Genomic DNA, 54,797 nt, shown 5'->3' on the forward strand with positions numbered 1-54,797 from the left:
CCGGCATGGAACAGTAATAAGGATTGAAAATGTAAAAGGTGATCCTGAACCTTGGGACTTTCCAAAAAAGAGATACATAGAATTAAACAAGCTACTTGGTATTAGGGATTGTAAGTTTAGTAGCAAGTCTCATTATAGGCATTTTAAGAGTAAAAATAAAATATAAAATTAACGGAGGCGTTATATTGAGCAAACTTTATAATACATTTGAATTTATTGGCAACCTATTTATTTCAAAAAATAAAGAGAAATTCCATGAAATTAAGGAATATGACAGCGGATGGGTTAAGGAACGGTTAAGCTTCGCAGTTCAAGAGTCAAAAACAAACAGTGTTTTTGTTGAGATTGAAGGTGGTTACTCAAAAAGTAAACAAAATAAAGTGTTTTCATTTAGCAAGGGTACAGAAAATGAAAAAGGATCAAGACTCGAAATTCCATGGGAAGATCGGTTGAAAGAAGAAACAGTAAACATGGTTGCTGATTTTTCTAAGATCCTAATTAACTTAAACGATGAGTCAACAAGAGCCAAATTAAATGAATTGAAATTTAAAATTAGAGGGTTGGAAATGAAAGGCTCTCTTACTGAAGAAGAAAATAAAACTTTATCTACTCTCAAGGGAGAATATAAACAATTAAACGTAAACGGTGCAGAATTCATTCATGAATATGATGCTATTCAGTACTTGTCCCAAAACCTCGAAAAGCATAAAGACAATAAATTTAAAATCACAGGCAATATTGAATACAATTCATGGAATGGACGGAATTTTAGAAAGTTCAAAATCAAAACCATTGAAATTGTAAGTAGTGATACACCATCTCAACTAAGAGCCACCATGGATGTATTTTTCACAAGTGAATCTTTAGATGAATCGTCATTTGAGGAAGAAAAAAGGTACTTTGTTGATGCGTACGTACTTAGCTATGATAATCAGGCAAAAAAAGATCGATTTTTTCCTCAGCAATTAGTCATCAATGCACAAAAATTGGACTTTGAAAATGAATTACATATGAAACGGTTAGATCTCTTGAAAAACTTCTTTAAAGTTGAAAATGATGAAGTATTTCACCTTCAATGGGTTGTGAATATTTTCAGGGGTGCTGATGAGATTGAGTTTACCGAAGAGGAACTCACGGAAAGTCAAAAGGAAATGATTGCTTTAGGTTTAAACACACTGGATGACTTTAAACCTAAAGGAGGGTTATTGGGCGAAAATCGTGAAGAAAATAGACTTTTAAAACCTATTTTAAAAAAGATTAATGATTCTAATGATTTTACAGAAGGTGCCGCAACATCTACATATGAAATTGAAGATCTTACATATATTCCACAACAGATTCAAAATTCTACACCACCCGTAGAAAAAGAAGAACCTAAAGTGACTGAAGAAGAAAAAGATAATGCATTTGATGAGTTATTTGCTTGATTTGAAAAGACCTAACTAACATTTATTTAAAAACAATAAGGAGATGTTTATCCATATGGCAAGAAAATTTGGTAAAAAGAATAAAATTAAAGTTAATCCTCTCGATTATAACACTGGAATTATTGGTGAATCGGGGATCGGTAAAACAACTCTAGCTAAAGAAGTTTGCGAAAAATTAGTCGGAGAAGACGGGTATATAATCTTGAATATTGGTAAAGAGGATGGTATTGATGCCATCCCCAATGCCTCTTATGAAGATGTTCCTGATTGGACAACCTTTGATGAAATTACTAAAGATATTATTAAAAACAGAACAACAGATTATGCTGACTTAAAGGTTTTAGTATATGACACATTTGATGAGTTGATTAAAATTACAGAACCAGAAGTTATTAGACTACACAATAAAGCAAATCCTGAAAAAAGAGTGAATACCATTAAAGCAGCATTCGGTGGTTTCCAGGCAGGAGAAGACAAGGTAATTGAGTTAATTCTTGAAAAGATGTGGAAACTTAAAAAGGTCGGTATTAGCATGTTTATTTTAGGTCATACGAAGAAAAGAACAATGACAGACGTAGTTACTGGTTTGGAATATGACATGCTGACAACCAATATGACACATAAATACTTCAATGCGATTAAAACCAAGCTCCACGTCTTGGGAGTAGCATCTATTAATCGGTCAATTGAAAAGAAAACAGTAAAACAAAAAATTGGGCCTGACAAAACAGTGGGAACAGTTGTTGATGAATCAAGAATCATCACTTTTAGAGATGATAACTTTAATATTGATTCAAAGTCAAGATTCTCAGATATCACACCATCAATTCCATTAGATCCGAATGAATTTATTAAAGCAATTGAACAAGCTATCCATGTGGCTTTTGATAAACAAAAAAATAACACAAATAACATTGAAGAAGAAAGAAAAGAACAAGAGCAAATTAAAGAAATTCAAATTCACAACGAAGTTAACAACTCATCTTTTATTGATAAAGAAGAGAATGAGAGATTGGCAGAAGAGATTAAGACACTATTCCCTAATGCAACTGACGAAGCTAAGGGGGAAATGAAGAAAATTATGGATCAATTTAATATGAAAGATTTTAAAGGGGTAGACATTGTACCAACTACAGCATTCGAAAAGATAGTCGAAGCATTATCTAATTGAAGGAAAAGAGGGGGAGAGTCTCCCCCTTATCAATAGGAGAGGGTATTCTTGGCCAGAAGATGTGTATGTCAAATATGTAAAGCTAATGGAACTGTCGATACTTTTTTCAGGGTTTCTGACGATAAGGGGAAAAATAAATACTACTGTTCTAAGGATGAATATGAAAACTATATCAAGGATAAGGTGAAACGAAAAAACCTCTTAAATTACATAGCGAAAGATGTCTTGAATTATAGCGAGGGTCAAGTCATTTCTCCAATTTTTCTAAAAAAGATAGCCGAACTAAAAAGTTTTTATGATTATGAAGTGATACAAATTTGCTTTGAGAAGAACCAACAAACAATTCAATATTGGTTAACAAATAAAGAGTTTTACAATGAGTATGGAATGATTAGCTATATTTTTAAGATTGTTGAAAGTAACATCAATGATGTTTATAAGGAATGGCTACACGAGCAAAATCAGAGAATGATTGAAAAAAATCATCATCTTGATATTGCAATTGTAAATCAAACTAATATCGTTGCTTCCACATCTTTAAAACAAAACAATTCACCAAAAAATATAACAGAGTTTCTGGATGGGGAGGACGAGTATTGAACAACTTAGATTCTTATCCAAAGGAATTAGTTGAAAACAGGGGACAAATTGAAGGAAGCTTTATATTTTGTTTATGGAAAAACCCTGATTTGTATGAGGATTATAAAGACCACGTGAGGGCGGATAGAGATTTTCTAACAGAAGACGGGAAATTTTATTACTCTCTAGGTTTAGAACTGAGCAACATGAATTATAAGAGCTTTGATGATGCAAGTGTTTTCAGCTACATAGAAGGTAAAGAAACATTAAAAAATGGTTTTATTCGGCGAGGTGGAATGAAAACCATTGATGAACTCAAGCACGTACTAAACGATGAAAACGTTGAGACATACTATGATGAACTGATTAAATTTAACATGATACTAAAGCTTCATGATAAGGGATTCAATGTTTCGAACGAGCTTGATAAATTCAAAAAAATGACGAGTCAGCAATTGTACAGTTACTTTGAATTTCAATTAGATAATGTTTTTCTAGGTCGAGGTTCAGGAGTTAAAATTGAAGATCTGGATTTGAATGAAGAGTTTGTCGAATCAATTGAAAACGGGGAAGAAATGGGATTAAGCTATTCAGCTGCATGTCCATTATTGAATTATCACACGCTTGGACTTCATAAATCTAATGTTCAAATTTTTGCTGGATTTAGTGGGACAGGGAAAACAAGTTTTTGTGTTTCTTCTTATATCATGTCAATTTTGGATCAGGGTGAAAAGGTAACAATTATCGCCAATGAAATGAATAAAAGGGCTTGGCAACATATTTTTATGGCAACAATTTTAAGTCATAAACTTGGTTATTATGGTTTACCAAGAAAGAAACAAAAAATGGGCAACCTGAAGCATGAGCAAAAGGAAATGTTACAAAAGGCAATTGAATATTATGAGAAGCATTACAAGGGGCGTATCAAATTTGCCAAGATATATGATTACAGCATTAATGATGTAAAGAGAATAATGAGAAGAATGGCAAAACAAGGCTTCGGTTATATGCTTTACGATACATTTAAAGCTGAAGATGCTGCTTCAACTAATGTAACAGGTGAGCTAATTGAAGCTTCAAAACAGTTATTACAAGTTGCGGAAAAAGAGGATATTTGTATCATCATTACAATGCAATTAGCCATTTATATGGAGAATACAAGATATCTAACAGCGTCTTGTTTATCAAATGCCAAAGCAGTTAAGGAGATTGTTTCCGAGTTAGTTCTAACAAGACCTTTATGGGAAGATGAATTCCCAGGAGGAAAATTCGATGTTAAACCCTATAGATTCAAAAAAGACTCGTCGGGAAAATTTACTAACATTAAAGAAGAAATTCAGTTAGACCCAAATAAGAAGTATAGATTATTCTTTTTGAATAAGACACGGAATGACGAAGGCGATACAGTGTTGCTATACCAATTTGACGGTGCATGGAATAAATGGATTGAGCTCGGTTATTGTACTCCTAAACATCAGAGAACTACAGAGCGGACATGATTACCAAGGGACGGTGAAATCATGGACGTATATGATCTTAAGAATCACATTATTGAAAAGCCAGATTACATAGAACTTATTTTAGAAAAGACGGGGTTTTACAACGTTGATGAACGCGGAAATGAGTATAGATGTGCAAGAAAAAAAGGAAGAAATCCGACATCAGTAAAAGTAAATAAAACCACTTTAGGTGCAACCTGTTTTTCAACCAACTTAAAAGGTGACTTGATAACACTTGTTCAAAATAAATTGGGTTTATCTTTTCCAAAAACAATCAAAAGGATATCTGAAATAGTTGATTATAAAAGTGAAGAAGAATATAAACCACCTGAGTTACCATTCGGAGGTTTTTATAAGAAGATAAGAAAACTAAGTAATCCATTGGATTTGGATCTAGAAACATATTCCGATGACATTTTAGATCAATTTGTATCTGTTCCAAATAAGTTGTTTTATGAGGATGGAATATTACCTATAACCCAATCTTTGTTCCAGGTTGGTTACGATAGTGTTTCCGGAAGAATAACGGTTCCATGGAAATCTCTTAGTGGTGAATTGTGTGGTGTAATGGGGCGCCTTAATAAGAAGGAAGTTAATGATGAAGAAACAAAATGGTTGCCTATTATTTCATTTCCCAAGTCCAAAACGCTATACGGGTTTGTTGAAAATTACGGTTCAATTAGAGAAAAGAGCATTGTTATGATCGGGGAATCGGAAAAACATTCAATGTCCTTAGCAAGTAAGGGATTGAATGTTGGAGTTTCTTTAGGCGGTAGCTTTTTAAGCGAAATTCAAGCAAATCACATAAAATCAATGTTTCCGAAAAAGTCATTAGTCATGATGGATGAAGGATTAGGTGAAGAACATAGCGTAGAAATTGCCAACAGCCTAAAGTTTGAAAATTTCTTTGAAAATGAAGTTGGGTACATATTTGATCGTGAAAACAAGTATCTGCCTAAGGGATCAAAAATGGCACCAGCAGACCTTGATAAAAACACTCTACACCGTCTAATTAGAGACTGTACAGTTTGGATATGAAAAGGAGATGATTGATTGAAAGAAAAATTAAATGAATTGAGACAACAAGGGAAAAACATTTATTCCTTTTCAAAGCTCGGAACCTTTAATAACTGTGAATATGAATACTACAATACATACGTTTTGAAAAAGAAAGGCATAGATAATATTTATACCCTTATGGGTTCTGAATTACATAACGGGATTGAACAGATTTATAAAAATGAATTAAACATTGGAGAATTTAAAAAGGGATTTGAAAATAGATTAATTGAATTAGAGCTGAATGGAGTCAACTTTCCGAGTGACTCAATCGGGGACAGCTGGAAAGCAGACATTGGTCATTTCCTAAACAATTTTAATAAAATTGACAGCAAAATGGTTTTAGAGAAGCTGCTTGTATTTGAAATATCAGATGGAATATATCTTCAAGGATATGTAGATGCAATCCTGCCCAGTGAAAAAGGAAAACCGTACGTTAGTATTTATGACTGGAAGACATCAAGTAAGTTTGCCGGCAAGAAATTAAATGAAGCAGGAAGACAGTTATTGATGTACAAGCTTGCGTTGGAGCAAACAACTGACTTAAAAGTAGATAAAATCCTATGGTTCATGGTGAAATACGTTTATGTATGTACCCAAGGAAAAACCAAAGTGAAAAAGAAAATGTGTAACAGGGGTAAGTGGGTAAAGGAAATACGAATGCAGCTAGAAAAAGAGATGCGCACTCTGGAATATGATGATTTCGAAATTGACCTGTTGTTAGATAACGCAGTAAAAGAAAATAGCATAGACTGCTTACCTGAAGAGATTAAAAATAAGTATTGGCTTGAAGATTGTTTAGTTGAATACGAAGTTACTGAAGAGAAAATTAATGAACTGAAAGAATATATTACTGATACTGTTAAAAAGATTGAAAATAAAGACCGCGAAAATGAAACCCAATGGGAACCAGTGAAAATAGATAAATACAATTCCTTTTATTGTAGTGTCTTATGTGGTCACCGAAAAACATGCAAGTTTTATAAGGATTTTTTAAATAAATCATCAAATAAATTTAAGAAAAAGGATAAGACTGATTTGTTTGATAACCTATTTTCTTAGGGGGTAATGATGAGGAAGATATTCTATGACTTTGAAGTTTTTAAACATAACTGGATGGTTGTGCTGATCGATTACGATACTAAAAAGGGTAAGGTTATTGTAGATGATGTTGATGAACTGAAACGATTCTATAAGATGTTTAAAGATGATATTTGGATTGGTTACAACTCTAGAATGTATGACCAATACATTCTAAAGGGAATTTTATTGGGAATGAACCCATATTTCATTAGTTCGAGAATCATTAATGATAATGTAAAGGGATTTAATGTTGTTGGAAAAGGTTATAAAATCCCACTGAATAACTTTGACATAACAACCGGTTTCCATAGCTTAAAGCAGCTAGAAGGCTTTATGGGTTCAAGGATTAAAGAGTCATCAGTACCATTTGATATCTCAAGAGCATTAACAGAAAAAGAAATTAAGGAAGTAGTTGAGTACTGTATTCACGATGTGAAACAAACAATTGAAGTGTTTGATAATAAAAAAGAGGAATTCGAAAGCCAATTGGCCCTAATTGAAGCCTTTGATTTGGAAATGTCTATGTTTACAAAGACAAAAGCCCAATTATCTGCATTTATCTTGGGGGCTGAAAAGCAAGGAAACAGGGGAGATGAGTTTGAACTTAGATTTCCTAATACATTAAAAATTAAAAAATATAAACACATTGTTGATTGGTATAGAAATCCTGAAAATCTAGATTATAAAAAAAATTTAAAGGTGGATGTTGCAGGTGTACCTCATATTTTTGCCTGGGGAGGTTTACATGGCGCAATACCAAAGTATAAAGATGAGGGGATAATTTTATGTTGTGATGTTGCATCTCTATACCCTTCAATCATGATTGAATATGATTACATAAGTCGAAACGTGAAAAACCCTTTGAAATATACTGAAATCAGAGATACACGGTTAGAACTTAAACGCAAAAAAGATCCTAAGCAGGCTCCCTACAAGATTGTTTTAAACTCAACGTATGGAGCAATGAAAGATCAGTATAATCCACTATACGACCCGTTAATGGCAAATAACGTATGTTTAGCCGGGCAGCTGCTGTTATTAGATTTGATCGAGAAAATTGAACCGTATTGTAAACTGATTCAGTCAAATACTGATGGGTTGTTTATGAAAGTTGAAAAGGAATCTGATATTGATTTAATTAAGGAAGTCGCAAAGGAGTGGGAAACCAGAACACGACTAGATTTAGAGTGGGATGTTTATGAGAAGATTTATCAGAAGGATGTAAACAACTATATAATCATTGATAAAGACCAAAAGTATAAATCTAAAGGTGCTTATGTTAAAAAACTAAACAACCTGGATTATGACTTACCAATTGTAAATAAAGCCATGATTGAGTATTTTACAAAAGACATTCCAGTTGAAAAAACCATCAATGAATGTGATCAGTTAAGAGAATTTCAAAAGATATCAAAGGTTTCAAACAAATATATGTATGCACTCTATGGAGAAGAAAGGCTGCCTGAAAAAGTTTTAAGAGTTTTTGCTTCTAATGATGAAGATGCTAAAGGTGTTTTCAAGGTTAAAACAGAAGAACGAATTGAAAAAATCGGAAATACCCCACCGCGCTGCTTTATCAATAATGATAACGTTATTGATTTAAAAGTTCCTGATTATCTTGATAAGGAATATTACATAGAGATAGCCAAAAAACGAATAAATGATTATTTAGGAATATCGAATAGAAAGAAAACAAAGAAGGAGAAGTGATATGCATCGCCATTGAGAGTAAAAATAAAATTAAAACACACATTTTCAAGTCTGTTTATGGTATGATGATTTTAATTCCCTTAACCACTTTTTCTTACATAAGTTATGAGCAACATTTACATAAAACCGAGGGAAATGAAGACTCAATAAAAGAATCATTTTATAAGAAGCCTAGACAGATTAGGATCCCATCAAGTGAGAATATTGTCTTGCGGTTATTTAAAAAAGCTCAAACGAACAAAGAACAACAATTAAAAAAGCATACAGAGAAGATTATCTCAGCAAAACTCATTAAACCTAAGCAAAGTAAGAAAAGGCACATGAGAGGAGGTGAAAAGGCAAAGCATAGAGTTTTTAAGAGTAAAAATAAAATATACAAACAAAGAAAAGAAAACAAGGCACCGGCCGCAAAGAAATCTATCCAGGTTAAGCTGAGTGCTTATATTGCACACTGCCAAGAAGGATGCACAGGAACAACTAGAACAGGTGTTGATGTTACTCAATCAATCTATTACAAAGGGTATCGTGTTATTGCAACCGATCCAAGTGTCATTCCCTTGAATTCAATTGTTGAAATAAGCATTGGTGGGGAAACGTTCAAAGCAATTGCAATTGATACTGGTGGCGCAATCGTTGGAAATAAAGTGGACTTGCTCGTAGCAACCGAGCGTGACGCAATTAATTTTGGCAAGCAAAATGGGACAATCTCAATTATTAGTTAGGAGGCGGTTTATTGCCTAAGTTTTGGTCTTATCCAGAAGGGTTAAAAGTTATCATAAATGAGAATGCAAAGAGTGCTTGTCCTCATCATGTGGGACGGGAAGGGAAAATTATTGAGTTGCTTCACTCTGCTACATATGATTACGCAGTCAGTGATGAAACAGGTGATATTACATTCTTCAAGGAGCATGAATTAAATCCAGCTAAAGGAGGTTAATTGTATGTTTAAAAAGGGAGAGAAGGTGATTGCTGGTTTCACAGAAGAAATTGGTGTTGTTGCACAAGTTGATAAAGGACATGAGCAATTAGAAGTTGAGTATCCAGATGGCTCATATAGAGTAATTGGCTTCAGCAATGTGAGAAGGGTGGAAGATAAATGACGATGATAATTTTAGAAGGAACTGACTGCTGCTACAAATCAACAGTGGCAGATAAGCTTAGCAAAGAACTTGGATATCCGGTCATAAAGGGATCCAGCTTTGAATTAGCTAAGAGCGGTAATGAGAAGCTGTTTGAACACTTCAACAAACTGGCCGATGAGGACAATGTAATTATTGATCGATACATATATTCAAATTTGGTTTATGCGAGAAAGTTCAAGGATTACTCAATCTTAACGGAAGATCAGCAAAGGGAGATTGAGGAGAAGATTAGATATAAAGCAAAAGTGGTTTATTTACATGCTGATCCGAAAGTTATTAAGCAGCGTTTACTTGAACGTGGTGATGAATACATAAATGATCGAGACATTGAGCCGGTCTTAGAGTTATACCGAGAAGTAATGAGCGATGTAGGATTACATACATATTCGTGGGATACAGAACAATGGAATAGTGATGAGATCGTAGAAGGTTTGATTCAATTATTTGAGTAAAAAATTGAGAGAAGGAGTGAATTAACACTCCTCAGTAACTAACGTGCTTCTACTGTAATTTTAAAAATTACATAATTGTCGTTAATGTCATACGCGTAAACCAATGCTGTGCCCAATGTTGAATGAGAGGATACAACACCACTGGAACTAATGCTAATAAGGTTGCTTCCAGAAACAATTTCCCACCGGGTGTAACCTTTTAATAGAGATACGTTAGAATTCCTAAGCATGTGGTAATCAACTGTACCGAGCGGATCGCCTAGCTGCTTAACTTGGTCAACTGATTTGACAGGTGTTAGGGCTGAAGCTTGTGATGTGAATGCAGGGAGAGCTAGTGTTGTAAGCGATAGAGCAGAAACAATCAAGCCTTTGTAAAACTTTTTCATAAGAATTACCTCCTAGGTTTTGATTGTGATTACAACTTCAGTCTAGCATGTTAAATATTTGAAATGTGTGAAGTGTTTGTGAAACTGTTTAAAAGATCAATTTTATTTTATTTAGAATAAAAATAAAATATATGGAGGTTGTTTATTGAGTAAACTACGAGTAATGAGTCTTTTTAGTGGAATCGGTGCGTTTGAAGCTGCACTAAGAAACATTGGGGTTGAATATGAACTGGTTGGCTTTAGTGAAATTGATAAATATGCTATTAAGTCATATTGTGCAATTCATAATGTAAGTGAGACATTGAATGTTGGAGACATAAGTAAAGCTAAGAAAAATAACATCTCATATTTTGATTTGTTGGCAAGTGGATTTCCTTGTCCCACTTTTTCAGTAGCAGGCGATCGTGATGGTATGGAATATAAGTGTAGCAATTGTTCGCATGAGCATTTAATTACTTATGAAGATTATAAAAAGGGAGTTAAATGCCCGAAGTGTAATGCTACCTCTAAGCCTAAGGATGAACGAGGAACGCTCTTTTTTGAAACAGCTTTGTTAGCAGAAGAGAAGAAACCGAAATTTGTGATATTAGAAAATGTAAAAGGGTTAATTAATAGTGGCAATGGACAAGTGTTAAGAATAATTATTGAGACAATGAACAGTATTGGCTATAGAATTGACCTGGAGCTACTTAATTCAAAGTTTTTCAATGTTCCACAGAATCGGGAACGTATATACATAATTTGCATTAGGGAAGATTTAGTTGAAAATGAACAATGGTTTTTAGATAAAAAGCGAAACGATGTGCTGAGTAAAGCTAAAAAGAGATTGCAAGAATTGAATATAAAGAGTTTTAATTTTAAATGGCCTATACAAACCCCTGTTACAAAGAGGTTGAGAGAAATTCTTGAGGATTTTGTTGATGAAAAGTATTACTTAAATGAAGAAAAGACGAAAAAACTTGTTGAGCAGCTGGGAGCCACACCACAGCAAAAGCAAGAAACAAGGGAACCGGTAATGGTGGGACACGTGGATTTAAAAGGTCACGATGCCATCAAAAGAGTTTACTCGCCAGAAGGACTTTCACTGACATTAACTACAATGGGCGGTGGTCACAGAGAGCCCAAGATTGCAGAAAAGCAAAATGAAGTAAGAGCAGTGTTAACGCCAGAAAGAGAAGAGAAAAGACAGAATGGAAGACGATTCAAAGAAAACGGTGAACCGGCTTTTACTGTTAATACAATTGATCGGCATGGAGTAGCAATCGGAGAATACCCAAAATACAAAATTAGAAAGCTCACTCCATTAGAATGTTGGAGACTCCAAGCATTTGATGACGATGACTTTGAAAAAGCTTTTGCTGCGGGAATAAGTAACTCACAATTATATAAACAAGCCGGTAATTCAATTACTGTAACTGTGCTTGAGTCAATATTCAAGGAATTAATACATACATACGTTAATAAAGAATCTGAATAAAATTTGTCTTTTAAAGAGTAAAAATAAAATATAAGAGGTGGAGTCTGCGGTGAACTATCCAGAAAGCTTAAAAGAGAAAGCCGAAAAGATTAAAGACGAAGTAAGAAGCGGAAAATTAGACGAGGAGAAAATAAAAGCGATTGCTAAGTCTGCAGTTGAACTTTTAAGATCCGAAGAGAAGAGCCATACACATTATGCAGAAGTTGTCGGTGCAATTGCTGCAAACCTAGAAGATTTCTTTAAGTCTTATCTAAAAGAGGATTAATATAACAGGATTAAAAGAAAGGATAAAGGGATGTTTATTGAAAAGGTACTATGTTAGATGTAAAGATCACAAAGACGAAAATACGTCTTTAATAATTGAGGCGTTATCACCTGAACAGGCAAAAGAACAAGCATATGAAGTACATAAAGTAAGAGATATTTATAATGTGAGTCTGGGAGAAGGAAAGTCAAGGAATTATCTTGAACGAAAATATGCTCCATACATAAAAAATAACAACAGCAAGGCGGTAATTATCTTTTCATAAGGGAGGACGTCCGTGCGCATATCTGATTCAATAAAAGAAACACTTGTGCAAAATATAGATCAACTTAGTAGCAGAGTTGATGAGTTGTTCATTTATCTTGAAAATGAGTTGCCGTCAACATCTGAAAGACAATGGAAAACTATAGACAAAAAATTCGGTGAGATTTTTACTAAATCTAAGGAATTACAAAATTACATAAGTTGTTTATAAAGGTGAGCAATATCCCCTTGATATAAGGACTTCTGTGTTACTTAATATTCAAAATCATCAGTATTTCTTAACAATTATTTATATGATTGGTAGCATTTATTAAAGAAAGAAGGTGATTTATGAGATTGTTTGTTTGATGAGTATTGGTGCCAGATGAGAATTATATTTTTACAAAGGGGATATTTTAATGAACAATTTTTATCGAACGATCTTAGCACTAGTTGCCGTATTTGTCCTGGCCTTTTCAACATTTCCTCCGAACAGTGATGCAAAGAGCACAATCTCAACAGATAATGTCGACAAGGATAAAGTAAAATCAGAGGCAGAATTTATTGCAGATCACACTATTGATGTGAGTAAAAAGACTAAGGAAAAACTTCTATCCAAGGCAGAAAAAGCAATTGAAGACGGAGACATTAAGTATCATAAATCAAACGAAAAGGTATTTGATAATGCATCAGTTAGAGCTATTAAGTATGATGATGGCACAGTGACTTATTCAGTTTCTTATTTATACGTAGACACTGAAAAAGTAGACAGAGTCAGTTCATTTAATGTTTCGTTTGATAGCGATATGAATATTGAAGAATACTATGAAGTTGACATGAAGAAAATCAGCAGTACTCAAAATGAAATGAATTATTGGGTTAATGGTGTTAAGGATGAGGACAAGTCTGGGGTCTTTGAAACAAAACAAACTTCAGAGGACAAAGGAAGCTCATCTAACATGATGAGTGCTCAGAAGAGTTGGACTGGATGCGTATCAGATTGCTTAGGTGATAAAAATATTAGCCAATGGGCAATTACCGGTTTAGCTATTTTATGTGGAGTTTCATGCACAGCTGGTGTTCCAGCAACAGCAGGGACTGCTTGCTATGCTTGTGTAAATTCTGCTGGTATTATTGGTGTAAATGCATTCTTTGATTGTATGGAGAAGTGTAAATGATCAATATCTTAAGTAAAATACTATTTATTTTGTCTGGTTGCGCTTTGTTGATCTTTGGGATAATTTTAAAGAATGGATCAATGGCTTTTGGATTGTTTGCCTTATTCTTCATAGCAGCAATAATTGTTCGTGTATTTCATAAACGAACTCAAAACCATTAGCAGCAGCCTTACTGTACTGTAGGGGAGGAAACTCTCCTACTTTTTAAAAAATATTTAGAATAAAAATAAAATAGTTATTGATTAATTGATGAGATGCGAGTATATTAGAAATATAGGAAGCGAGGTGATGCATTGGAGTGTGTTAAATGCAAGGATCACATTGGCGAGATCGTTTATTACATAAGAATAGCTGACCACAAAGATTATAAGGAATATCCGGTACACAAAGAATGTGGGGAAGCAATCAAGACAGAATGTATTGAAAACTGTAAAGACATGAAATTAGAAAAGACATTGGAATACTTGCAGTTATTTTTAGAGTAAAAATAAAATATTCCTTTTATCGAGAATGGAGGTGATGAAATTTCATATTTAGTACTGGGTCTGATCTTATTCGGTTCAATATTCTTAGGCAATGGAATGGCATGTTTGGTTGAGAATAAGAACTTTAAAGAAGGCAAACCATTTTATCTTACGGTTTTCTTAATCGGAGGATGTACACTCATTCTTGGAGTTATTCTTACAGTGATATGAACAATGTGAAGGGAAATAGTCAGAAGGAAATATTTATAATTTCCCGGGCAAGCGCAGTATACGACAAATCAAAACAAATAATGTCTTTAGGTGATAAACAAAAAAGGAGCATAGAGCATGGAAACATTAGATGCACCAATTTACGAGATTAAGCAAGAAAGCGATTGGTATAAAACTGAGAAGAAACGAAGAGAAGATACTAACAAATTCTTTGATGAATTCGAAGCAACATACGGAATTAAGGATGGTTTTTCGTTTTATCATTCTGAGTATTTCGGGGTTCGTGCAGGAACAGAAGCATATGACCTCTTTAAAGATGAAGTGGTGAAAAACCCCACAAAATCTGGCTTCTATGCATTTAAAAAACGTTCTAAGTATTTCACAGACATAAGGTCTATGTTAGAGAAAATAGAAGAGGCAAATCCTTTCAAAGGCCATGATGTGTTCGGGAGAAATAATATAACTGCAAGCCAGTGGGTAGGTGATAGATGGTTTTTTGGCGTAAGAGATGAGAAACGTGTAGAAGGTGAAGAAGCTGTAGCTATTGACTTCAAAGATTATCTTAAAATTATCTTGGAGAAATTAGGTTAAAATTCAATTTTTATCGAGAGGAGCAACTGAAATGCAGGATAAATTAATGTCAGCAGTTCACTTTATTGAGGTCAATCGGGATGAAATGGGTGACAAGAAATCACTAAACATGCTTTTAAAAGCCGTAAAGAAAATCATCAATGAGGGAGAAAAATGAGGTTTCACATACTTGAAGAGAAACAAATGAGAGGCATCGGTTTTACAGATCACGTGAAATCAAAGTGGTACTTCATAAAATCAATTCACCCTAATATTACTTTTAATTTAACAATACATAAAAACAGTCTAAACGGTGAAATTGATGTTCTAAATGAAAGAAGTTTGCAACCATATGATTATCAGTACTACATGAATGCTTATACAAGAGAAAAACTTGAATTTCCACATATCATACATGATAAAGTCCAAGAAATTATGTCTTACTTAATTGAAGAGGGAATTATCTCAGATTACACATTAGGAAGTTACATATAAGGAGGTGGATAAGTGGGACGGCATAAAGCAACATTTGAAGGGAAGGTAATTAAGAAAAGTTGGGGGCTGGATATTCTTTGCGGTATTACTGAAAAGGAAAAAACTGAGTTCAAAGCCTTCTTCGAAGGAATTATTGATTTAGACCCAATTGAAGTCGGAGGGAAAGTGTATATCCCAGGGTTTAACGAATACGTAGTCGTAACAGACAGGCAGCGCAACATAAAAAATGAATGGACATATCAGACTGATAAGATCATTAAGACAATTGAAGACAAAGAAAGTCTTGAAAGAGCAATTAAAGAGCAAGCGGAATTTGAAGAGGAATGGCAGAAACATGTCAGACAAGAGAATCATCAAGTTGAAGAACAAAATGAAGTGAGTAAAACATCCTGGTGGAAGAGGTTAATTAAAAAAGACTAAAGGAGAGATTTTTTTGAATAAGGATACAAAAGATATTTGGAACGGTTTCTTTATCGGATCAGGTTCTCTGATTGTAGTTGGGTTACTTATTTTTGTTGAAGCATTGACTATGTCACTAGTTGTCTATTATGGATTGAATCATGTGTTAAATCCATTGCTTATTGATACATACAATATTCAAAATGTTCATGTCACTTTACCTCATGCATTTGTTATTGGTGTTTTACTCAACGTATTTGTCAAAGGTGTAAAACAGTCAGATCAAGAAAGAAACGAGAATATCTTCAAGAAAGCAGGTAAGTCTTTACTGTATTCAGCTTTTGCGTTGATTGTTCTGTATGTGAGCACACTATTTATTTAACAAGAAGAAATTCGGAATATTCAAAGCGAAAGAATTCTTTTCTTCAATCGCATGAACTTAAATACATGGAGGGTGATGTTATGGAATTAACAAAGAAGATTACAACGGCTAGAGGTACATATGAAATTAAATTAATTGCTGATGAAGGAAAGAGGGCAGGGTGGGAAATTCTAGAATGGGAGGTTAAGGATGTTGTTACAAAATGCACACTGGCTGCAGGCAATGGAATGCCTTTGTTACATGTTCCTTCTCCCTTTATAAGATTGACACTAGTTGATAAAGTTAAAAAAATTATTAGTCATGTCGAATCAGAAGAAATAGCAAAAAAGAGAAAAGCAGATGACATTACAAATGACATTAAGGAATTCAATGAATGGAGCGGAGTGCTAAACGCATAACCGGTTAAAAGTTTTATTTTAATCAAAAGTGAGTGGAAGGAAGAGGATCATGAAAAGAGAAGCAAATATTGTGTTTTACAAAGAAAAATTATATAAGTATCTCTCAAACGATAGAGTGCGTATGGGGAATTTTTTTGGAGAAGTCAGAGAAGAAAACGGAAAATTGGTTTTGGTCAATGTGCCACAATGGAAGATTGATAAAATTCAATACACTGATTTATTAAATAATCTTAAAGAAAGGTTGGTTCTAACATTACAAGAGATTGGAGCGGGGAAATCATTCTTTTCAGTTACTGATTTTGAATCTCGAGGGTTAACAAATGGGAACTATAATATTTTACTTAAGCTAGAGGAAATTCCGATTTTTATATAAGGATGATTTTAAGGAGTTGATTAGACATTAGTATAAGTCAAAGGCAGTCTCAACGTATTCGAGAAGCTCTGATAAATTCAAACACAACTGCTGAGGAAATTGGAATGGATAAGGCATTATCAGAAGTCCTCAATCTACTCAAGAGAAGAATTTTGGAGCTGGAAACTTTGTATTATCCAGAGTGGGAATATGAAAATGCAAAATTGAAGCTTGAAGAGCTTAGAGAAATGGTGAATAGAATTAATGCACTTCGAGGAACCGGGAAGGATGAACAAAGTGAATATGAAAATGCAGGAAGCGGTTTTACATCTCAACAAATATGACAGCAGTTCAAAAAGTGCTCAAGATGCACAGAAGTTGTTGGATGCTTTGAAGGATACATACGATGTAGTTGGTTTCCAGTTTAGACATTATAAAGGCGGTCTGTATAAGGTTATTGGAGAGGCTATTCACACTGAAACAGAAGAAAAGCTGGTTATATATGAAGACCATGACGGAGTTCTTTGGGCAAGACCTAAAGAAATGTTCTTTGGAAAAGTGATTATTGATGGTAAAGAGATTAAGAGATTTACAAAAATAGATTAGGAGTTGACGAAATATGATGAAATTCTTTGAGGTAAGCGATCCATATTATGCATTAATCAAGGCAAATACAAAGGAAGATGCAATGAAGCTGTATACAGAAGAAGTTGCTGATGATGACGAAGAGAATCTTAGCAAAGAAATGTATGAAGTTTCATTAGATCATGCAGTAAAAGCCTACATTCATAGAACTGGATTTGAACAAGGATTCTTCTTTAAAGATGAGATTACAAACAATTTAAAAGGCAGAGAAGAAGGCATAGTTGTAATGGATGGACATTTATTGTAAGAGAATAACTCTATAAAATCACAGTTTTAAAGAATGGAGAGAAGACATGAATAAAAAACAATTAGTAGAAGTATTGAGGACATCCTTACCAAGTAAAAGAATTTTAGATTTAGTTGACCTGGGTATAGTGCAACTCTTGGGCGAACCACTCCCTTTAAAAATGAGATCGGGCTATTCGTTATCTCAAACTGGATTAATAGAGTGGAATGAAAACAAAGGCTGTTATTACAACTATAACGAACTTTGCGGGAAAAAAGTCATTTTTGGATTCGATGCCTTTAATAGAAGAGGACAAGAAGCGATTGAAAAGTATTTGGCGACTTATAAAAATAATTAAAGGAAGGAGAAGTTATATGAGTGCAGCAAGAAAGTGGAGAGATCTCAGAAGCAAATTAATTGGATATAAGGTCTATGGTAAGTTCAATGATGTTGTTATTGACCATATTCTCAATGATATGGATAAGTTAGACGTAAGACACGAAAAAGATAAAAACAAAAAATAGAGAAAAGGGAGTTGTGGAATGGGAGCTGCTAAACGTATTGATTCAACTCAACCATATGTGAAAAAGAAAAACATTATTACCTTTACAATAGCTACTGAGAATACTCATATTCATTTAGCTGATGGGCAATCTTTTCCTGTACTTGAAGGAGATATTATTGGAACTGACCAACAGGGGAATCAATTTGTTGAATTAGAAAAGAATCTAGATGATTACGTTCCTGTTGCTGAGAAAAAGAGGAGCACCATATATGAAAGTATGGCCAAAGGTTACATGGAAATGGGAGATATTAATTTAGAAATATCTGAAGCATTCCATCATACTGAAAATGAAGCAGAAACAACCACGAACAGCTTAGTTAACGGAGCATATAAAGAATATTGATTATTACATATGAAAGCAAGACAGGTAACGTGAAAAGGTTTGCTCAAGCATTACAAAGGGAGCTAAACTTCGACATCATTGAAATTACAGATGATTTAATTGTCGAGGAAGAATTCATACATATTACATATACGATAGGCTTTGGGGAAGTACCTGAAAGGACTTTGCATTTTATTATTAAGAATAAAAATAAAATAAAAGGAGTTGCTGTGAGTGGTAACAAGGCATGGGGTGATAACTATGGCTTAGCTGGGGACAAGCTTTCAGCAATGTTCTACGTACCATTGTTATTAAAGTTTGAACTAAGTGGAACAAAACAAGACTTGCAGAAGATTAATCGGGAGGTACAACTTATTGACAAACACAATACCAAAGTGGATCAAGCTCAATAATGAGATCATGATTCAGAAAGACGGTAAGTTTCAATTTGATAAAGATAAAGAGGCCGTACACAGTTACTTTGTTGATTACATAAATCAAAATACAGTCTTTTTCCATGACTTAAAAGAGAAACTGGATTATCTGATTAAAAATGATTATTACGAAGAAGAATTCTTAAGCGAATACACATTTGAACAGATTAAATCGATTTTTAAAATTGCTTACAGTTACAAATTCAGATTCCCATCTTTCATGAGTGCCTTTAAGTTCTACAATGACTATGCATTGAAGACAAACGACAAAACAAAGATTCTTGAAAGATATGAGGATCGTGTGTCAATCGCAACTTTATTTTTCGCAAGGGGAGATTATAAAAAAGCGGTTGAGCAAGTGCATACTATGATGAAACAAGAGTATCAACCAGCTACGCCGGCTTTCATTAATGCTGGTCGTAAGCGAAGGGGTGAAATGGTCAGTTGCTTCTTACTTGAAGTAGGCGACAGTTTGAATGACATTTCACGGGCGATCGATATTTCCATGCAGCTGTCTAAGTTAGGCGGGGGTGTAGCATTAAACTTAAATAAATTAAGAGCCAAAGGCGAAGCCATTAAAGATGTGGAAAATGTAACAAAAGGTGTCGTAGGCGTGATGAAACTTCTTGATAATGCTTTTAGGTATGCAGATCAGATGGGACAAAGACAAGGGTCAGGAGCAGTTTATCTAAGTGTATTCCATCCAGACATCACAGACTTCCTGGATACCAAAAAAATAAGTGCTGATGAAGATGTCCGAGTTAAAACACTGTCTATTGGTGTAATTCTTCCTGATAAATTTATTGAACTGGCAAGAGAAGATAAAGACTTTTACATGTTCTATCCTCATTCAGTTTACAAAGAATACGGACAATATCTCGATGAGATGGATATCAATGAAATGTATGATGAGCTTGTTGAAAATCCAAGGGTTAGAAAAGCAAAGGGGAATGCTCGGAAGCTGTTGGAGCAATTAGCCATTCTGAGAAGTGAATCTGGCTATCCTTATATTATGTTTGCTGACAATGTAAATAAAGTGCATCCAAATGAACATATTTCAAAAGTGAAGTTTTCTAATTTGTGTTAACTGTAGCACCTTCGGTCAGTAATGATCGTAGCAAACCCGTCTAAACGGTGAAACTCTATTCAATAGACAATACCGTGCTAACCCGCACCTTGCGGAAATGCCGAACGACTATCGAAACCACGCATACGCGTAAGGGAGTAGAGTACATCGCAAGCATATGGCGATGGAAACGGCGGGCGGCCTTATAGGTCGATGATATAGTCTATTCTTACGAGTGATCGTAAGCAGTTCATAAGAGAACGGACGAGAGTGTTGCGCCTTTCGTTGAATATTAAAGTCAGAAGTACTCCAAGCATCACAAGTGTCAGTTTATACAGATTACGATCAGGAAGATGAAATTGGATTAGATATCTCATGTAATCTTGGATCCATGAACATTGCAAACGTAATGAGCAACCAATCAATTGCCTCAACGGTCAGAATAGCAATTGACTCACTGACAACTGTTACAAGGAAAACAAACATTGTAAATGCTCCAGCTGTTGCGAGAGCAAATACACTAATGCGATCAATTGGTCTAGGGCAGATGAACCTGCATGGTTTTCTAGCTCAAAATAAAATCGCTTATGAAAGTGAAGAAGCTAAGGATTTTGCAAATACATACTTTATGATGGTTAACTTCTACTCCCTGCAACGATCAATGGAAATTGCAAGAGAAGCAGGGGAGACGTACTACAAGTTTGATGGGTCGACCTACAAAAAAGGTGAGTATTTTGATAAGTACGTGACAAATGATTATAGCCCTAATTATGAAAAGGTTAAAAACCTGTTTGGAGATCAACATATTCCTAACATTGAAGATTGGATGAAGCTTAAAGAGAATGTTATGAAATATGGCTTGTATCATTCATACAGGCAAGCTGTTGCACCTACTGGAAGCATCTCATATGTTCAATCATCTACGGCCGGTGTAATGCCTATTATGGAGAGAATTGAGGAACGTACATACGGAAACAGTAAGACATATTATCCAATGCCAGGCTTATCGGCTCAGAATTGGTTCTTCTATAAGGAAGCGTACGACATGGATATGTTTAAGGTAGTTGATCTAATTGCAACTATTCAGCAGCACGTCGATCAGGGGATTTCATTTACGTTGTTCTTGAAGGATACGATGACGACGAGAGATCTAAATAGAATAGACCTCTACGCTCATCATAAAGGAATTAAGACCTTGTATTATGCAAGAACAAAGGATACGACCCAAGAGGGATGCTTGTCCTGTGTAGTTTAATAGGTGCCTTTACGTTTTGGTTCAAAATTAACAGGATCCCCCGGACGTCGCTTACACTTAATTTTTTTAAATATTCTCATTAAAGCGTTACAAAGTAAGCCAAATATAAACTTCAACATATATTCGATTAAATATGATAAAAGCCTATCACGCCACCATCCTTTTGAAATGACAGGGCTCTCTAACAAAGATATAAGGTTATCTAAAAAATTCACTGTCTTTCATTCCTTTCGAATGTTTAGACAGTAATATAGGAGTCTGTCAATTCAGCTTTTAAAATGAACTACATTTTTTACGAAAAAATATTTCAATTGAAAGGACATGATTAATTGACAAAAATTTATGACGCAGCAAACTGGTCAAAGCATGAAGATGATTTCACCCAAATGTTTTACAACCAAAACGTAAAGCAGTTTTGGCTTCCGGAAGAGATCGCATTAAACGGCGATCTTCTCACTTGGAAGTATTTGGGTAAAAATGAGCAGGATACGTACATGAAGGTGCTCGCCGGCCTGACACTGCTTGATACAGAGCAGGGGAACACGGGCATGCCGATTGTGGCCGAGCACGTCGAAGGCCATCAGCGAAAAGCGGTTCTTAATTTCATGGCGATGATGGAAAACGCGGTGCACGCAAAATCATATTCAAATATTTTTATGACGCTTGCTCCGACTGAAACGATCAACGAAGTATTTGAATGGGTAAAGCAGAATAAATATTTGCAGAAAAAAGCGCAAATGATTGTCGGGCTTTACAAAGCCATTCAAAAAGATGATGAAATTTCACTGTTCAAAGCGATGGTTGCTTCCGTCTATCTGGAAAGCTTCCTTTTCTACAGCGGTTTCTATTATCCGTTATATTTCTACGGACAAGGGAAGCTAATGAATAGCGGAGAAATAGTCAACCTTATTATCCGTGACGAGGCACTGCACGGCGTATACACTGGATTACTGGCTCAGGAAATCTATAGCAAAAAAACTGAAATCAAGAAAAAAGAGCTGTATGAATGGGCTATTGATTTGCTGCTCGACTTATATGAAAACGAGCTTGATTATACAACAGATTTATATGATCCAGTTGGGCTAACTCATGATGTAAAAAAGTTTATTCGTTATAACGCAAATAAAGCCTTAAATAATCTGGGATTTGACCACTATTTCCATGAAGAAGAAATTAATCCAGTAGTGTTGAACGGATTGAGTACAAAAACCAAGTCTATGGACTTCTTTAGTCAAAAAGGGAATTCTTACAGGAAGGCTACTGCTGAAGCCTTAAAAAATGAGGATTTTTATTTTGAGGATTGAAAAAGATCTGATCGGGAGCGTGTTCTCGAATAATCATGGTCAGAAATATAAGGTTCTACGGACAAATGGACAAAAGAAAAATGGAACAAAATTATTTAGAATACGATTCATAAAGACCGGATACGAACGGGACGTAGAAAAGGTTGAAATTAAACGTGGAAAAATAAAAGACCGATATGAGCGCTCAGTGTTCGGAGTAGGGTATCTTGGTGATGTAAAGATGGTAGATGTGAAGAATGTATACTCCGTTTGGAAGGGGATGCTAGAACGGTGCTACGATGTCAGTTGCCCACAGTATTCTAACTATGGCGGTTCTGGGATTAGAGTTTGTGAGAGATGGCATTGTTTTAAGAATTTTCTAGAAGATGTTTCAAAGATAGAGGGATATGATGAGTATCTTTTCAATAAGCGAAAACTCTTTCTTGATAAAGACATGAAACAACAAAGAATACCGAAAAGTCAAAAGATTTATTCCTTAGAAACTTGTTGCTTTGTCACCAGGGAAATCAATAATGCTTATCGAGATTTAACGAATGCTCGTTTGCACTTTATGGCCAAATCTCCTGACGGTGAAATTATACGAGTAGAGGGACTTCGACCTTTTTCTAAAAAGTTCGGCCTGCACCGTGCAATAATACAGAAATGCTTACGAGGGGAGCGTTCGGACTACAATGGTTGGACTTTTAAACTAATTAAGAAATCTAATTGGAAAAATAAAAGTGCTTAAGTACTTTGAGGAGGTATCAGTATAATGAGACTGATTAAATTAGAGCAACCGAATTGCAATCCCTGCAAAATGGTATCCAATTACTTAGAACAAGCAGATATTCAATTTGAGGCAGTGGATGAAACACAGAAGCCAGAAGTAGCAGCGCAATATGAGGTAATGGGTGTACCGGTAACTATCTTGCTTAATGAGCAAGGAGAAGAAGTAAAGCGGAGCATTGGCTTTAAACCTGATGAGCTTGATAAGTTAGTGAGGGAGGTTGTTTAAAATCACAGAAGAGCAAAAGTCTTTAATTAAGATTGGTGACACACTTAAGTGCCTAAAAGGTGATTGGCATTTTGAAACCAATTGCAATTACACAGTTTATGGAGATAATGCAGACAACACCGGTACACCAGTCATCTGGTGTGATGAAGTATCTCCTCATACAGTAAAGAGTTTGAATTTGGAACAGTGGGAAATCGATCAGAAAGGATCAATAAATGAGGTTAAATATGAGAGATTATAGAATGTATATTTTAGTTAACGAGGATATCAAAATCAGCAAAGGGAAGTTAGCTGGGCAGGTTGGGCATGCAGTAATGAGCTATGTATATCACAAAGCAGTCAAGCCATTAAGTGAAGGAAGAGAAATTAAAAGCCTAGATGAATATATGAAAGAACAAAAGAAAATCATCTTAAAATGCCCCCAATACAAACTTGAAGAGTTAGAACATGCAGGAGGATATACTGTTATTAGAGATAAAGGTTATACACAACTTGAGCCTAATACTCTGACTTGTATCAACTACGGCATTAAGACACCTGAACAGCTTCCCGAATGGGTGAGAAATCTTAAACTCTACAATTAAAATATTGTTGGACAAAATAAATTAAAAAACAAAAGGAGTTAATACATAATGCAAATTAAAATCAAATATCTAGACGAAACTCAAACAAGAATCAGCATAATTGATAAAGGGGATTGGATTGATCTGCGGGCAGCTGAAGATATAACAATCAAAAAAGGTGAATTCAAACTTATCCCATTAGGTGTGGCCATGGAGCTGCCAGAAGGATATGAGGCTCATGTTGTTCCGCGTTCAAGCACATTTAAAAACTTTGGCATCATTGAGACAAACTCAATGGGTGTTATTGATGAGTCCTACAAGGGAGACAATGATTTCTGGTTCTTCCCTGCATATGCATTACGGGATACAGAAATTAAAAAAGGGGATCGTATTTGTCAGTTCAGAATTATGAAGAAAATGTCTGCAGTTGAATTGATTGAGGTAGATCATCTAGGCAACGATGATCGCGGTGGGCACGGATCGACTGGAACTAAGTAATACAAGCCCTGGCTTAGATCATGATGTTTGTCCAGTGGAGGGTCTTAGCCAGGGTACAACTTAAAATACTCAAAAAATTCAACAATTATACCTACAAAGGAGATGCTGGATGAAAAAAAGATTACGTAAAAAGGCGTGGATGACAGGGAATACAAAACATGGCGAATTCATGTTTAATGTAATTGATAAGGTAAATGCAGATGGATATGTGTATTATCCAAAAGGACGCTATCATGTAGACAGAAAAGGGAACATGTACAAGTTTAAAATTTAGAAAAAAGCGAAATTGTGATGACTGAAGTTTATAAAGAACTTAGGGATACCAAAGGGATTATTTTTTCACATTTATCACATTAATGTAGGGATGTCGATTGAACGAACATCTCTATAAAAGAAGACTTTTATCTAAAACAATAAGGAGGAAAAAGATCATTAACAATAACAGTCGTAAAGATTTACAAGCAAAGTATGATGACATGCTCTTCAGAAACGGACTTTGTTTGGGATTTATTCAAAAACAAGGGCTTGAGGATAAGTTCTTTGAGCATATGAAACAAGTTGCAACTTATGAAGAAGACCAAAGGTATAGAGTTGCAGCAGTTAATTTTTTGAGTTTATTAGAATTAAATTAAAACAAAAAGGGGAAAAGATATGGAGAATACTTATCATTATTATAAATTAAACAAAGAACTACAGGCAGTAAAAGTTGTCTCTGGATTGCTTCCCAAAGAAAGCGAAGCTTATAGAGAACTGATTAAAATTGAAATTGGAATTTTGGAGGAAAAGAGAGATATTCTTAATGGCAAAGGAAAAATGAACAAACTGGATCAGGAACAAACAACAGACCTGGGAAGACAGCTAACGGATAAGCTCGCTGAAGTTTTAGAAATTGTTGAAAGGTTTAACCGTCATGGATAATCACATAGAAAAAATAAAAAATCATCTAAAAGAAATAAACAACCTTGAACAGGGTCTCAAACTTTTCAGTGAAGACGATGAAGAATATATAAGCTTATTAGCTAAGATACAACGGCTGTTTGATTTAATATCAGACGAATCAATGGAGGCCTTTAAAGAACTAACAATACATATAAGAAACACAGGTCAGAAAAGAATACAACGAGGAATTGACCGGCTACCTCATGTAATCAAAGAAAGTGTGAGTGAGGAAATCAAAGACATGAAGAGAGCCGGAGAGTTATTTGATTAGTTGTAGTTGTTTATAGGATAAAAATAAAATAAGGAGATGCATTATAATTACATATTTTACGTTATTACTTGCAGCATACTTTTTTGCACTAAACATTAATGAAATTAGATTAGTTACTCGAGGAGAACAGAACGTATACGCTAAAGTTACACATATGCTTTCTAATTCACCGTATAAAGAACTGAAGAAAAATAAGAACCTAGTGTATGTCATTACATTATTCAAGGGGATTTCGTTCATTATCCCCTTGGCTACTATTGGATTAATTACGCACGGTAACTTGCTAATGTTAGCTTGGACAGCTTTTGCTTTAATATATACCGGTTTAACAATGTTTAAAATTCTTGATGTTTTGGACGGTGACTCAAACAATAAACAAAACAAGTTCGTGTACATGCTTTTTGTTTGCGGTAATATTGTCTTCGTGATTAACTTTATTATTGGTCGTTTCATTTAGGCGTCTAATTCATGAAACGGTTCGAGCCATTTAAGCCCAGGTCTAGAGGGATGTCTTGGTGAATTCTTAACTGTGAGAAGCCTGTTGTAATGGGTTTTGATAACAAATGCCTCGTCTTTATTTATTCCTTTTAGGAGTTGTTTAACATCTTGGCATTGCTTATTAAAACTTCGTTTATCGAATCGCTTTGGACAATCACCCCAAGCAAAGATTACCTTTTTAGATTCTTTAGCTAAATTAGCTATAATTTGATGATTAGTCTTAACAGCAGTTTCATACAGACTCCTGTCCGCTTTTTGAAGCTTATGAATTATTGAGGACAATTCTGCTGAGTTTGTTTCGTAAAAAGGATAGAGATTGACAATATGAATGGATCCAACTTCATTTAATGAGTGGCTAAAATTACATAACTTAGTTATAGTGAGGTCTGATACTTCTTTGTCAGCAATACTTGGATTTAACATAATAAACACATATGAAGAGTCTAAATTATTATTAAGCTTTATTGATAAACAATATCTTGCTTCAATTGAGTCTGTTAATCTTTCGGTTTTACATTCCAGTACTTCTTTAACCACCGCTGGCTTGTATTTGTAAACAGACAAAAAGATCACCTCTTTCCATTACGTGGGCAAGAATATTTTACCAAACGATGGAATTGAAAGGAAGGAAAATATGAGTCAATTTGATAAGCAGTACAACACAATCATAAATGACATAATTAATAATGGAGTATCAGACGAAGAATTCGATGTCAGAACCAAATGGGATACAGATGGGGCACCGGCACATACACTCAGTGTAATCAGTAAGCAAATGCGGTTTGATAATTCCGAAGTACCGATTTTAACGACTAAAAAAGTCGCCTGGAAAACAGCAATCAAGGAATTACTTTGGATCTGGCAGCTTAAATCAAATAATGTGAACGAATTAAACAAGATGGGCGTACATATTTGGGATCAATGGAAACAAGAAGACAATACGATAGGTAATGCATATGGCTATCAGCTTGGTAAAAAGAACAGAATGCTAAACGGTGAAAAGGTTGACCAGGTTGATTATCTTCTCCATCAGTTAAAAAACAACCCGTCTTCCCGTAGGCATATTACAACGCTTTGGAATCCAGATGAATTAGACTCGATGGCATTGACGCCCTGTGTTTATGGCACTCAATGGCTTGTGAAAGGTGGGAAGCTACACCTAGAAGTTTTCTGTCGCAGTAATGATCTCGCGCTCGGGAATCCGTTTAATGTGTTCCAGTACAATGTATTGCAGCGTATGATCGCTCAAGTTACTGGCTATGAGCTAGGTGAGTACATCTTCAATATAGGAGATTGTCATGTATACACTCGCCATATCGAAAATTTGAAAATTCAAATAGACAGAGAGCAATATGAAGCACCTGAGCTATGGATTAATCCAGATGTGAAGGATTTTTATGATTTCACAATTGACGATTTCAAACTGATTAATTATAAGCATGGAGACAAGCTTTACTTTGAGGTAGCGGTATAATGCTATCTCTTATTGCTTGCTGCGATAAATCAATGGCCATTGGGTATGAAAATAATTTGCTTTACCATATTCCTGACGATATGAAACGTTTTAAAGAACTCACAACAGGAAAGTTGTGTATTCAGGGGAGACTCACATACGAATCAATCGTAAACATTACAGGAAAGCCACTTCAAAACCGAAAGAATATCATACTGACCAAAAATAAGGATTTCAAGCCTGATCTCTCTTCATTTGTTTATCATTCGGTTAACGATGTATTAAAGCTCATACGAGGACAATTGGATACAGATGAAGAAGTAATGGTTATTGGAGGAGGCGCTATTTACGAGGCATTCTTACCACATGCTGATAAGGTTTATTTGACGATTGTTGATTCAGTTGCTGAAAAGGCAGATTCATATTTTCCAAGGTTAAATGATGATTGGAGAGTAATTGAAAAGGATCACAGAAAAGCACAAAACAATACCACATTTAACTATTCTTTTGTGACTTACACAAAATAATTAAGAGTAAAAATAAAATAGTTATAGACTTTTGAGAAGTTGAATGATAAGATAAAGACAAGTTAAAAGCTTGTCTTTTTTTACATACTTTTAGAATAAAAATAAAATAATTAAATAGGAGTGACGATATGAAAACTGCAACAGATTATCTTGTTTCCATTTCCAAACCTCTTGTAGCAATTGAGGAGACTAAACAACGAATTCAAAATGAAATTGACAACCTTTATAAAGAGCTAGGGAAAGTTGATAAAGAGCTCAATGAATTTTATCACAAGCTAGAAGAGGACAAATTTAATGCTTCAGAGGGATATCACCTTTCGTTAAAAGGTCAAAAGATATTGAGAAAGCGAAGAAGCTTAAAACAAGAGCTCCAATTATTGAACACACTTTTCGGAAGCTTAAACAATAATGGATGGACTCTTGAATCACTGAAGATTGCCGAATATAAAATTAGCAAAAAGAAAAACAAGCATTTAAAGTATGAATCAGTTTAAAGACATGATCCACATTCACCTTGTGAATACATATTGAATCCTTATAAGGAGGTGATTAATTGCAACAAAAAGAGCGAGAATTGTTGTCAAAGAAAGAACAGCTTGAAATTGATGTTTTAGAAAAGGACGCAGCTTTACTCCGGCTAGAAGTGGAACAAGAAGATTCCAATCTCCACAAAATTGGGGAGATCGGATACCTTAAAAATATTCTTCTTTACATAAAAAAATACAGAGAAGTATTAACCATTGAGGAAGTAGAATCATTTAGAGTTATGGATGAACGAATGAAAGAAATCGTCAAAGTCCAGGATGGACAAGTAATGGTTAATGAAGAAGCTTTAGCAGCGTTTATTGAGGAAATTGAGAATCAAATAAATTTAACTTAGAGGTGTATCGCGTGAATAACAACACAAGCTTTTCAGATCAAATTGAAAAGGCTGTTAGAGCGATGCAAGATAAAAACGGCCGACCTATATGCGATCGTAATAACGAGATACAGAAAATACAGGAGATACAAGAACTAGTGAAGCAGAAGACATCAGAGTATAAAGCCTTTCATTCAGAGGTTGAGAAGGTTGTCGAGGATAACAAGTCTTTGCGCTGTGCATTAGCTGAGACTATTGCAGAGAATGAACGATTGAAGAATGACATGCCCCGGAATATATTTGCAATGTCAAAAGAATTATGCCGCATCAGGCAAGAGCTTATGGATTTGAGCGCGGATAACAGGCGATTGAAAGAAGACCGTCAGAAGTTGGTCGGAATGCTTGTGAAGTCATTCGCTTTAAACGTATCACTTATGGACGACTTAATGCCGGAATGGCGACACTTTGCGAAAGAAGAACTAGATGACTTAGAGGAGGCGTTAAAATGAAGCCGACAATCACGAAGGAACAGGCAGAGGCTATAGAAGAACTCCGATTAAGATTGAGCGATGAAGGAATATTGCTATCATATACAAATGATAGCTTAACAGTTGGCGATAATAAAAGCGGTTGTTTATATAATCTTGATTTATTAACATTAGCTGCTGCATTAATTAACGGTTATGAATCTGAACCGACACCTGAGGAAAAACTGCGGGACTATTATGAGCATATAAAAAGATCGCGGGATGAGAGGTATGTAGCAGGGGATATTGAAGCTAAACGCCATAATGCTGGAGTATTAACCGGAATACGCAATACACTTGACCTTCTCGGAATCGAAATCGAAGGGGTGAATGCTTGATGAAGCGACCAGCACCGTATGAATTAAACGATTCAATAGCAGCGCTGAAGCTCGGCGTACCTGAACACCTTTATCATCACGTTTGGTGCCTTATTTACGAAATCGAAGCATTACAAGAGGAGGCCACAAGATGATCGATAAATTGACGAAAGATCAACTCGAAGTAATCCGAAAGCGTTCGGAGAAGGCTACGGAAGGCCCGTGGCGAATCGGGAAGCAATCACCAAACGGATTAAATAATATCGGAACAATTGGCGGATTACTGACTGCACAAACAACGGATGAAGAGGACGCAAATTTCATCGCAAACGCCCGCCAAGATATTCCGTCGCTACTCGATCACATTACTTTTCTAAACGAAGTAATATCGAGCTGCCGATGCGCTGAGTGTGGCGATGAATTGGGGGAAGATTGGGCAACTAACAACGGAGTAGCGTTTTGCAATTACTGTGCTGGACTTAATTCTTTATGAAATCTGTATTTTAAAGAGAAGGTGATGCAGTGAAAGAGTCGTTGAAGAATGATTTTCAAGAGTTTGTGAGTATTGCAATAAGCTTTCTTGCTGTTTCTGGAGCAGTCTTTTGGTTATTGATAATTTCACTTGTTTTTGCTGGAGGCTATTAAAATGAATCAATCATATAAATTTAGTCTAGAAAAATTACCAATAGAAAGCTTAGAGAACCTGAAGACAGACATACAAAATAGAATTAATGATGGCTTGCGTACTGATAACAACGTATACATAAAAGACCAAAGAAGAAAACTTCGCTGGTTAGACGAAGTACACTTGTTCACTAAAGGAGGTGAATACAATGCCAGTAGTACTTTACGGATTTGGAAGAGGAGCGTAAAAAAGAGGGGATTAATCCCCTCATAAATTAATGAAATTGACCATTCATGCTTTGCTGAGCCATGCGAACCAAACGTTTTGTGATTTCTCCACCTACTGAGCCGTTTGCTCGGCTTGTTGTGTCTGCTCCCAGCTGAACACCAAACTCAGAAGCAATTTCATACTTCATTTGTTCAAGGGCACCAGCAGCTTGAGGCACAAGTAATTCATTGCTGTTGTTTGATCTGTTTTGTTGAGCCATATGATCATCTCCTAAAGTAGTATGTAAACAAGTTTGTTCAATTGTAGTGTGTGGAGATGATTTGAAAATATACACATTAAATTTGAAGTGAGGTGATTTAAATGACTATTGGTCATGGAGCATGAATTGGCACGCACTTAAACATGGAGAAAGGGAGATAAAATGAAAATCGATTATGTTTCAGATCTTCATATTAACCACTGGATTCCTTGGAACAATAACCAACTCAAATGGGAAAGGCGAACAAGGGAAATTGTTAGAAGGTTAATATCAAATGGAAATGGAGAGGTATTAATCATTGCCGGTGACTTTACTGAGTGGAATCAGCAAACACTGTGGGTACTGGATGAAGTAGCAAAGCAATATGAAAAGGTTTATTTCACATATGGCAATCATGATCTTTATTTACTCAGCAAAAATCAGCAACGAAAATATTCAGATTCATTGGGAAGGTTAAATGATCTAATTCAAAAGGCTGCAGATATCAAGAATGTCACTCCATTGATAAAGTCAACGGATACATACAAAGGTAAAGTCTTTGCTGGAGATGTCATGTGGTATCTTCCTAAAGGAAATAAAGGGTGGGATTTCTTCAAAGGAGTCTCAAATGATTCAAACTATATCAGCCTTAATGGATACAGCAAAGAAGATGGGGTAAGAGCAATGTGGAAAGAGTCAATGGACTGGTATGACACTCTTGAAAACTCTCACATTGATGTATTTGTTTCGCATGTCCCTCCTGTTCACAATCCATATTCACCATTTGAGCCTAACAGCTGCTATATGGTCGATTTGCCATTCATTAATGCTGAACATTGGGTTTGTGGACACGATCATTTACAAGCTGAGTTTGATAAAGAAGGAACGAGCTTTCACATGAATTGCATTGGGTATCCGTATGACTACGATATGTATCCACGAGTAAATGAGGTACCTGGTAATGAAGTTGACACGTATAAAACGTTTGAGCTAAAGACATTTGAGATCAAATGAAATTCTAATTTTATTAAAAAGGAGAGATTAAATTGAATAAGAGAATAAAGAAGAAGATTCGAAATAGAGTTGAATCATGGATTATTTATAAGAATCCTAATGGGTCATATAATTCATTGGGTGTAAACAAATTTGGAGAAGTACCTTCACATGCACGTCCTTTACATCCTGAATATGAAACATTAGAAGAGGTCTTAAATTCTTTCCCGAAGGGTTTTAACTTTCCTTTGGTTGAATTGACAAAAGAAGAAGAAAATATGTTGTTCTTTGACCATTATTATACAAGCGACGGTGGGTGGCATACAGGGAATAGAGATGTATGGGGTATTTGGGGACAGAGATTCTTATTGAAAAAGATAGCCGATGGGCGCTGCGAATACGTTTCAAAATAAAATGTTTTTTCGATTTTATCCAGAGAGGGGAAATGATAATGGATTACACAAACTGTTAGAAGAAAAGTACCCAATTACTATTATTCAGTATGTAAGACAGAGAGAGGGTTTAGATAAGAAAGACGATACCATGGATAAAGAAATTTTAGAAATGACGAACTCAGAAGTGTTTAGAGATGTTCTAGCGTGGAATGGCCTTCTTGGAGGATGGGATCATATAATTAAAGATTGGATTAAAATCATTTATGGAATCAACCTGGATGAGTTTGAAAAGTGAAAATTAATAAAAAGTTGATTTTTCTAATTTTATACGGAAGAGAGGGATTACTATTATGACTGGAAAAGCATTATACAATAATTCATGGTTTGAAGTTGCAAATATCAACTTTGACTCAGGGCATATCATAATTAAAAACGACAGTGAAAACTCGTTGGGTTTGAGAATAGGTGAAACACTGACACTTGACCTTGATTACGTCGATGATGTAAAAATTGGACTTTTGCTGTGAATGCATAAAATGCTTACTTAATTTGTAAAGGGAAATTAAGGTTGGGGTCGTCTGACTTTATAGGAGGAATAAAATGAATGAAATGTTTTGGCTACATCAATATGCAATATATTTAAACAATCAAATTTGGTCTTTGCGAGAATTTGGCAAACTTGAAAACATTAGATTAGAACAAGCTGAAGACATTATTGAATGCTTACCCAAAAGCAAAATTGCTTTAGAGTTTGCAAACAGTCAGCAGGTAAATTTATCGCTAACCAACTAAGAGCATCTGTGTCTGAAATAATGAAAGAAGAACCTCATAAGTGTGAGAGGGGGAATTAATAATGAGTATGCAAAGAGGAGCAAATACACCGGAGGAGTTGGCTAAATCAATTCAGAAACTCGGAAGGGAAATGCTAGAATTTAGGGACTGTATCAATGGTATTCGTGAAATTGTTATTACTCTAGATGAAGATGATGGGTCATTTACGATTACAACAGATTAAAATGTTGATTTCATTTAGAAGGGATAAACCTCAATGAAAGAAATTGAATTTGAAGAAATTAAGCAATTCGTTGAAGTAATGTCTCGGCAAGCTGGATCGACCAAGGTGATGAAAATTCACATTAGTTATGCAGAGTGGTTGGTTGCTGAAGTCGAACGCTTAAGGGGGTTAACCAGTCATGGATAATGGATCGGGCACAAAGGTAAATATTCATTTTAATAACGGTTCTCTAATTGAGGGTTTCAAAGTGTCTAGTGAACTAACCGAACCCTTGACTATATATGAACAGATAATGAATCATCCGGAAAGCAAAAAGGCAGCACTAATCAAGTTTGGCTTTGGGCAATTGTCACCAATTAAAGTTGAAAAATGGTTTAAGTCTTATAATCCGCCCAAATACTACGCATTTAGAAAAGCCGCAAACAACAATAAAGTTACTGACTTAATACTCAAGCAATGACAAAGGAACAACGGACACGCCTATTAAATCTTGAAGAGGTCTTTAATGACGAAAAGTCTAGAAAGGCATTATTAAATTTAGCTGAACAAAACACCAAGAGAAATAGGGATCGACTAACTGTTAATGAAAAACATGATTCTTGGAGGGATTAAATGAACAATGAAAACTCTGCAAAATGGTTTGATATAGACTTTGAAGTTAAACCAGGCAATAAAATTAATGGAGCTCTTTTGCGATTATTTGATCTCATGAAGGAGAGTCTGCAAATTTATTTCAATATTAAGAACTCTTCTGATATTCACGAGTTTTTAAAAATCGCGGCAGCAAAAAACCATGTTGATTATTCCTTCATTGAATGGATTAGGGGAAAGGGCATCCCAAGATTAAAGAAAATTGATTTTGAAAATTTACCAAGTAATGATCAATTTCTTGCAATGATTGAGTTCGATGAATACTGTCTTAAATGTGAGATGGATTTTAAAGAACCAGAAGAGGTAAGGAGCTGTATCATCACGATTATTAATAGTATTCAAGAATATATTAATATCTGTAACCAGTTAATCAAAGGGGGCGAGTGATCTGATCGTTACGGCTTGGATTTTGTTCGTTGCATTTGGGCTTGTGTTATTAGCAAATATGGATTCCCAAGGGGATATTAAATTTGCAGTGTATATTGGTGTATTAAAATTTGTTTCAGTATTCATTGTTGCCATTGCGGCAGGAGTGATTTGGGGAGGGTTATTTCAATGAAACTCACAAAAGAAAATATTGATCAGTTAATTGATGAATGGCATAAGAGCGATACTGATTTAAAATTACACCAGTACTTGGGACTTACATGGGAGCAATATAAGCTCTTGGTAATGGAAGATACTGAAGACATCAAATGAAGATTATGAAGAGCATTCCAAGGGTAGGTAAGATATTTAAATAAAATCGGTCTTTTATATAGAAGAATAAAGGAGTGTAAAGGATGTACGTACCATTTAAAACAAAGAAAGAACGAGATAAATACGGAGCAGAAGTTAACATTTTAACCAAAGTTAAAGATATGCAATTTTTAGAAGATGGGGAAAGCATGACAAGAAGCATGGTAGCAAATTACTTTGAGGTCAAAGATTATGAAATTAAAACATTGGTGAAAATCTACAAGCGCGAATTACAAGAAAATGGATTAGAAGTATTAACTGGTAAGGGATTAATCGCATTTAAGCAAGCATATTTATCAGACAGAAGTGAATATGATGACAGTTCTTATTCATTAGAAATCTTTTCTCCGACAGCAGTCCTGAGAATTGGCTTATTATTAAAAGATTCTGCTATTGCAGTTCAAATAAGAAAAGCAGTGCATAATAAAAATCTTCCCGTTGTTCGATATTCAAGAAACAATAACATTACAAGTATTGAATGGAGTCAAGAACTCGAAGACTTAGTTTTCGATTACACGGAACGTGGTCTTCAGGAAGGGAAAACACTAAAAAGCTTACATAAAAATTTGTCTGATATTTTAGGTATGGAAACTAGATTTATCAGCAACAGATGGTACAACAATTGGAACAACAAACTGCCACTAAAAAAGCGTCTTAGTAAAGAGTTAGAGACAGCGGTTGCTAAAGGAGAACATTTACATAAAAATGCATTAGAACATAGAGTGAATAAATTAGAAGATGAGCTAAGAACTTTAAAAAGCCAACTAGGGTTATTATTGGGAGGGATTAAATGATCGAATCCGTCTTCGAGTACTACGAAGTGACAATTTACAAGTTAGATTAAAACTAATTTTAAGATAAAAATAAAATAAGACTAGATAATTGGAGGTGGAGGATAATAACCGAACACTTTAAGAACATTCAAATACTGTTCAACAAAATGGAAAGACAAATGGGTACGGTGAAAGAAGCTCTCGAGAACAAAGAATACGAAAGAGCCCACCGTAACCTAATCAACCTTTCAGATAACAATGAAGAATTGATGCAGGAAATCAGATGGGCTCGGAAAGGGATTAAGATTTAACTTTTCTTCTTTCTTCATGGTTCCATTCGTACAGATCTTCAATTGAGCAACCAATGGCATCAGCAAAAGTCATGCCCGTAGCTAAGTTCATATTTGCTTTAGCTCCACTTATATAATCGTGGATACGTTGTCTGGGGTATCCTGTACGTTTGAAAAGGTCATCAACTGTGAGGTCATATTCAAACATTAATTCATTTAAACGAGGGCGCAGGGGCGTCCATTGCTTCATTTCGAACACTTCTTTCAATATTAATTAACATAAAACAGTGTAGCAAAGGTTTATTCTAATTTCAATTTTGGTTTCAATATTTTAGGAGAGTGATTGATTGGCAGGTACAAACCAAGGCAAAGTCTTTGAAGCAAATATAGAAAAATCAGCTGCAGATCAAAAGCTGTTCTTTTACAGAATTAAAGATGTAAATCCAGTGTTTTTAAAAGGGGGAGCTGCAGTATCAAAAAACAAATATGATTGCTTTCTGTTCTTTAAGGGATACTTGTTCCCCTTTGAGCTTAAATCAACAAAGGATAAGTCTGTATCCTTCAGTGAAAAGATCATCAAACCACAACAGATTAAACACTTAAAAGAGGCCACTCAATATCCAAACGTAATCCCTGGGTTTCTGTTTCAATTTAGAGAGCCAGAAAATAAAGTTTATTTCGTACATATCAATGATTTCCTTACATATAAGAACATAGCTGAAAAACAATTGAAACATACATATAAGAACAAAGTAAACAAAGCCAGCATTCCAATTGCAATTTGCGAAGAGATCGGCACAGAAGTCCGTTCGATGAAGAAAAAAGTTAACTATACATATTATTTAAACAAGCTTTGCGATGATTTGATTAAGAAATCCAATGCATTGGACAACCCCAATAAATCATACATTGATGGCAAGTCATCAATAGGGGTGATACATCAATGAGCAAGCGAAAAGAGTGCCCAGAGAATTACAAAGTAACCACAGAAGTAACAGAGAGTGTGTGTGAATGGATTGATGAGGTAATGGGGGGCAAGGAGTTTTATGATTTTGCTGCAATGCTTATGTACAAGTACAAAAAAGCTTAAGACTTAAGTATACCGTCGATTATGATGGTATACTTCTTAACATGTACAGACGTAAAAGATTAAACAATAGGGGGAAAGATGACCATTGCTTATATTAAAAGGTGACCAAAAATTAAATACTGAGCAGATTATGTCCCTCATTGGAAAAGTAAATGCACTAATTTATGCAAGGGTATCAACCACAGATCAAGCTAAAAAAGGTTTCTCAATTGAGTCACAGTTGGATAGGTGCAAAGAAAGGGCTATGAGCAAATTCGGTTACAAGGACAGTGAGCTGATTGCTTTAGTTGAACCAGGTGGAATGGGCGATGATCCTAATAGACCGGCTCTAAATCATGCTCTTTATTTACTCCAAAAGGGATTAGGTAAGAAATTTTTAGTTCTTCACCCAGATCGCTTAACAAGGGATAACACTTTACAAGGGGTTATTTCACGGAGAATCTGGGGGATGGGCGTTGATATTGAGTTTATCGAGTTTGAAGTGAATCCAAATGATCCTGAATCAATGCTAATGTACAACATTCAAGGATCTATTGCCCAATACAACAAAGCGAAAATACATGCAAACTCAAAACGTGGACGCCTTGCAAAAGCAAAGAAAGGTGAGTTTCCTTCATTTAAAAGGTTGTACGGTTACAAGTTTAATACGGTAACAGACCTTCCAGAGTACAATGAAGAGGAAAAAGAAATATTGTTAGAGATGAAGGATATGTTGCTAAATAAAAAATTATCTTCAAATGAAATTGCCAAAGAACTTTCCAGAAGGGGCGTGGCAGCTCCGAATGGTAAAACGTGGTTCCAGTCTACGGTAAGCAGGATGCTACAAAATGAAGACTACACTGGAGACTTTTATTACGGTAAGTCAAAAGTGGTTCAAGTAAACGGCAAGAAAAAGCAAATTGCAACACCTAAAGATGAATGGATTCTTATTAAAATTCCTCCAATGTGGGATCATGAGACCCGAGATCAAATCATTAAACAATTAAAAGCGAATTTCAAAGGAAGAAGTCGATCAACACGAGATTACTTATTAAAAGGAAAAGCGGTATGTGGTCGTTGTGGCGGGTCTTGCGGATCCGGAATAACGTCAAAAACGAAATCAGGCATTTATAAGTATTATTCATGTTGTAATAAAAGCATAAAAGCATATCAAAATGGCAAAGAACTATTTAAATGCAAAGGAAAGAACTGGAGAGTAGACATTGTAGACGAAGTTTTTTGGAAATGGTTTAAGAAACTGATTAAGAATCCGAAAAAATTCTTGGATCAATTCTTAGAAGAAGCATCTAATGAAAAAAGTATTGAGGACATAAAAATCAAGATTAATCGGTTACAAAAACAACATGAGGAAATCGATTCCGAAATAGCCAATTACGTAATCCTCTTTGGTAAAGGAAAAATAAAAGAAAGTATGTTCGATGAATTAACACGGCCATTAGAGCTAAATAAAGAACATGTTGAAAATGAATTAGAAATACTGCAATCGCAGTTAAATGCAAACAAGAAAGTGGAGGACAGAAACGAACAAACAATCAAGTACATGAATTCATTTGCAGAGATGGTTGACAAGGATTTATCAATGAGTGAAAAAAGAAATTTCTTAGACTTTTTCATTGAGAAGGTCACATTGTATGATGACGATCATATGGAGGTTGTTTGGAAGAACAAAACACTAAATGAGGACAGGAGTCAAACAGTTGATTTTACTGAGGGTGAAACGGAAGAGGCTTCTGATAATCAACATAAAAGATTAAACCGTATTCAAGCATATGGAAGACAAACAGCATGAATTTATTCTGATCCTGGCAGGGTACTCGAGAGAAATGACACATTTCCTGTCATTAAATCCCGGCCTGCAATCGCGTTTCCCTATCAGCATTGATTTTCCGGATTACTCTGTCACTCAGCTGATGGACATCGCAAAGCGCATGATAGCAGAGCGGGAGTATCAATTAAGCCAGGAAGCCGAGTGGAAGTTAAAAGATTACTTAATGACAGTGAAAAGCACGACAAGCCCCATTAAATTCAGCAACGGGCGCTTTGTCAGAAACGTGATTGAAAAATCAATCCGCGCTCAGGCCATGAGACTTTTAATGGGAGACCAATACTTAAAAAACGATTTAATGACGATCAAGAGCCAGGATTTACTTATAAAAGATGAGGCGGCAGCTCACGAATAGACCTCTCAGCCGGTTTGAGGGGTCTCTTTTTTATTTCTCTCTTTAAAACCCGCCGGATGTGTGGTATACGCCCTGCGGGTTTGGTATGATAGTACTACTGCCCAATACGACACAGAAAGGAACATCCATTTGAACGAACAGGAAGGAAAAAAAGAAACGGTCATTTTGGTCGGCTGCCAGCTTCCGCACATGACAGATGAGCACTTTGAACATTCCATGGAAGAGCTTGCTTCATTGACAAAAACGGCTGACGGAACGGTGCTGACCCGGATTACGCAAAAACGGAACAGAGCGGATGCCGCTACATATATAGGCAAGGGGAAAGTAGACGAGCTGAAGGCGCTGTGTGAAGAGCTTGAAGCGGATCTGATCATTTTTAATGATGAACTGTCACCGAGCCAGCTTAAATCACTCGCCACTGCAATTGAAGCGAAGATCATCGACCGCACGCAGCTTATTTTGGATATTTTCGCAAAAAGAGCGAAGACGAGAGAAGGAAAGCTTCAGATCGAATTGGCCCAGCTTCAATACGCGCTGCCCCGTCTAAGCGGACAAGGAATCAATCTCTCAAGACAAGGCGGCGGAATCGGGACGAGAGGACCCGGTGAGACAAAGCTTGAAACAGACCGGCGCCACATTAGAAACCGCATACACGAAATTAACGTGCAGCTTTCAACGGTTATCCGCCACAGAAGCCGTTATCGGGAGAGACGTAAAAAGAACGGCGTGCTTCAGGCTGCACTCGTCGGTTATACCAACGCCGGAAAATCAACATGGTTCAATCAATTAACAAGCTCAGACAGCTATGAAGAAGATCTGCTGTTTGCAACACTTGATCCGATGACGAGAAAGATGGCGCTCCCAAGCGGCTACAGCGTCCTTTTGTCTGATACGGTCGGCTTCATTCAGGATTTGCCGACGACGCTGATTGCGGCTTTCCGCTCAACGCTTGAGGAAGTGAAGGAAGCAGACTTGATCATTCATGTCATTGATTCATCCAATGAAGATTATGCCGGGCATGAACAGACGGTCCTCGGTCTGTTAAAAGAGCTTCAGGCAGATGATATTCCGGTGCTGACCGCCTATAACAAACGTGATGAGACACTTCCTGACTTCATCCCGACAGCGGGAGAAGGCCACATCATGATCAGCGCCAGAATCGCCGGGGATGAAGCAAAACTAAAAGCGGAAATCGAAGCTTATTTGCGCCGGGAGCTGCTGACGCCGTATGAAGTTCATGTGCCTGCCGCCGAAGGCAAATTGATGTCACGCATCAAATCAGAGACCATGATCGACAGCCTTTATTTTAATGAAGAAAATGAACGCTACGAAGTCTCAGGTTATGTACAGGAAGAACAAAGCATACTCGGAGAATTGAAGAAATTCATGTAAGGAAGGTATACACAACATGTTTGACACACTGACCCATGGCGCTCTTTTACAAAAAACCGCCGAAGAAACAGAAGCGGAAATCTCCGCCGTTCATAAAAGAATAGAAGAAATCAGTGAACGGAATGAATGGAGAGTCCTGCAAAGCTACAGAAAACATAAAGTAAGCGATACGCATTTTACGCCTTCAACCGGATACGGTTATGATGATATCGGACGAGATACACTGGAGAAGATCTATGCTGATGTGTTCGGAGGAGAGGCGGGACTCGTGCGGCCGCAAATCATTTCCGGAACGCATGCGATTTCAATCGCGCTCTTCGGTGTGCTGAGACCCGGGGACGAATTGCTTTATATAACAGGCAAGCCTTACGATACACTCGAGGAAATCGTCGGAGTAAGAGGCGGGGAGTATTCAGGCTCGCTAAAGGAATTTCAAATCGGATATAATGCAGTCGATTTAACATCAGAAGGCAGAGTGGACTTTGAAGCGGTCCGGGCTGCAATCCGGCCGAATACAAAAGTGATCGGCATCCAGCGTTCAAAAGGATATGCGAATCGTCCGTCTTTCAGAATAAATGAAATTGAAGAGATGATTCGTTTCGTTAAGGAAATCAAAGAAGATGTCATTGTTTTTGTGGACAATTGCTACGGAGAATTTGCAGAAGAGCGGGAACCCTGCCACGTCGGAGCGGATCTTATGGCCGGTTCCCTGATTAAAAACCCGGGCGGCGGCCTTGCTAAAACGGGCGGCTATCTTGTAGGGAAAGCCAAGTGGATTGAGGCCTGCTCTTACCGGATGACCTCCCCGGGAATCGGAAGTGAAGCCGGCGCTTCGCTTTATTCACTGCAGGAAATGTATCAAGGTTTCTTTCTCGCTCCGCATGTAGTGGCGCAAAGCTTGAAGGGAGCGGTATTTACCGCCCGTTTTCTTGAAAAGCTCGGCTTTACGTCAAACCCTGCATGGAATGCGCCGAGAACGGATCTGATTCAATCAGTTGAGTTTCAGGACCCTGATAAGATGATCGCTTTTTGCCAGGCGATACAATATGCTTCACCGATTAATGCGCATGTGACGCCTTATCCGAGCTATATGCCGGGATATGAAGACGATGTCATTATGGCAGCGGGCACTTTCGTACAGGGAGCAAGCATTGAATTATCAGCAGATGGACCCATCAGACCGCCTTATGTCGCGTATGTCCAAGGAGGATTAACCTACGCGCACGTGAAAAATGCGATTTGCAGCGCCGTAAATGCTTTAATGGAAAAAGAGCTGATTTAGGCCGTTTGCAATTTTCAAAGAATTTGATGTTAAGATTCCTTACATTGTGTTGACACAAAATATAACATCACCTATAATGAGACTAAGATAAGAAAAGGAGGAAATTGAGATGAGTGATAACATTCGCCGCTCAATGCCTTTATTTCCAATTGGGATTGTCATGCAGTTAACAGAACTTTCTGCCCGGCAAATTCGATATTATGAGGAAAATGGATTGATATTTCCAGCGAGAAGCGAAGGAAATAGACGATTATTTTCATTCCATGATGTAGATAAACTGTTAGAAATCAAAAATCTGATTGAACAAGGCGTCAATATGGCGGGGATCAAACAAATTCTGGATAAGGCATCTGCCGAACCGGAAGAAAAATCCGAAAAAACCGCCAAACCGATGAAGCACAATCTGTCTGATGACGAACTCAGAAAGCTTCTGAAAAACGAACTGATGCAGGCAGGCCGTTTCCAGCGGGGAAATACTTTCCGCCAAGGTGACATGTCCCGATTCTTTCATTAATCCGTTAGCAACTGTTTTGCTATATACATTTACCTTTTAGAGGAGGAGTTTTACGAAATGGCAAAGTACACAAGAGAAGACATCGTAAAATTAGTAAACGAGGAAAACGTAAAGTATATCCGCCTTCAATTCACAGACATTCTCGGAACGATTAAAAACGTGGAAATTCCTGTGAGCCAGCTTGAAAAAGCACTTGATAATAAATGCATGTTCGACGGTTCTTCCATCGAAGGTTTCGTCCGTATCGAAGAGTCTGATATGTACTTATACCCTGATCTGAACACATTTGTAATCTTCCCATGGACGGCTGAAAAAGGTAAAGTAGCACGCTTCATCTGTGACATTTACAATCCGGACGGCACGCCGTTCGAAGGTGACCCGCGTAACAACCTCAAACGGATTCTGAAAGAAATGAAAGAACTCGGTTTCAGCGATTTCAATCTTGGACCTGAGCCTGAATTCTTCCTGTTTAAATTAGATGAAAAAGGCGAACCGACGCTTGAATTGAACGATAAAGGCGGATACTTCGACCTGGCTCCGACTGACTTGGGAGAAAACTGCCGCCGCGATATCGTGCTTGAGCTTGAAGAAATGGGCTTTGAAATCGAAGCATCTCACCATGAAGTTGCTCCGGGTCAGCACGAAATCGATTTTAAATATGCCGGTGCCATCCGTTCTTGTGACGACATCCAAACTTTCAAACTGGTTGTCAAAACGATCGCCCGCAAACACGGTCTGCATGCGACATTCATGCCAAAACCGCTGTTCGGCGTAAACGGTTCCGGTATGCACTGCAACCTATCACTCTTTAAAGATAGCGTTAACGCGTTCTTTGATAAAGACGCTGATCTTCAGCTGAGTGAAACAGCAAAACATTTCATTGCCGGTATCGTAAAACACGCGACAAGCTTTACGGCTGTCACAAACCCGACAGTGAACTCTTACAAACGCCTTGTTCCGGGCTATGAAGCACCTTGCTACGTGGCATGGAGCGCGCAAAACAGAAGCCCGCTGATCCGTATCCCGGCTTCCCGCGGCATCAGCACGCGTGTTGAAGTCCGCAGCGTAGACCCGGCGGCAAACCCGTACCTGGCGTTAAGCGTATTGCTTGCAGCAGGCCTTGACGGAATCAAAAACAAACTTGAAGCACCGGCTCCAATTGACCGCAACATCTACGTCATGAGCAAAGAAGAGCGCATGGAAAACGGCATCGTAGATCTTCCGGCGACACTGGCGGAAGCTCTCGACGAATTCAAATCAAACGAAGTCATGGTTGCAGCGCTCGGCGAGCACCTGTTCGAACACTTCATCGAAGCAAAAGAAATCGAATGGGATATGTTCCGCACACAGGTTCATCCGTGGGAGCGCGAACAATACATGTCTCAGTATTAATCTCTCATTCCCTTGGCACTATTGGTGTCAGGGGATTTTTTGGTTTTGATCATAAGATTAAAAGAACAACATTTTTGGTCCTTGACCAAAATATGACCAAAAAAAATTGAAGTTATGAATCTAACTCTACAGCAGAATTCCTGCTTATAGTCATCATGTAACATTGGTTTATTCTCGAATTTGTTCTTGTAAAGCAGCAGAAAGAGAAGGCTGGTGGCGCACGATACCGGACACCGACGGGGGGCAACGCACATCGTAAAGATGGGTATTTATCGATCTTGCTTGATCAGCAGTTAAGCTTGTTTGAAAAAGATAATGAAAAAAGGAGAAAACTTGAATTTGTGATGGACAGAATTAGAAATAATACAGATCAAAAGCGATCTTACAAGCTGTTTCTTAAGCACCTGAGGCACTGCGTTGCATTGGACCAGGTTTGATAGGTGAACATAAGAATAAAAAAATGAAAATCAAGTATTTAAAAAAGATCTCCAACATTCAGAGGTCTTTTTCTTATTCGACTTAAAGAGTTATTGATATACGGATATTGGTTAAGATTTATGTTTTCTATACATTTTGTTACAGACATATACGATTAAAATAAACAGAGCATTATACAAAACAGTAGTGGTGAGATATTGAGTTCCTGTGACACCCTTATAACTCCACTCAGGGTCTTTTTTTATATCAAATATATATCCTTTGTCATCTGCTGTTTGAAGTGTGATATATGTATCGCCGCCCTTGGATTTTGTGATATTCACCCCGTAATCAATGAAGTTTGTATCATTATAATGAATAGGTAGGGAAGAATAATCAGCAAATAATTGTTTTATTTGATTAGAAGGCACAGAAATATAAAGTTTTATCGAATCATCGCCTCCTAAACTCGTTAGATATTCTTCTGCTTTTATAAAGCGGGTTTTATCTGGAAAATGTATATTGAAATTTCTTTGAAATTTTGCAATATCCGAAGAAGAAATGTTGTTTTTTTGATAATATTCCGGAGCGGCAAAGGAATTAAAGAGATGCCAACCGTTAAAAACTAAAAAAGCAGCACCTATAAAAATAAATAAAAAAACTTTGAAGAGCTTTTTCACTCTATTCACCTCTTAAGAATTGTAACATATTCTTGTTTTGATTTTTGTAAACCAATAATAAGATAGGATCCCCCTTCAAAACAAAAGAAAGGGGATAGGTGTTTAATTTGTTGCTTATCAACAGTGCCATCAGCATTTCTGGTAACCGTTGTAGTTTCTTTAACTGTTTGATTGAATGATTTGAGATGTTTTTGGTAAGTGTCAATAAAGCAGAAGCATCAATATTGGTCTTTAAATTAAGGGGATTAAGCTTTTTCTCTAAAGATTTTATTTGCTGATTTAACTGTTCGACAGTCTTTGGGGAGATATCCTTTGGGTGTGAGAATGATTTTTAAATCTTGACTCAAATATAGGTCAAATCCTTTCAATTTGGTTAACTGGTACATACAAAAAATCTTAAATTATTATGCGAGCGTACTTTTACTTTCATATCATAGTGTTTTTGTATTCCTACGAAGAGATAATTCATGTAAGAGCTCAACCGAAATCATGTTTTTTAATCATGTTTAATACGTTATACTGTGTATAGGAAAAGTTTGGAGGCTACAATGAAAAAATTATTACTAAGTGCACTTTTAATTTGCTTACTATTCGGATGCTCTAACCAAGAAGCCGAGTCTGAAAAAACAGACAAGAATTTAGCTGAAAATAATAACATTAAAAAACATAATTTGAATGATAAAGATAGGCGTTTTATAAATTTAATTAAAGGTAACAAATTTGACCAAGTTATAAAAGAAACTAGAGATTCCTATGATGATTTCACAAAAGATTATTATTTTATTGCTTCTGCATATAAGAAAATAAAATTCTTAGAAAGCAAAGAAGTATCTGTTGACAATTATTATACTTATTCTTATATTGACGCTATGTTAGACAAAGTGATCTATGTTAAAAGTCATGATAGTTTGAATTTTAAGAAAGTCAAAGAAAGCAATAGAAAAAAATTAAAATCGCTAGAGGAATCAAAGAAAATTGCTGATGAAAATAGGGAAAATGAAATTGAGAAAGAAGAGAAAATTAAAGAAATCAATGAGCGAACAGAAGATCCTCAAAATGTGAAAATTGGAATGACACCGGAAGAGGTTTTGACTAATGGGTGGGGAAGACCTTTGAGAGTTAAGACGATCATAAATCAAAAAAGGACATTGGAGCAATGGGAATACAAAGGAAACAAGTATCTTTACTTTGAAGACGGTGTTTTAGACTCGATATCATATTAAGCAATCTTAAACGATTTTTAATTTTGACAGTAATCAGAGTTGTTGAATTTTAAACATAAACAAAATCCCTCAATTGAAGGATTTTGATTCAGCATAAAAGAGGGAATTAGAGTGCCATCTAAAGCAAATCAATTGATATGTCTCCCAACAGGCTTTTCTTAATCTTTCCGTATTCAAGTTTACCGGTACTTGCGTTGTAAACAAGAACTTTACCACCACTGATTTTGGATTCATCAATCTGTTTAGAACCGAATTGATTCTTATCTGCTTTAGTATCAAGCCGCCCAGTTAATTCAACAACAGCTTCGTTCAATTCATTAATTTGCTGTTGTATATTCTCAATTGAACTTTGGTGAGGATTGAAGAGACGAGAAAATTTGATCCTTTTCTTCTTTAAAATCACGAAGGTGTAATGCTTAATTGTTGTAGACACGTGATTATGCTGTGCAACATTTTACTCACGAGCTCGATCTTAATTTTCTTGACTTCAAGAAGGTAAGTAATACAAGAGGCCTTAAAGAGGTGAGGGTTAATGCGGCGGCCGAGGATATCAGAAAGAACATCAGGACAAAAGTAGTCAGCCAAACCCTCTGACATTTGCTTTGGTTGGCCACCGTACTGTGTAGTAAATAGATACTCGTGGTCATATCCACATTGTTCATGTCAAATCTTTAAGTATTCCAGAGCTTCGGTTTTAACCGTAGTCAAGAGGTTTTCCTTCGCGTTTTCCGTTTTCAAGAACTTTGTGAGCCATGACATAAGATTGATCCTCAGTTATCTCATAATTTAGGACTTCAGTTTTAAACTGAATGATTTCAGCTCTTCTGGCACCTATATTATAAACCGTTTTTTGCTTAGGGGAGATTGCGTATGACAAGTGGAATAGCTCAACGGCTTAAATCCAAAGGACATACAGTGTGGAATTGCTGAAGAGAATCAATCAATTTATATCAGTTCGATTCAAATTCTCTGAAAAAAGAGTTGAAAAAGCAGAAAAGATTTTATAATATGAAATCAAGTTAGTTTGTTCGATCAACAAACTAATAAAACCACTTTAATTGTCCATCATGTAAAGGTCTTAAATGGGAGGGGGATAAGAGGCTCGATTTAATTGGAGGTATATAAAAAGCGAAAGCCAAGCTTTTATCCTGTTCACTGCTATCTGATCACCATTTGGATGGTGAAAATGCTCTGTGAAAGTAAACCGCTATCATTTTTTGAAAGCGCTTTTATATGCCGCTCACTGGCCGATAATTTTAAAGAAATGTTATACCATTTCATCATGTTCCTTATGTAAAGGATCGAAAAGGGGAGAAATCATGCTCAGTGAAAATGTAAAGAAGATCAGCATGGTTGAAAAAGTTGGATATGCGTCTGGAGATTTTGCATGTAATTTAATTTATGCAACAGTGTCTACGTATCTTTTGTTCTTCTATACAGATGTTTTTGGTTTATCGGCAGCAACAGCCGGTACGATGTTTTTAGTGGTTAGAATCATCGACGCTCTCGCTGATCCTTTTATCGGAACAATAGTTGACAGAACAAATAGCAGGTTTGGCCGCTTCAGACCGTATCTTTTATTCGGAGCTTTTCCCTTTGTCATATTGGCCATCCTCTGTTTTACAACCCCCAATTTTTCGGATATGGGGAAATTAATATATGCCTATATCACCTATGTCGGCTTATCGCTTACATACACCATGATAAACGTGCCATATGGCGCGTTAACATCTGCAATGACCAGAAATAATCAAGAAGTTGTTAGTATAACGTCTGTCCGTATGTTATTTGCGAATCTTGGAGGACTTGTCGTTGCATTTTTTGTTCCCTTACTGGCTGCTTATTTAAGCGATAATTCCGGCAGCGAATCTCTTGGCTGGCAGCTAACCATGGGTATTATGGGAGTTATAGGCGGGTGCCTTTTAATCTTTTGTTTTAAAAGCACAAAAGAGCGTGTCACGCTTCAAAAATCGGAAGAAAAAATTAAATTTTCGGATATATTTGAGCAATTTCGTGTTAATCGGCCTCTAGTTGTATTAAGTATTTTCTTTATTATTATTTTTGGAGTGAATTCAATCAGTAATTCGGTTGGCATCTATTACGTAACGTATAATTTAGAAAGAGCGGATTTAGTGAAGTGGTACGGTTTGTTGGGAAGTTTGCCTGCTTTGGTCATTTTACCGTTTATTCCAAAGCTTCATCAATTATTAGGGAAGAAGAAATTACTAAACTATGCATTATTACTGAATATGATCGGCCTCTTAGCTTTACTTTTCGTTCCGTCAAGTAATGTATTCCTGATACTTTCCTTTCGATTGCTGGCCGCTGCAGGAAGTCTCACTGCCGGGGGATATATGTGGGCGCTTATTCCTGAAACAATAGAATATGGAGAGTATAAGACCGGGAAAAGAATGGGCGGTCTCATATACGCTATTATCGGATTTTTCTTTAAATTCGGCATGGCCTTGGGAGGGGTTGTACCGGGTTTGGTTCTAGATCAGTTTGGATATGTGGCAAATCAGGTGCAAACGCCGGAGGCATTGACGGGAATTTTAATTACAACAACCATTATCCCCGTGTTCTTACTGGTTCTGGCCATGATTGATATTAATTTCTATAACTTAGATGAGAAAAAATATAAAAGCATGGTTCGAGAATTAGAGAATAGAGACAAAGTTTATTTGGATCATATTGACGATTTCAAAGCTTAAAACATGATGAGTCAACAGAAAATAGCTGAGGAGGAGTGCAAAATGAAGATTATCAATCCAGTACTTAAAGGATTCAACCCCGATCCGAGTATTTGCAGGGTTGGAGAGGATTATTATATCGCTGTATCTACATTTGAGTGGTTTCCGGGAGTCCAGATACACCACTCAAAAGATTTAGTCAATTGGCACTTAGTTGCACATCCATTACAGAGAGTTTCGCAATTAGACATGAAAGGAAATCCTAATTCAGGCGGGGTCTGGGCGCCATGTTTAAGTTACAGCGACGGAAAGTTTTGGCTGATCTATACGGATGTTAAGGTTGTAGATGGCGCCTGGAAAGATTGCCACAATTATTTAGTGACTTGTGACACGATTGATGGTGATTGGGGGGAGCCGATCACATTAAACAGCTCGGGTTTTGATGCTTCTTTGTTCCATGATACGGATGGGAAAAAATATTTATTAAATATGTTATGGGATCAGCGTATTGATCGGCACTCCTTTGGAGGCATTGTCATGCAGGAATATTCTGATAAGGAGCAAAAACTAATCGGTAAACCGAAAGTGATATTTAAAGGAACTGAAAGAAAGCTGACGGAAGCGCCGCACCTTTACCGTATCGGGAACTATTATTATTTATTAACCGCAGAAGGAGGAACGCGGTTCGAACATGCTGCTACAATTGCCCGCTCTGCAAATATTGAGGGTCCATATGAAGTTCATCCTGATAATCCTATCTTAACGTCATGGCATGCGCCGGAAAATCCGCTGCAAAAATGCGGACATGCATCCATTGTACAAACACATACAGGCGATTGGTATTTAGCTCATTTAACGGGACGTCCCATTCACCCGGACGATGATTCAATTTTTCAGCAGAGGGGATATTGTCCTTTGGGCAGAGAAACTGCTATTCAAAAGCTCTATTGGAAAGATGGCTGGCCTTATGTAGCAGGCGGAAAAGAAGGGAGCTTGGAAGTGGAAGCGCCTTCTATACCTGAAACAATGTTTGAAGAAACCTATCCGGAAGTTGATGAATTTGAGGATGCAACATTAAATATTAATTTTCAAACGTTAAGAATTCCGTTTACGGAGAAATTAGGATCATTAACTCAAGCGCCAAATCATTTACGATTATACGGCCATGAATCCTTAACTTCGACATTTACTCAGGCATTTGTAGCCAGACGCTGGCAAAGCCTCCATTTTGAAGCGGAAACGGCTGTTGCGTTTTATCCGGAAAATTTTCAGCAAGCTGCTGGTTTGGTGAACTATTACAATACAGAGAATTGGACGGCTCTTCAAGTCACGTATGATGAAGAACTTGGCCGTATTCTTGAATTAACGATATGTGATAACTTTTCTTTTTCGCAGCCGTTAAAAAATAAAATTGTGATTCCTCGTGAAGTCAAGTATGTCTATTTAAAAGTGAATATTGAAAACGAAAAATATTATTATTTGTATTCATTTAACAAAGAAGATTGGCACAAAATCGACATTGCATTAGAATCGAAAAAATTATCAGATGATTACATCCGCGGCGGGGGATTCTTTACAGGAGCTTTTGTAGGGATGCAATGCCAAGATACGAGCGGTCATCATATTCCGGCCGACTTCAGATATTTCCGTTATAAAGAAAAATAATTAGCACATGAAAAAGGAGATTTCTATTTTAGAACTCCTTTTTCATATTAGAAGGTGCCTTTGTCAGTATTGATTCAGAAATACGCCTAGAATAAAAAAACCCATCTTTAAAGATGAGCGTAAAACATAGAAGTATGTACATTTCAGTTATGAACCATGTCGAGAAAATGATCAATAACAATAGAGGACATTCCTAGAGCAGGGGCATTTTTTCCTAAGATAGATGGTAATAATTCATAGCTATTGTCTAGTTGGGAATAAACCCTCGATGACACTTCGCTTTTAATTGAGTGTAAAACCATAGGATGCGATTCAATGATGCTGTTTCTTAAAATGATGGCTTGCGGATTAAATGTATTTAAAATATTGGTCAGGCCTATTCCTAAATAGAAACCAAAATTCTGTAATGCCTGTAAAGTTCCAACATCATTCAGATGGGCGAGGTCTATGATATCTTGGCTGGACACTTTTTTCTCTTTCGTCTGAAGAGATGTTACTAAAGCCTTCTCTGAAGCATACAATTCCCAGCAGCCTCGGTTTCCGCAACTGCATTTAGGACCCTTAAAGTCTATTGTCATATGTCCCATTTCTCCAGAGAATCCGCCAACCCCTCTATATAAATGATTGTTGATCATAACGCCGATCCCTATTCCTGTACCGATACTTGCATAAATAATGTTATCGTGATTTTTTGCCGCACCAAATACTTTTTCTCCATATGCGCCGGCATTTGCCTCATTTTCAATAAAAACGGGCACATTGAACTTCTTTTGGATGAAAGATTTTAAGTCAATATCTCTCCAGTTGGCGTTCGGAGCGAAAACAATTTTCTGATTTTTGTCAATCAGCCCGGGCGCGCATATCCCTATACCAATAAGACCGTATGGAGATTGCGGCATATTTGCAATAAAGTGATGAATCATCTCAATTAAAATATCTTTAGTGATTTCTGGAGAATTGCATTCCAAATGGTGGTGTTGATCAAGGACGATCGTCCCTTCAAGATCTGTTAAAATGCCATTAACATAATCCACGCCAACATCTATTCCTACGGAGTATCCTGCTTTTTTATTAAAAACAAGCATGACAGGTCTTCTGCCGCCGCTTGATTGTCCCTGACCTATTTCAAATACGAGGTTTTCTTTCATTAATGTGTTTACCTGTGACGAAACAGTTGATTTATTTAATCCGGTCATTTCAGATAATTTTGCTCTTGAAATAGGAGAATTTTTAAGTATTTCGTTTAGTAATAACTTTTGGTTAACTTTTTTGACAAAGGCTTGATCAGCGATATCCACTTCATCCACTCCATTTGTATAATCTTTAAATTAAGTTGAACGTTCTGTGTTATCGTGCGAAACGCAGTACATAGCGAATCCAACCTTTATTATATCTAATGTGTTCGTAAAAAACTAAAAAAAATATTGAAAATACTGATGAGGTTATATAAGATGAAAATAAGTTAGTTTGTTTAGGCAACAAACTAATGTGCAACATGACATAAAAGCATTTGTATTTGAATGATCATTTTAGAATTTATTTTTAAGGGGGAAATCACACATGGCTCACTCTCATTCCGGTTCAGTTAACTATTTTGAAAGCGTAAACAAAGTGATTTACGAAGGGAAAGAATCCACGAATCCTTTAGCATTTAAATACTATAATTCTCAAGAAGTAATTGGCGGAAAAACGATGAAAGAGCATTTGCGATTTTCTATTGCCTATTGGCATACATTTACCGCTGACGGCACAGACATGTTTGGAGCAGCTACGATGCAAAGACCGTGGGATCATTATAAAGGCATGGATCTGGCGAGAGCGAGGGTAGATGCAGCGTTTGAGCTGTTTGAAAAACTGGATGCGCCATTTTTTGCTTTTCATGACCGGGATATCGCACCGGAAGGAAGTACGTTAAAAGAGACAAACCAAAATCTGGATATAATCGTGGACATGATAAAAGACTACATGAGAACCAGCGGCGTTAAGCTATTATGGAATACTGCAAACATGTTTACGAATCCCCGTTTCGTCCATGGTGCGGCGACTTCTTGTAATGCAGATGTATTTGCGTATGCCGCAGCCCAAGTAAAAAAAGGATTAGAAACAGCAAAAGAGCTTGGCGCCGAGAACTATGTATTTTGGGGCGGACGTGAAGGGTACGAAACTTTGTTAAATACCGATTTAAAATTTGAGCTTGATAATATGGCCAGATTTATGCATATGGCAGTGGATTATGCGAAGGAAATCGGGTATACAGGGCAGTTTTTGATTGAACCAAAACCAAAAGAACCGGCCACCCATCAATATGATACGGACGCAGCAACAACCATTGCCTTTTTAAAGCAATATGGCTTAGACAATCATTTTAAATTAAATCTCGAAGCCAATCATGCCACATTAGCCGGACATACATTCGAACATGAATTACGAATGGCGAGAGTGCATGGCTTGCTTGGCTCTGTTGACGCGAATCAGGGTGATCCGCTTTTAGGCTGGGACACAGATGAATTTCCGACAGATTTATATTCTGCGACATTAGCAATGTACGAAATTCTGCAAAATGGCGGTCTTGGAAGCGGAGGATTAAACTTTGACGCAAAGGTCAGGAGATCTTCTTTTGAGCCTGATGATTTACTATATGCCCATGTTGCAGGGATGGATACATTTGCAAGAGGGTTGAAAGCCGCCCACAAATTAATCGAAGATCGTGTGTTTGAAAATGTGATTCAACACCGTTACCGCAGCTTTACTGAAGGGATTGGTCTTGAAATTACAGAAGGAAGAGCTGATTTTAAAACACTTGAGCAATATGCGCTGAACAATCAGCCAATTAAAAACGAATCAGGGAGACAGGAGCGGTTAAAAGCGATATTAAATCAATACATTTTACAGGTATAACAAATGAAAAAAGAAGCTCCAGATCCCGCTGTAAAAAGATGCAGGCAGCCAAGTTCCCGGAATTGCCCGTCATGAAGTTACTGTTATGGCGGGCCAATTCAATGGGGATCTATTTAGAGAGGAAGGAGTGAAAAAATGAGGTATGTCATTGGAATAGATCTTGGTACGAGTGCCGTTAAAACCATTTTAGTCAATCAAAACGGCATGGTTTGTGCAGAAACGTCCAAAAGTTACCCGCTCATCCAAGAGAAGGCGGGATATAGTGAGCAAAATCCTGAAGACTGGGTGCAGCAAACAATTGCAGCATTGGCTGAATTGATTTCGATATCCAACGTTCAACCCGGGGATATTGACGGGATTAGCTATTCAGGACAAATGCATGGGTTAGTACTGCTTGATCAAGATCGGCAGGTGCTGCGTCATGCGATTCTTTGGAATGATACCAGAACGACGCCTCAATGTAGCAGAATTACCGAGACATTTGGCGATCGTCTGCTTGATATCACAAAAAACCGTGTCCTTGAAGGGTTTACATTACCTAAAATGTTATGGGTGAAGGAACATGAGCCTGAACTTTTTCACAAGATCGCTGTTTTTTTGCTTCCGAAAGACTATGTGAGATTCCGCATGACTGGCGCCATTCACACCGAATACTCCGACGCGGCGGGAACGTTACTTTTACATATGACCCGCAAAGAGTGGAGCGAGGAGATTTGCAATCAATTTGGTATGTCAGCGGAAATTTGTCCTCCGCTTGTTGAATCCCATGACTGTGTAGGATCGCTGCTTCCGAGCGTTGCAGCGGAGACTGGGCTGTTGGAAAAAACAAAAGTGTACGCCGGGGGAGCAGATAATGCTTGCGGTGCTGTCGGAGCCGGTATTCTTTCTTCCGGAAAAACATTATGCAGTATCGGGACGTCAGGAGTCATACTTTCCTGTGAAGAAGACAAAGAAAGGGACTTTAAAGGGAAAGTGCACTTTTTTAATCATGGAAAAAAGGATTCTTTTTATACGATGGGAGTCACGCTCGCTGCAGGGTACAGCTTGGACTGGTTTAAAAGAACGTTTGCGCCGAACGAATCGTTTGAACAATTATTGCAGGGAGTGGAATCTGTTCCGATAGGAGCAAATGGACTGCTGTACACTCCTTACTTAGTCGGTGAAAGAACGCCGCATGCTGATTCATCTATTCGGGGAAGCTTG

The 54,797-nt window shown here is 36.7% G+C and carries 80 protein-coding genes and 4 pseudogenes (2 of these 84 only partly in view); 76 read left to right on the forward strand and 8 right to left on the reverse strand.

The window, feature by feature from the left end; genetic code table 11:
* The 12 genes in view from NYE68_RS10135 to NYE68_RS10190 are tightly spaced (at most 55 nt apart) and all read left to right on the forward strand, a layout consistent with a single transcriptional unit that may run on beyond the window.
* Positions 1-166 carry the 3' end of a hypothetical protein gene (locus NYE68_RS10135; RefSeq protein ID WP_069007268.1) on the forward strand. It extends 209 nt beyond the left edge of the window, so only the last 166 of its 375 coding nucleotides appear in the window; its start codon lies off the left edge, out of view; its stop codon occupies positions 164-166.
* Between the two features lie 19 nt (positions 167-185).
* Positions 186-1,427, forward strand: a complete 1,242-nt coding sequence (locus NYE68_RS10140) for a hypothetical protein (RefSeq protein WP_215532374.1) — start codon at positions 186-188, stop codon at positions 1,425-1,427.
* Between the two features lie 55 nt (positions 1,428-1,482).
* The gene (locus tag NYE68_RS10145; RefSeq protein WP_053574344.1) at positions 1,483-2,598 is read left to right on the forward strand and encodes an AAA family ATPase; all 1,116 of its coding nucleotides are present in this window, start codon (positions 1,483-1,485) and stop codon (positions 2,596-2,598) included.
* A gap of 48 nt (positions 2,599-2,646) precedes the next feature.
* Positions 2,647-3,198, forward strand: coding sequence for a hypothetical protein (locus NYE68_RS10150; protein WP_215532373.1), 552 nt, complete (start codon positions 2,647-2,649; stop codon positions 3,196-3,198).
* Positions 3,195-4,676 carry a DnaB-like helicase C-terminal domain-containing protein gene (locus NYE68_RS10155; protein WP_094295836.1) on the forward strand — a complete coding sequence of 494 codons (1,482 nt, stop codon included), beginning with the start codon at positions 3,195-3,197 and terminating at the stop codon, positions 4,674-4,676. The genes NYE68_RS10150 and NYE68_RS10155 overlap by 4 nt, the downstream gene beginning before the upstream one ends.
* 21 nt (positions 4,677-4,697) lie before the next feature.
* On the forward strand, positions 4,698-5,714 hold the full coding sequence (locus NYE68_RS10160) for a hypothetical protein (RefSeq protein WP_342494114.1): 1,017 nt from the start codon (positions 4,698-4,700) through the stop codon (positions 5,712-5,714).
* 15 nt (positions 5,715-5,729) lie between these two features.
* A complete protein-coding gene (locus tag NYE68_RS10165) occupies positions 5,730-6,797 on the forward strand; it encodes a PD-(D/E)XK nuclease family protein (RefSeq protein WP_342494115.1) in 1,068 nt (355 codons plus the stop codon).
* Positions 6,798-6,803: 6 nt separating this feature from the next.
* Positions 6,804-8,528: a DNA polymerase domain-containing protein gene (locus NYE68_RS10170; protein WP_174243291.1), complete on the forward strand. Its 1,725-nt coding sequence runs from the start codon at positions 6,804-6,806 to the stop codon at positions 8,526-8,528.
* Positions 8,525-9,250 carry a 3D domain-containing protein gene (locus tag NYE68_RS10175; RefSeq protein ID WP_223609812.1) on the forward strand — a complete coding sequence of 242 codons (726 nt, stop codon included), beginning with the start codon at positions 8,525-8,527 and terminating at the stop codon, positions 9,248-9,250. The genes NYE68_RS10170 and NYE68_RS10175 overlap by 4 nt, the downstream gene beginning before the upstream one ends.
* Before the next feature lie 11 nt (positions 9,251-9,261).
* Positions 9,262-9,465 (forward strand): YorP family protein, encoded by a 204-nt coding sequence (locus tag NYE68_RS10180; RefSeq protein ID WP_095353280.1) that lies wholly within the window; start codon positions 9,262-9,264, stop codon positions 9,463-9,465.
* Positions 9,466-9,469: 4 nt separating this feature from the next.
* Positions 9,470-9,628 (forward strand): hypothetical protein, encoded by a 159-nt coding sequence (locus tag NYE68_RS10185; RefSeq protein WP_095353281.1) that lies wholly within the window; start codon positions 9,470-9,472, stop codon positions 9,626-9,628.
* Positions 9,625-10,122, forward strand: coding sequence for an AAA family ATPase (locus NYE68_RS10190; RefSeq protein ID WP_053574338.1), 498 nt, complete (start codon positions 9,625-9,627; stop codon positions 10,120-10,122). The genes NYE68_RS10185 and NYE68_RS10190 overlap by 4 nt, the downstream gene beginning before the upstream one ends.
* 38 nt (positions 10,123-10,160) lie before the next feature.
* On the opposite strand, the gene NYE68_RS10195 is transcribed toward NYE68_RS10190, so the two are convergent.
* Positions 10,161-10,508, reverse strand: coding sequence for a hypothetical protein (locus NYE68_RS10195; RefSeq protein WP_053574337.1), 348 nt, complete (start codon positions 10,506-10,508; stop codon positions 10,161-10,163).
* A gap of 145 nt (positions 10,509-10,653) precedes the next feature.
* Here NYE68_RS10195 and dcm point away from each other — a divergent pair, with 145 nt between their 5' ends.
* The 31 genes and pseudogenes from dcm (at position 10,654) to NYE68_RS10350 (ending at position 26,044) form a co-directional block, all read left to right on the forward strand.
* Positions 10,654-11,985, forward strand: a complete 1,332-nt coding sequence (gene dcm, locus NYE68_RS10200; protein ID WP_342494116.1) for a DNA (cytosine-5-)-methyltransferase — start codon at positions 10,654-10,656, stop codon at positions 11,983-11,985.
* 49 nt (positions 11,986-12,034) lie between these two features.
* Positions 12,035-12,250, forward strand: a complete 216-nt coding sequence (locus NYE68_RS10205; RefSeq protein WP_095353282.1) for a hypothetical protein — start codon at positions 12,035-12,037, stop codon at positions 12,248-12,250.
* Between the two features lie 37 nt (positions 12,251-12,287).
* Positions 12,288-12,515: a hypothetical protein gene (locus NYE68_RS10210; RefSeq protein WP_053574333.1), complete on the forward strand. Its 228-nt coding sequence runs from the start codon at positions 12,288-12,290 to the stop codon at positions 12,513-12,515.
* A 12-nt stretch (positions 12,516-12,527) separates the two neighbouring features.
* Positions 12,528-12,725, forward strand: a complete 198-nt coding sequence (locus tag NYE68_RS10215; protein ID WP_342494117.1) for a hypothetical protein — start codon at positions 12,528-12,530, stop codon at positions 12,723-12,725.
* A 187-nt stretch (positions 12,726-12,912) separates the two neighbouring features.
* A complete protein-coding gene (locus NYE68_RS10220; protein ID WP_069007289.1) occupies positions 12,913-13,671 on the forward strand; it encodes a hypothetical protein in 759 nt (252 codons plus the stop codon).
* Between the two features lie 812 nt (positions 13,672-14,483).
* Positions 14,484-14,957, forward strand: coding sequence for a hypothetical protein (locus NYE68_RS10225; protein ID WP_342494118.1), 474 nt, complete (start codon positions 14,484-14,486; stop codon positions 14,955-14,957).
* A gap of 31 nt (positions 14,958-14,988) precedes the next feature.
* Complete coding sequence (locus NYE68_RS10230) at positions 14,989-15,114, forward strand: hypothetical protein (RefSeq protein WP_014470220.1); 126 nt, start codon at positions 14,989-14,991, stop codon at positions 15,112-15,114.
* Positions 15,111-15,431 carry a hypothetical protein gene (locus NYE68_RS10235; RefSeq protein ID WP_053574326.1) on the forward strand — a complete coding sequence of 107 codons (321 nt, stop codon included), beginning with the start codon at positions 15,111-15,113 and terminating at the stop codon, positions 15,429-15,431. The genes NYE68_RS10230 and NYE68_RS10235 overlap by 4 nt, the downstream gene beginning before the upstream one ends.
* Positions 15,432-15,443: 12 nt before the next feature.
* Positions 15,444-15,851 (forward strand): hypothetical protein, encoded by a 408-nt coding sequence (locus NYE68_RS10240; protein WP_014470222.1) that lies wholly within the window; start codon positions 15,444-15,446, stop codon positions 15,849-15,851.
* A gap of 13 nt (positions 15,852-15,864) precedes the next feature.
* On the forward strand, positions 15,865-16,212 hold the full coding sequence (locus NYE68_RS10245) for a hypothetical protein (RefSeq protein ID WP_053574325.1): 348 nt from the start codon (positions 15,865-15,867) through the stop codon (positions 16,210-16,212).
* A gap of 80 nt (positions 16,213-16,292) precedes the next feature.
* A complete protein-coding gene (locus tag NYE68_RS10250; protein WP_342494119.1) occupies positions 16,293-16,610 on the forward strand; it encodes a hypothetical protein in 318 nt (105 codons plus the stop codon).
* Positions 16,611-16,659: 49 nt separating this feature from the next.
* Positions 16,660-16,983 carry a hypothetical protein gene (locus NYE68_RS10255; protein ID WP_342494120.1) on the forward strand — a complete coding sequence of 108 codons (324 nt, stop codon included), beginning with the start codon at positions 16,660-16,662 and terminating at the stop codon, positions 16,981-16,983.
* Between the two features lie 104 nt (positions 16,984-17,087).
* Complete coding sequence (locus tag NYE68_RS10260; RefSeq protein ID WP_342494121.1) at positions 17,088-17,306, forward strand: hypothetical protein; 219 nt, start codon at positions 17,088-17,090, stop codon at positions 17,304-17,306.
* Positions 17,266-17,568 (forward strand): DUF1653 domain-containing protein, encoded by a 303-nt coding sequence (locus NYE68_RS10265; protein ID WP_335432287.1) that lies wholly within the window; start codon positions 17,266-17,268, stop codon positions 17,566-17,568. Before NYE68_RS10260 ends, NYE68_RS10265 begins: the two co-directional genes overlap by 41 nt.
* 13 nt (positions 17,569-17,581) lie before the next feature.
* Entirely contained in the window at positions 17,582-17,854 is a 273-nt protein-coding gene (locus NYE68_RS10270) for a hypothetical protein (protein WP_142295831.1), read from the forward strand.
* 46 nt (positions 17,855-17,900) lie between these two features.
* On the forward strand, positions 17,901-18,191 hold the full coding sequence (locus tag NYE68_RS10275) for a hypothetical protein (protein WP_342494122.1): 291 nt from the start codon (positions 17,901-17,903) through the stop codon (positions 18,189-18,191).
* Positions 18,192-18,207: 16 nt separating this feature from the next.
* On the forward strand, positions 18,208-18,357 hold the full coding sequence (locus NYE68_RS10280) for a hypothetical protein (protein ID WP_157799577.1): 150 nt from the start codon (positions 18,208-18,210) through the stop codon (positions 18,355-18,357).
* Between the two features lie 18 nt (positions 18,358-18,375).
* Positions 18,376-18,741, forward strand: coding sequence for a hypothetical protein (locus NYE68_RS10285; RefSeq protein ID WP_169539297.1), 366 nt, complete (start codon positions 18,376-18,378; stop codon positions 18,739-18,741).
* Entirely contained in the window at positions 18,738-19,133 is a 396-nt protein-coding gene (gene nrdI, locus NYE68_RS10290) for a class Ib ribonucleoside-diphosphate reductase assembly flavoprotein NrdI (protein WP_169539298.1), read from the forward strand. Before NYE68_RS10285 ends, nrdI begins: the two co-directional genes overlap by 4 nt.
* A pseudogene (locus NYE68_RS10295) lies at positions 19,096-20,238 on the forward strand (ribonucleotide reductase N-terminal alpha domain-containing protein); the annotation flags it as partial. The gene nrdI and the pseudogene NYE68_RS10295, both read left to right, overlap by 38 nt.
* 280 nt (positions 20,239-20,518) lie before the next feature.
* Positions 20,519-21,475, forward strand: a pseudogene (locus tag NYE68_RS10300) (ribonucleotide-diphosphate reductase subunit alpha); the annotation flags it as partial.
* Positions 21,476-21,804: 329 nt separating this feature from the next.
* Positions 21,805-22,779, forward strand: coding sequence for a class 1b ribonucleoside-diphosphate reductase subunit beta (nrdF, locus tag NYE68_RS10305; protein ID WP_342494123.1), 975 nt, complete (start codon positions 21,805-21,807; stop codon positions 22,777-22,779).
* On the forward strand, positions 22,769-23,506 hold the full coding sequence (locus NYE68_RS10310; RefSeq protein WP_341124035.1) for a hypothetical protein: 738 nt from the start codon (positions 22,769-22,771) through the stop codon (positions 23,504-23,506). Before nrdF ends, NYE68_RS10310 begins: the two co-directional genes overlap by 11 nt.
* 24 nt (positions 23,507-23,530) lie before the next feature.
* Entirely contained in the window at positions 23,531-23,773 is a 243-nt protein-coding gene (locus tag NYE68_RS10315; protein ID WP_342494124.1) for a thioredoxin domain-containing protein, read from the forward strand.
* A complete protein-coding gene (locus NYE68_RS10320) occupies positions 23,766-24,014 on the forward strand; it encodes a hypothetical protein (protein ID WP_342494125.1) in 249 nt (82 codons plus the stop codon). The genes NYE68_RS10315 and NYE68_RS10320 overlap by 8 nt, the downstream gene beginning before the upstream one ends.
* Position 24,015: 1 nt before the next feature.
* Positions 24,016-24,357, forward strand: a complete 342-nt coding sequence (locus NYE68_RS10325; RefSeq protein ID WP_014472533.1) for an aminoacyl-tRNA hydrolase — start codon at positions 24,016-24,018, stop codon at positions 24,355-24,357.
* 48 nt (positions 24,358-24,405) lie between these two features.
* Positions 24,406-24,834, forward strand: coding sequence for a dUTP diphosphatase (locus NYE68_RS10330; RefSeq protein ID WP_342494126.1), 429 nt, complete (start codon positions 24,406-24,408; stop codon positions 24,832-24,834).
* A 109-nt stretch (positions 24,835-24,943) separates the two neighbouring features.
* Positions 24,944-25,108, forward strand: a complete 165-nt coding sequence (locus NYE68_RS10335; protein WP_162992616.1) for a hypothetical protein — start codon at positions 24,944-24,946, stop codon at positions 25,106-25,108.
* A gap of 202 nt (positions 25,109-25,310) precedes the next feature.
* Positions 25,311-25,466 (forward strand): hypothetical protein, encoded by a 156-nt coding sequence (locus NYE68_RS10340; RefSeq protein ID WP_342494145.1) that lies wholly within the window; start codon positions 25,311-25,313, stop codon positions 25,464-25,466.
* A 19-nt stretch (positions 25,467-25,485) separates the two neighbouring features.
* Positions 25,486-25,752: a hypothetical protein gene (locus NYE68_RS10345; protein WP_342494127.1), complete on the forward strand. Its 267-nt coding sequence runs from the start codon at positions 25,486-25,488 to the stop codon at positions 25,750-25,752.
* Positions 25,745-26,044 (forward strand): hypothetical protein, encoded by a 300-nt coding sequence (locus tag NYE68_RS10350; protein WP_124692967.1) that lies wholly within the window; start codon positions 25,745-25,747, stop codon positions 26,042-26,044. Before NYE68_RS10345 ends, NYE68_RS10350 begins: the two co-directional genes overlap by 8 nt.
* A 453-nt stretch (positions 26,045-26,497) precedes the next feature.
* Here the strand turns inward: NYE68_RS10350 and NYE68_RS10355 are convergent, their stop codons facing one another.
* On the reverse strand, positions 26,498-27,106 hold the full coding sequence (locus tag NYE68_RS10355; protein ID WP_199022608.1) for a DUF1643 domain-containing protein: 609 nt from the start codon (positions 27,104-27,106) through the stop codon (positions 26,498-26,500).
* Positions 27,107-27,176: 70 nt separating this feature from the next.
* Here NYE68_RS10355 and NYE68_RS10360 point away from each other — a divergent pair, with 70 nt between their 5' ends.
* From NYE68_RS10360 to NYE68_RS10400, 9 genes are all read left to right on the forward strand, one after another.
* Positions 27,177-28,016: a thymidylate synthase gene (locus NYE68_RS10360; protein ID WP_342494128.1), complete on the forward strand. Its 840-nt coding sequence runs from the start codon at positions 27,177-27,179 to the stop codon at positions 28,014-28,016.
* Complete coding sequence (locus NYE68_RS10365; RefSeq protein ID WP_342494129.1) at positions 28,016-28,522, forward strand: dihydrofolate reductase; 507 nt, start codon at positions 28,016-28,018, stop codon at positions 28,520-28,522. Before NYE68_RS10360 ends, NYE68_RS10365 begins: the two co-directional genes overlap by 1 nt.
* 128 nt (positions 28,523-28,650) lie before the next feature.
* Complete coding sequence (locus NYE68_RS10370; protein WP_103526867.1) at positions 28,651-29,016, forward strand: hypothetical protein; 366 nt, start codon at positions 28,651-28,653, stop codon at positions 29,014-29,016.
* Positions 29,017-29,075: 59 nt separating this feature from the next.
* Positions 29,076-29,402, forward strand: coding sequence for a hypothetical protein (locus NYE68_RS10375; protein ID WP_342494130.1), 327 nt, complete (start codon positions 29,076-29,078; stop codon positions 29,400-29,402).
* Between the two features lie 11 nt (positions 29,403-29,413).
* Positions 29,414-29,890: a hypothetical protein gene (locus tag NYE68_RS10380; protein WP_342494131.1), complete on the forward strand. Its 477-nt coding sequence runs from the start codon at positions 29,414-29,416 to the stop codon at positions 29,888-29,890.
* Positions 29,887-30,246 (forward strand): hypothetical protein, encoded by a 360-nt coding sequence (locus NYE68_RS10385; RefSeq protein ID WP_266055201.1) that lies wholly within the window; start codon positions 29,887-29,889, stop codon positions 30,244-30,246. The genes NYE68_RS10380 and NYE68_RS10385 overlap by 4 nt, the downstream gene beginning before the upstream one ends.
* The gene (locus NYE68_RS10390) at positions 30,246-30,380 is read left to right on the forward strand and encodes a hypothetical protein (RefSeq protein ID WP_014721261.1); all 135 of its coding nucleotides are present in this window, start codon (positions 30,246-30,248) and stop codon (positions 30,378-30,380) included. Before NYE68_RS10385 ends, NYE68_RS10390 begins: the two co-directional genes overlap by 1 nt.
* Positions 30,377-30,718 carry a hypothetical protein gene (locus NYE68_RS10395; protein ID WP_014417970.1) on the forward strand — a complete coding sequence of 114 codons (342 nt, stop codon included), beginning with the start codon at positions 30,377-30,379 and terminating at the stop codon, positions 30,716-30,718. The genes NYE68_RS10390 and NYE68_RS10395 overlap by 4 nt, the downstream gene beginning before the upstream one ends.
* A 153-nt stretch (positions 30,719-30,871) precedes the next feature.
* Entirely contained in the window at positions 30,872-31,123 is a 252-nt protein-coding gene (locus tag NYE68_RS10400; RefSeq protein ID WP_342494132.1) for a hypothetical protein, read from the forward strand.
* Between the two features lies 1 nt (position 31,124).
* On the opposite strand, the gene NYE68_RS10405 is transcribed toward NYE68_RS10400, so the two are convergent.
* Complete coding sequence (locus NYE68_RS10405) at positions 31,125-31,337, reverse strand: alpha/beta-type small acid-soluble spore protein (RefSeq protein ID WP_053574248.1); 213 nt, start codon at positions 31,335-31,337, stop codon at positions 31,125-31,127.
* Between the two features lie 162 nt (positions 31,338-31,499).
* On the opposite strand from NYE68_RS10405, the gene NYE68_RS10410 reads away from it, so the two are divergent.
* The 11 genes from NYE68_RS10410 to NYE68_RS10460 all read left to right on the forward strand — a co-directional run bounded on the left by NYE68_RS10410 (position 31,500) and on the right by NYE68_RS10460 (position 35,902).
* Positions 31,500-32,330 (forward strand): metallophosphoesterase, encoded by an 831-nt coding sequence (locus tag NYE68_RS10410; RefSeq protein ID WP_113766125.1) that lies wholly within the window; start codon positions 31,500-31,502, stop codon positions 32,328-32,330.
* Positions 32,331-32,362: 32 nt separating this feature from the next.
* On the forward strand, positions 32,363-32,722 hold the full coding sequence (locus tag NYE68_RS10415; protein ID WP_342494133.1) for a hypothetical protein: 360 nt from the start codon (positions 32,363-32,365) through the stop codon (positions 32,720-32,722).
* Positions 32,694-32,999: a hypothetical protein gene (locus tag NYE68_RS10420; RefSeq protein ID WP_342494134.1), complete on the forward strand. Its 306-nt coding sequence runs from the start codon at positions 32,694-32,696 to the stop codon at positions 32,997-32,999. Before NYE68_RS10415 ends, NYE68_RS10420 begins: the two co-directional genes overlap by 29 nt.
* Positions 33,000-33,054: 55 nt before the next feature.
* Entirely contained in the window at positions 33,055-33,231 is a 177-nt protein-coding gene (locus tag NYE68_RS10425; protein ID WP_342494135.1) for a hypothetical protein, read from the forward strand.
* Between the two features lie 73 nt (positions 33,232-33,304).
* Complete coding sequence (locus NYE68_RS10430) at positions 33,305-33,496, forward strand: hypothetical protein (protein WP_053574253.1); 192 nt, start codon at positions 33,305-33,307, stop codon at positions 33,494-33,496.
* A 61-nt stretch (positions 33,497-33,557) separates the two neighbouring features.
* Complete coding sequence (locus NYE68_RS10435) at positions 33,558-33,719, forward strand: hypothetical protein (RefSeq protein ID WP_326252582.1); 162 nt, start codon at positions 33,558-33,560, stop codon at positions 33,717-33,719.
* A gap of 33 nt (positions 33,720-33,752) precedes the next feature.
* Positions 33,753-33,905, forward strand: coding sequence for a hypothetical protein (locus NYE68_RS10440; RefSeq protein ID WP_116746180.1), 153 nt, complete (start codon positions 33,753-33,755; stop codon positions 33,903-33,905).
* The gene (locus NYE68_RS10445; RefSeq protein ID WP_342494136.1) at positions 33,898-34,179 is read left to right on the forward strand and encodes a hypothetical protein; all 282 of its coding nucleotides are present in this window, start codon (positions 33,898-33,900) and stop codon (positions 34,177-34,179) included. Before NYE68_RS10440 ends, NYE68_RS10445 begins: the two co-directional genes overlap by 8 nt.
* Positions 34,180-34,331: 152 nt before the next feature.
* Positions 34,332-34,757, forward strand: coding sequence for a hypothetical protein (locus NYE68_RS10450; RefSeq protein WP_342494137.1), 426 nt, complete (start codon positions 34,332-34,334; stop codon positions 34,755-34,757).
* 168 nt (positions 34,758-34,925) lie between these two features.
* Entirely contained in the window at positions 34,926-35,069 is a 144-nt protein-coding gene (locus NYE68_RS10455) for a hypothetical protein (protein ID WP_265463681.1), read from the forward strand.
* An 83-nt stretch (positions 35,070-35,152) separates the two neighbouring features.
* A complete protein-coding gene (locus tag NYE68_RS10460) occupies positions 35,153-35,902 on the forward strand; it encodes a hypothetical protein (protein ID WP_342494138.1) in 750 nt (249 codons plus the stop codon).
* A gap of 279 nt (positions 35,903-36,181) precedes the next feature.
* On the opposite strand, the gene NYE68_RS10465 is transcribed toward NYE68_RS10460, so the two are convergent.
* Positions 36,182-36,421: a helix-turn-helix transcriptional regulator gene (locus NYE68_RS10465; RefSeq protein ID WP_342494139.1), complete on the reverse strand. Its 240-nt coding sequence runs from the start codon at positions 36,419-36,421 to the stop codon at positions 36,182-36,184.
* Positions 36,422-36,518: 97 nt separating this feature from the next.
* On the opposite strand from NYE68_RS10465, the gene NYE68_RS10470 reads away from it, so the two are divergent.
* The 8 genes and pseudogenes from NYE68_RS10470 to glnA all read left to right on the forward strand — a co-directional run bounded on the left by NYE68_RS10470 (position 36,519) and on the right by glnA (position 44,021).
* On the forward strand, positions 36,519-37,118 hold the full coding sequence (locus NYE68_RS10470) for a hypothetical protein (protein WP_342494140.1): 600 nt from the start codon (positions 36,519-36,521) through the stop codon (positions 37,116-37,118).
* Positions 37,115-37,261: a hypothetical protein gene (locus NYE68_RS10475; protein WP_169061506.1), complete on the forward strand. Its 147-nt coding sequence runs from the start codon at positions 37,115-37,117 to the stop codon at positions 37,259-37,261. The genes NYE68_RS10470 and NYE68_RS10475 overlap by 4 nt, the downstream gene beginning before the upstream one ends.
* Positions 37,262-37,346: 85 nt before the next feature.
* The gene (locus NYE68_RS10480; protein WP_342494141.1) at positions 37,347-39,050 is read left to right on the forward strand and encodes a recombinase family protein; all 1,704 of its coding nucleotides are present in this window, start codon (positions 37,347-37,349) and stop codon (positions 39,048-39,050) included.
* A pseudogene (locus NYE68_RS10485) lies at positions 39,016-39,441 on the forward strand (stage V sporulation protein K); the annotation flags it as partial. The gene NYE68_RS10480 and the pseudogene NYE68_RS10485, both read left to right, overlap by 35 nt.
* 129 nt (positions 39,442-39,570) lie before the next feature.
* Positions 39,571-40,833 (forward strand): GTPase HflX, encoded by a 1,263-nt coding sequence (hflX, locus tag NYE68_RS10490; RefSeq protein ID WP_324635830.1) that lies wholly within the window; start codon positions 39,571-39,573, stop codon positions 40,831-40,833.
* A 16-nt stretch (positions 40,834-40,849) separates the two neighbouring features.
* A complete protein-coding gene (locus tag NYE68_RS10495; protein WP_007410367.1) occupies positions 40,850-42,115 on the forward strand; it encodes an aminotransferase class I/II-fold pyridoxal phosphate-dependent enzyme in 1,266 nt (421 codons plus the stop codon).
* A 109-nt stretch (positions 42,116-42,224) separates the two neighbouring features.
* Positions 42,225-42,629 (forward strand): MerR family transcriptional regulator, encoded by a 405-nt coding sequence (locus NYE68_RS10500; RefSeq protein WP_007410366.1) that lies wholly within the window; start codon positions 42,225-42,227, stop codon positions 42,627-42,629.
* A 57-nt stretch (positions 42,630-42,686) separates the two neighbouring features.
* A complete protein-coding gene (glnA, locus tag NYE68_RS10505; protein ID WP_007410365.1) occupies positions 42,687-44,021 on the forward strand; it encodes a type I glutamate--ammonia ligase in 1,335 nt (444 codons plus the stop codon).
* Positions 44,022-44,569: 548 nt separating this feature from the next.
* Here the strand turns inward: glnA and NYE68_RS10510 are convergent.
* The gene (locus NYE68_RS10510; protein WP_324635829.1) at positions 44,570-45,118 is read right to left on the reverse strand and encodes a hypothetical protein; all 549 of its coding nucleotides are present in this window, start codon (positions 45,116-45,118) and stop codon (positions 44,570-44,572) included.
* A 548-nt stretch (positions 45,119-45,666) separates the two neighbouring features.
* Between NYE68_RS10510 and NYE68_RS10515 the strand changes: the two genes are divergently transcribed.
* Entirely contained in the window at positions 45,667-46,341 is a 675-nt protein-coding gene (locus tag NYE68_RS10515; protein WP_324635828.1) for a hypothetical protein, read from the forward strand.
* Between the two features lie 118 nt (positions 46,342-46,459).
* On the opposite strand, the gene NYE68_RS10520 is transcribed toward NYE68_RS10515, so the two are convergent.
* Together NYE68_RS10520 and NYE68_RS10525 are read right to left on the reverse strand one after the other, a co-directional pair.
* Positions 46,460-46,744 carry a hypothetical protein gene (locus NYE68_RS10520; protein WP_285002168.1) on the reverse strand — a complete coding sequence of 95 codons (285 nt, stop codon included), beginning with the start codon at positions 46,742-46,744 and terminating at the stop codon, positions 46,460-46,462.
* Positions 46,680-47,188 (reverse strand): annotated as a pseudogene (locus tag NYE68_RS10525) (site-specific integrase); the annotation flags it as partial. The gene NYE68_RS10520 and the pseudogene NYE68_RS10525, both read right to left, overlap by 65 nt.
* A gap of 472 nt (positions 47,189-47,660) precedes the next feature.
* Between NYE68_RS10525 and NYE68_RS10530 the strand changes: the two are divergent.
* Positions 47,661-49,052, forward strand: a complete 1,392-nt coding sequence (locus NYE68_RS10530; protein ID WP_324635827.1) for an MFS transporter — start codon at positions 47,661-47,663, stop codon at positions 49,050-49,052.
* Between the two features lie 42 nt (positions 49,053-49,094).
* Complete coding sequence (xynB, locus tag NYE68_RS10535) at positions 49,095-50,696, forward strand: xylan 1,4-beta-xylosidase (protein ID WP_015417531.1); 1,602 nt, start codon at positions 49,095-49,097, stop codon at positions 50,694-50,696.
* 143 nt (positions 50,697-50,839) lie between these two features.
* Here xynB and NYE68_RS10540 read toward each other — a convergent pair whose 3' ends face one another.
* Entirely contained in the window at positions 50,840-51,994 is a 1,155-nt protein-coding gene (locus NYE68_RS10540; protein WP_015417532.1) for a xylose repressor, read from the reverse strand.
* Positions 51,995-52,256: 262 nt separating this feature from the next.
* Between NYE68_RS10540 and xylA the strand changes: the two genes are divergently transcribed.
* A complete protein-coding gene (xylA, locus tag NYE68_RS10545; RefSeq protein ID WP_324635825.1) occupies positions 52,257-53,594 on the forward strand; it encodes a xylose isomerase in 1,338 nt (445 codons plus the stop codon).
* A gap of 135 nt (positions 53,595-53,729) precedes the next feature.
* A protein-coding gene (gene xylB, locus NYE68_RS10550; protein WP_324635824.1) for a xylulokinase crosses the window boundary here: on the forward strand, positions 53,730-54,797 show its 5' portion. 432 nt of this gene lie beyond the right edge of the window; 1,068 of the gene's 1,500 nt are visible here — the first part of the coding sequence; the start codon lies at positions 53,730-53,732; its stop codon lies off the right edge, out of view.

Source organism: Bacillus sp. FSL R5-0447 (assembly GCF_038606125.1).
Lineage (GTDB): Bacteria > Bacillota > Bacilli > Bacillales > Bacillaceae > Bacillus > Bacillus velezensis.

Excerpts from the sequence above, each read along its gene's own strand:
- NYE68_RS10145 (WP_053574344.1), top strand. The coding sequence starts at position 1,483 with ATGGCAAGAAAATTTGGTAAAAAGAATAAAATTAAAGTTAATCCTCTC.
- NYE68_RS10160 (WP_342494114.1), top strand. The coding sequence starts at position 4,698 with ATGGACGTATATGATCTTAAGAATCACATTATTGAAAAGCCAGATTAC.
- NYE68_RS10170 (WP_174243291.1), top strand. The coding sequence starts at position 6,804 with ATGATGAGGAAGATATTCTATGACTTTGAAGTTTTTAAACATAACTGG.
- NYE68_RS10185 (WP_095353281.1), top strand. The coding sequence starts at position 9,470 with ATGTTTAAAAAGGGAGAGAAGGTGATTGCTGGTTTCACAGAAGAAATT.
- NYE68_RS10190 (WP_053574338.1), top strand. The coding sequence starts at position 9,625 with ATGACGATGATAATTTTAGAAGGAACTGACTGCTGCTACAAATCAACA.
- NYE68_RS10195 (WP_053574337.1), bottom strand. The coding sequence starts at position 10,508 with ATGAAAAAGTTTTACAAAGGCTTGATTGTTTCTGCTCTATCGCTTACA.
- NYE68_RS10220 (WP_069007289.1), top strand. The coding sequence starts at position 12,913 with ATGAACAATTTTTATCGAACGATCTTAGCACTAGTTGCCGTATTTGTC.
- NYE68_RS10225 (WP_342494118.1), top strand. The coding sequence starts at position 14,484 with ATGGAAACATTAGATGCACCAATTTACGAGATTAAGCAAGAAAGCGAT.
- NYE68_RS10230 (WP_014470220.1), top strand. The coding sequence starts at position 14,989 with ATGCAGGATAAATTAATGTCAGCAGTTCACTTTATTGAGGTCAATCGG.
- NYE68_RS10235 (WP_053574326.1), top strand. The coding sequence starts at position 15,111 with ATGAGGTTTCACATACTTGAAGAGAAACAAATGAGAGGCATCGGTTTT.
- NYE68_RS10250 (WP_342494119.1), top strand. The coding sequence starts at position 16,293 with ATGGAATTAACAAAGAAGATTACAACGGCTAGAGGTACATATGAAATT.
- NYE68_RS10255 (WP_342494120.1), top strand. The coding sequence starts at position 16,660 with ATGAAAAGAGAAGCAAATATTGTGTTTTACAAAGAAAAATTATATAAG.
- NYE68_RS10260 (WP_342494121.1), top strand. The coding sequence starts at position 17,088 with ATGGATAAGGCATTATCAGAAGTCCTCAATCTACTCAAGAGAAGAATT.
- NYE68_RS10265 (WP_335432287.1), top strand. The coding sequence starts at position 17,266 with ATGAAAATGCAGGAAGCGGTTTTACATCTCAACAAATATGACAGCAGT.
- NYE68_RS10270 (WP_142295831.1), top strand. The coding sequence starts at position 17,582 with ATGATGAAATTCTTTGAGGTAAGCGATCCATATTATGCATTAATCAAG.
- NYE68_RS10275 (WP_342494122.1), top strand. The coding sequence starts at position 17,901 with ATGAATAAAAAACAATTAGTAGAAGTATTGAGGACATCCTTACCAAGT.
- NYE68_RS10280 (WP_157799577.1), top strand. The coding sequence starts at position 18,208 with ATGAGTGCAGCAAGAAAGTGGAGAGATCTCAGAAGCAAATTAATTGGA.
- NYE68_RS10285 (WP_169539297.1), top strand. The coding sequence starts at position 18,376 with ATGGGAGCTGCTAAACGTATTGATTCAACTCAACCATATGTGAAAAAG.
- NYE68_RS10315 (WP_342494124.1), top strand. The coding sequence starts at position 23,531 with ATGAGACTGATTAAATTAGAGCAACCGAATTGCAATCCCTGCAAAATG.
- NYE68_RS10325 (WP_014472533.1), top strand. The coding sequence starts at position 24,016 with ATGTATATTTTAGTTAACGAGGATATCAAAATCAGCAAAGGGAAGTTA.
- NYE68_RS10330 (WP_342494126.1), top strand. The coding sequence starts at position 24,406 with ATGCAAATTAAAATCAAATATCTAGACGAAACTCAAACAAGAATCAGC.
- NYE68_RS10335 (WP_162992616.1), top strand. The coding sequence starts at position 24,944 with ATGAAAAAAAGATTACGTAAAAAGGCGTGGATGACAGGGAATACAAAA.
- NYE68_RS10340 (WP_342494145.1), top strand. The coding sequence starts at position 25,311 with ATGCTCTTCAGAAACGGACTTTGTTTGGGATTTATTCAAAAACAAGGG.
- NYE68_RS10345 (WP_342494127.1), top strand. The coding sequence starts at position 25,486 with ATGGAGAATACTTATCATTATTATAAATTAAACAAAGAACTACAGGCA.
- NYE68_RS10350 (WP_124692967.1), top strand. The coding sequence starts at position 25,745 with ATGGATAATCACATAGAAAAAATAAAAAATCATCTAAAAGAAATAAAC.
- NYE68_RS10360 (WP_342494128.1), top strand. The coding sequence starts at position 27,177 with ATGAGTCAATTTGATAAGCAGTACAACACAATCATAAATGACATAATT.
- NYE68_RS10365 (WP_342494129.1), top strand. The coding sequence starts at position 28,016 with ATGCTATCTCTTATTGCTTGCTGCGATAAATCAATGGCCATTGGGTAT.
- NYE68_RS10370 (WP_103526867.1), top strand. The coding sequence starts at position 28,651 with ATGAAAACTGCAACAGATTATCTTGTTTCCATTTCCAAACCTCTTGTA.
- NYE68_RS10385 (WP_266055201.1), top strand. The coding sequence starts at position 29,887 with ATGAAGCCGACAATCACGAAGGAACAGGCAGAGGCTATAGAAGAACTC.
- NYE68_RS10390 (WP_014721261.1), top strand. The coding sequence starts at position 30,246 with ATGAAGCGACCAGCACCGTATGAATTAAACGATTCAATAGCAGCGCTG.
- NYE68_RS10395 (WP_014417970.1), top strand. The coding sequence starts at position 30,377 with ATGATCGATAAATTGACGAAAGATCAACTCGAAGTAATCCGAAAGCGT.
- NYE68_RS10400 (WP_342494132.1), top strand. The coding sequence starts at position 30,872 with ATGAATCAATCATATAAATTTAGTCTAGAAAAATTACCAATAGAAAGC.
- NYE68_RS10405 (WP_053574248.1), bottom strand. The coding sequence starts at position 31,337 with ATGGCTCAACAAAACAGATCAAACAACAGCAATGAATTACTTGTGCCT.
- NYE68_RS10410 (WP_113766125.1), top strand. The coding sequence starts at position 31,500 with ATGAAAATCGATTATGTTTCAGATCTTCATATTAACCACTGGATTCCT.
- NYE68_RS10420 (WP_342494134.1), top strand. The coding sequence starts at position 32,694 with ATGGGCGCTGCGAATACGTTTCAAAATAAAATGTTTTTTCGATTTTAT.
- NYE68_RS10425 (WP_342494135.1), top strand. The coding sequence starts at position 33,055 with ATGACTGGAAAAGCATTATACAATAATTCATGGTTTGAAGTTGCAAAT.
- NYE68_RS10430 (WP_053574253.1), top strand. The coding sequence starts at position 33,305 with ATGAATGAAATGTTTTGGCTACATCAATATGCAATATATTTAAACAAT.
- NYE68_RS10435 (WP_326252582.1), top strand. The coding sequence starts at position 33,558 with ATGAGTATGCAAAGAGGAGCAAATACACCGGAGGAGTTGGCTAAATCA.
- NYE68_RS10440 (WP_116746180.1), top strand. The coding sequence starts at position 33,753 with ATGAAAGAAATTGAATTTGAAGAAATTAAGCAATTCGTTGAAGTAATG.
- NYE68_RS10445 (WP_342494136.1), top strand. The coding sequence starts at position 33,898 with ATGGATAATGGATCGGGCACAAAGGTAAATATTCATTTTAATAACGGT.
- NYE68_RS10450 (WP_342494137.1), top strand. The coding sequence starts at position 34,332 with ATGAACAATGAAAACTCTGCAAAATGGTTTGATATAGACTTTGAAGTT.
- NYE68_RS10455 (WP_265463681.1), top strand. The coding sequence starts at position 34,926 with ATGAAACTCACAAAAGAAAATATTGATCAGTTAATTGATGAATGGCAT.
- NYE68_RS10460 (WP_342494138.1), top strand. The coding sequence starts at position 35,153 with ATGTACGTACCATTTAAAACAAAGAAAGAACGAGATAAATACGGAGCA.
- NYE68_RS10465 (WP_342494139.1), bottom strand. The coding sequence starts at position 36,421 with ATGAAGCAATGGACGCCCCTGCGCCCTCGTTTAAATGAATTAATGTTT.
- NYE68_RS10475 (WP_169061506.1), top strand. The coding sequence starts at position 37,115 with ATGAGCAAGCGAAAAGAGTGCCCAGAGAATTACAAAGTAACCACAGAA.
- NYE68_RS10495 (WP_007410367.1), top strand. The coding sequence starts at position 40,850 with ATGTTTGACACACTGACCCATGGCGCTCTTTTACAAAAAACCGCCGAA.
- NYE68_RS10500 (WP_007410366.1), top strand. The coding sequence starts at position 42,225 with ATGAGTGATAACATTCGCCGCTCAATGCCTTTATTTCCAATTGGGATT.
- glnA (WP_007410365.1), top strand. The coding sequence starts at position 42,687 with ATGGCAAAGTACACAAGAGAAGACATCGTAAAATTAGTAAACGAGGAA.
- NYE68_RS10515 (WP_324635828.1), top strand. The coding sequence starts at position 45,667 with ATGAAAAAATTATTACTAAGTGCACTTTTAATTTGCTTACTATTCGGA.
- NYE68_RS10530 (WP_324635827.1), top strand. The coding sequence starts at position 47,661 with ATGCTCAGTGAAAATGTAAAGAAGATCAGCATGGTTGAAAAAGTTGGA.
- xynB (WP_015417531.1), top strand. The coding sequence starts at position 49,095 with ATGAAGATTATCAATCCAGTACTTAAAGGATTCAACCCCGATCCGAGT.
- xylA (WP_324635825.1), top strand. The coding sequence starts at position 52,257 with ATGGCTCACTCTCATTCCGGTTCAGTTAACTATTTTGAAAGCGTAAAC.